Here is a 57,277-nt window from a genome sequence, read left to right on the forward strand (position 1 = left end):
TCCAGCTTCTGTCCGGTGATCTTTACGATTGCCCGCGGCACGGAAATTCCAGGCAGCTCTTTCAGGTAAGAAGCCGGCACATTGAAGGTGAAAAGAGATGGTACTGGTTTTTCGATGCGGTGCCCCAGGGCGGCCAGCCATTCGTAATTCTCCGGTTTATTTTGGCCGCCGGTGGTAACTAAAACTTTAGCAGCCTGCCAGTGTTGGCCTTTGGCGCTGGTAAGTTTAAATCCTTCTCCCGGTTGAACTATTATTTGGGTAATGTCCGTATGCGTCAGCACCTGGACCCCGGCATTTTCGGCTTCCCGCAACAGGCAGTTTACAATGGTTTCGGAATTATCGGTTACCGGAAACATGCGACCGTCTGCTTCGACCTTTAATTTCACGCCGCGCTTCTCAAACCAGTTTACAGTGTCCTGGGCGCCGAATTCCTTGAAGGGTTGTTTAAGTTGTTTACTGCCGCGGGGGTAAAATTTAACCAGTTCATTTGGGTTGAAACAATGGTGGGTCACGTTGCAGCGGCCGCCACCCGAAACTTTTACTTTGGAAAGCAATTTGCAGGTTTTCTCAAAAAGGATTACCCGCGCCTTCGGATTTTGCCGGGCACAGGTAATGGCTCCGAAAAATCCGGCTGCTCCGCCGCCAATCACTGCAATTATTCTGGACATGTTGGTTTTTTAGCTGATTTCGGTACTGTTTTTTGGGATCTGGAGAATAGCCTGCAGCGGATCCGGATAAAGGAACGTGTAGTTTAAAGCTGCTTTAAGTTTTTGGTTACTGATCCATTTGCCGTTTTTATTTTCCTCCGCAGAAGTTACAAACGCAGGTTCCGGCAAGCCTAAATTTCGGGTCGCGGCCTGGTAAAAAACTTTCCGCGAAGGATGTTCGTCGGCACAGGCATTGAAAACTTCGCCCCATTTCTCCTGCTTTATTATTTCTGAAATTATTCCAATGCAATCTTCCAAATGGATCAGGTTTACGGGGGCTTCCGGATTGGGCAGATCTTTTTTTCCGGCCAGAAAACGCCCCGGTTCCCGGCCCGGTCCGAATAAACCCGCAAAGCGCACGATGGTAGTTTTCCAGGGGTTTTCAGCGGAAAGCATATAGTCTTCAGCAGCAATTAAAGCAACCGCGCCGGAGTGGTCTAAAGCGCTTTTTTCCGTAATGATGGCAGAAGAGGGCGCATAAACGCCCGTTGAACTTACGAACAGGACCTGCTTAACGGGGGAATTTAAAAGGATCTTTTGCAGGCGCGCGATTTGATCCTGGTACGGGTTTTCCTGCCCGCGGCCGGGAGGTATGGCTACCACCAGAATTTCGGCCTGAAAAAATCTTCCGTTTTCCGGAACAATTACCGGGGAACGCAAGTCCAGCAAAAATGGCGAAATTCCTTTGGCAGCCAGGAGTCCCAGTTTTTCCGGGGTGGTAGTAGAACCGGCCACCTGGTAACCTTGCTTTAAAAGCGCTTCTGCCAACGGCAAGCCCAGCCAGCCGCAACCCAATACACTAATCTTTTTCTTCACGCACTAAATATTAAGCTCCAAATTTAAACATTTAAATCCGTTGGTGGTCTTATAGTATGGCATTCCTATTCCGGATAAATGGTAGGCTTTGGGTATAAAAATCCCAATGGGTTAACTTCTAAAAAGCCTGAGATTACGGCCGGAGAAGGGTAATTGCCAAAAAATATAATAACATTCTACCTTTAATTTAATGAATTCGTACAACCCAAATCCCTGACCGGGAAAGGAAAGCGAAGAGTTGAATAGGGGTATTGAAAATTAGAGACCTAAAAAAGAAGTTCTTATGTCTAAATATAATACCTGGTATCATCCGTACCCGATTAATGAGGCTTATACGAAACGGGTTGCCTACTTCTGCATGGAATACGGCATTCACCAGGCCCTGAAAAACTATTCGGGCGGTTTGGGTTACCTAGCCGGCTCCCACATGCGAAGTGCCTACGAATTGCGCCAGAATTTTATCGGGATCGGTGTGCTCTGGAAATTCGGTTATTACGACCAGGTCCGGAACGAAGACCAGACCATGCGGGTGCTTTTTCAGAAACGGTTCTATTCTTACCTCGAAAACAGCGGCATTGCCGTTACGGTAATGGTGCACAACCATCCGGTAGTAATTAAAGCCCTTGTTTTAAAGCCTGAAATTTTCGGAACAGTGCCTATTTATTTCCTGACCACCGATATTCCCGAAAATGACCACCTGGCCCGCACCATTACCCATAAACTCTACGACAGCGAACTTTCGGCCCGGATTGCCCAGAGTATTGTTCTAGGTTTAGGCGGTGCCAAAGTTGTGGAAGCCTTAGGCGGAACCGACGTTTATCACATGAACGAAGGACACGCTTTGCCGCTGGCTTTTCATTTATTCGATAAATACCGGGATGTGAATGAAGTAAAGAAGCGTATGGTATTTACTACCCATACGCCTGAAAAAGCCGGTAACGAAGAGCACGACATTGAGCACCTGGACCGTATGGGATTTTTTGGAAATGTGCCGCTTGAAATTGCCCGCGAAATAACCGGCATGCGCGGACACATGCTCGATTACACCCTTTCCGCTTTGCGCTTGTCGCGGGTAGCCAATGGGGTATCGCAACTGCACGGCGAAGTTTCGCGCAACATGTGGTACGACAATCCGGGGGTTTGTGAAATTAAATCGATCACCAACGCGCAAAACCCGAATTACTGGACCGACCCGATCCTGAAACAGGCCCTGCTCGAAAACGAGGATGAACTGCTGTTGCAGCGGAAACGGGAATTAAAGAAAGAACTCTTCGAGGAAGTGGCCGACCAGACCGGGAAACTTTTCGACCCGGATGTGCTTACCATAGTGTGGGCCCGCAGGTTTGCCGGTTACAAACGCGCCGACCTGCTTTTGCGCGATATCCCGCGTTTCCTGGAGCTCATCAGCCGGCCGGGGCAACGGGTGCAGGTAATCTGGGCCGGTAAGCCGTATCCGTTCCACCACGAAGCCATCGAAACCTGGAATAAACTGGTTAAATTTTCTTACCAGCGCAACGATATTGCCGTCTTATCCGGCTATGAGCTGGATCTGTCACGGAAAATGAAACACGGGGCCGATATCTGGCTGAACAACCCGCGGCGACCAAGGGAAGCTTCCGGCACCAGTGGCATGACGGCAGCCATGAATGGAACGATAAACTTATCGATCCAAGATGGCTGGATCCCGGAATTTGCCAGACACGGCGAAAACAGCTTCCTGCTGCCGGTTATCGATACCACGCTTTCTGAAGATGCCCAGGATAAGCTCGATCACGGCAACCTGATGCATATTCTGGAAACCGAGATCATCCCGATGTATTACAACGACAAGCAGCGGTGGCTCCGGATCATGAAGCAAAGCATGCTGGATATAGTTCCCGAATTCAGTGCCGATCGTATGGCCGACCAGTATTACAAAGAACTTTACCGGCTTTAAGCCAAAAGGAAATAAAAGAAAGCCGGCTGGATATTCCTGTCCGGCTTTCTGTATTTAGGCTGTTCCTTCAGATTTAAGCTTGGGTTTTTAGTCCTGAAAGCATAGCCTTTCTGGTATCGGAAAACCGAAGCATTCACTTATCTTCACTTTCTAAAACTGAAAAACCTTCATATGAATTATACCGAACCCATGCTCCGGGAAAATGCCCTGTCCGGAAAAGTTATTCTAATAACCGGCGGCGGTACCGGCCTGGGAAAATCGATGGCACGGTACTTTCTGCAGTTAGGGGCGAAAGTGGTAATTGCCAGCCGGAAATTACCTGTGCTGGAAGAAACTGCCGCCGAGCTGACCGCCGAAACCAAAGGTGAAATTTTACCGCTCGCCTGTGACGTCCGAAAATATCAGGAAATAGAATCCTTGCTGGAAACCATATCTGAGAAGTTCGGCTTGCCCGATGTGCTGGTAAACAATGCGGCCGGCAATTTTATCAGCCCCACTGAACGGCTTAGCCCCAAGGCTTTCGACATCATTACCGATATCGTTTTAAAAGGCACCTACAACTGCACGCTGGCTTTAGGCAAACGCTGGATCGAAAGCAAAAAGCCAGGCGCGGTGCTGAACATCGTGACTACTTATGCCTGGACCGGTTCCGGGTACGTGGTGCCTTCGGCCTGTGCCAAAGCCGGTGTGCTGGCCTTAACGCGGTCGCTGGCTTCGGAATGGGCCAAGTACGGGATTCGAAGCAATGCCATTGCGCCGGGACCATTTCCGACGGAAGGGGCCTGGAGCCGTTTGTTTCCGGCAGATGTTGCTGAAAAATTAGATCCGGTAAAACGGATTCCGGTCGGTCGTTTCGGGCACCACCAGGAACTGGCCAACCTGGCCGCTTACCTGGTATCGGATTTTGCGGCTTTTGTGAACGGGGAAGTAGTGACCATTGACGGCGGAGAGTGGCTTTACGGAGCCGGGGAATTCAACGGTTTCGACCAGATTGAGCCGGAAGCCTGGGATGAACTGGAGAAAGCCGCCAGAGGGAAAAGCTAAGATTTCTAAGCCGGAATTTCAGAATTTCAATCCCCGGATTCTAAAAAACAGTAGGATTTCGCCCCTAAAAACACCTTCTTTGCATTACAATAACTGTTTTATACTTTTATGAAAAAGCATTCCCTGGCCGTTGGCCTTTTTATATTCAGCGCTAGTGTTTTTGTTTCTTCCTGCAACGAGAAAAAGGCACCAGCCGATAAAACTCCGGTAAAAACCGAAGAAACCGCCAAACCAACAGAAGAAACCGCACCGGCTGCTGACACCACTTCTTCAGCGCCTGCCGATACCGTTGCGCAAACCGGTAAAACAACCACTACTACTGATTCGGGAAATGCCCAGAAATTCGGCCATATTAATTCCGCCGATCTGATAGAGCTGATGCCGGAAACCAAAAAAGCGGATGCCAGCCTGGAAGCGTTCGTAAAAAGCCTGGAAAAACAGTTTGGCACCCTGCAAAGCGATTACCGCAAAAAGATATCCGAGTACCAGAACCAGGAAAAAACCATGGTAGATGCCGTGCGGGAATCCAAAATAAAGGCCATTCAGGACCTGGAAGTGCAAATGCAACAATCCCAAGCGGAAGGCCAGCAAAAAGTAGCCGCCAAACGCGAAGCCCTGTACAAACCAATTCTGGATAAAGCCGAAAAAGCCGTGAAGGCTGTCGGTAAGGAAAATGGCTACGATTACATTTTCGACACCAATGCCGGTTCTTTTATTTATTCGAAAGAAAGCCACGATATAATGCCGCTGGTAAAGAAAAAACTGGGCATTAAGTAAGGTTTTCAGTACAGGTTTTCAATTACCATTGATTCACATTTATGAAGGATTTTAAGAAGTATTACATTATTCCGGAAGAGCCGGCCGAAGTTTACCAGGCGCTTACCAACCCGGTTGCCCTGCAGATCTGGACGGGCGAAAAAGCAGAAATGAGCACTGAGCCGGGCTCCGAGTTTTCGCTCTGGGAAGGCAGCATTATCGGGAAAAACCTGGAATTTGAAGAAGGGAAAAAGATCGTGCAGCAATGGTATTTTGGCGAGCAGGAAGAAGAATCGATCGTTACCATTAAACTTCACCCGCACAAAAACGGTACTTCCGTAGAGCTGAAACACATCAATATACCGGACGAAGCTTTCGAAGACATTACCGAAGGCTGGACGGATGCTTATTTCGGGGCACTGGCCGCTTTTTATGAAAGCTAAGAGAAATTGAGGGAACGTTGCTTTACTTTCGGATGGGTTATTTACTTTTGTAAATTGTTTTAACTAACACCCGTTAAAAAAAAACTTTTCCGAAAGTAATGAAAAAAGTATTTTCCCTTCTCTTACTTATGGCTGTTATTTCGGCCAGGGCCACGGCTCAGGACTACGCAAATCCGGATTATGTGAAGTCAGATTATAGGAATAACCTGCAACCTGCAAGTACCTTTTATCTGGGCTTTGGCGGCGGCATAAACCACTACCTGGGACTGATCGGGCCGTCGGTGGAATTCCAGCTGGCGGAAAAAATTACGGTTTTTGGCGGAGCCGGTTTGGGAAGCTGGGGAAGTAAACTTTCCTTCGGTGCCCGGTATTATGCGAACTATCCCGGTAAGTGGGCCTTCGGGTTAGGCTATTCCGTTTCCAGCGGGCTTGATCACATAGAATTTGATATGCCTGAAGGGTATGTGCAGAACCATAGTTCGACTGTAAAAGTACCTTTCAAACTGAAAAGCGCCTCAACGGTAAATTTATCTGCCCTCCGGTTCTGGACGCTGGGCAAAGCCCGCAAAAACCGTTTTAATGTGGAACTGGGTTATGCGGTGTCGGTTGCGGAAGACCGATACGTAATAAAAGACAGCAATTATGAATTAATGCCGGCCGGCCGCTATTTCATGAATGTGCTTCAGCCGGGAGGCGTTACTTTAGGTTTAGGGTTTTCTTTCGGAATGAATTAGGAGAACAGTTTTCGAGACCGGTAAAAATTCTATTTATACCTTAAAAGCCCGATCTTTTCGACCGGGCTTTTTTTTCGTTAATTCAGAAATAAAATTCGACTTACCTGCTTACCAGAAATTTACTTACCGCTACGCCTTCGGCAGTTTTAACTTTCAGCAAATAACAGGCGGGCGGAAGTGCCGCTACGTTGAAATTCAGTTCTGTAGTACTTTCAAACTGACGGGTAAGCAGCACTTTTCCGGTCAGGTCCAGTATTTCTGCCTGCAGCAATTTGGTGTATGGAACTTTAACAGATAATGAACCGGAAGCCGGATTGGGAAAGGGCGTTAACGCCAGCTTTTCGGTTTTCTGGTTCCCGGCAATCCCCAGCACGGCATTATCGGTAAGCTTTAAAAGGAAAATATCCGGCTGCAGGGTTGGGGAAAAATTTTTCATGCCGCTTATCAGGATTTTCCCCTGGTCGTCCTGTAGCAAACCATAGGCCCGCTCAAAGGTCTGGGCGGCTCCGTTATCGAATATGTGCTGCCAGAGAATGGTACCGTCCGCATCGGTTTTCACCACGAAAGCATCGGTTCCGGTCATAGGGTTGGTCGTGAAACCGCTGATTAAAAGGCCGCCGTCCGGGGTAGTTAAAATGGCTTGCCCTTCGTTGCGGAAAGCATTCAGGCTAAAAGATTTGTCCCAAAGCAGGTTACCGGAAGCATCGGTTTTAAGCAGATAGGTTTGGCCGGAAGTAAGCGCCAGATTGGAATTGTTTTTCAGGCCGGTTAATACGATCTCCCCGGTTGGGGTTTCCACCAGATCATTCGCCCAGTCGATGTTGGCGGTGCCGTACGTCTGGTGCCAGCGCTGGTTGCCTTGCGGGTCCGTGCGGATCAGGTAGAGGTCGTCGGTTACGCCGGGGTTGCTGCTGAAGCTGTAGGTGCCGCCGGCCATTATAAAATCGCCGTTTTGGGTAACCTTTACTTTTATTACTTCATCCAGAAAACTGCCGCCGTAAGTTTTTTCCCAAAGCAAATTTCCGCCCGCATCGGTTTTTACCAGATAGGCATCGCGGCCGCCCGCACCCATGCTTTCGGTTAAACCGCACATTACGAAGCCGCCGCCGGGCACCGCCTGCAAACCACTGAAATAATCGAGCTGAGCGCCGCCGAACGTTCTTTCCCAAAGCATGTTCCCGGAGGCATCGGTTTTCATGAGCCAGGCATCCCAGTTATTGCCTGGTGTAGATTTCGCTCCGGCCACTAAAATTGTACCGTCGGCAAGAGGCAAAATATCCTGAATATCGGTCATGGCGGTTGCAGAATACTGGTGTTTGATCCAGAGCGAATCGCCGTTGCGGTCGGTTTTCAGGAGGTAGGCATTTTGCGCGTATGTGGAATTAAAACTGGTGGTGTTTCCGCCCAGCAAATAGCCGCCGTCCGGGGTTTGAGTTAAAGCGTAATTAGCTTCTTCAGCAGCCCAGGCAAACGATTTGGTGACAGAAACCTGTTGGCCCTGGCCGGCAGTTCCCAAACAGCTTAGCAGGAAAAGTAACGATAGCTTCTTCATAATTTTAGTTGGTTTTTCGGGCAATTAACCCATCGTTTTCTGCTGCCGGAAATAATTTCAACCAGTAACCAAATGAGCTAAACCAACAGCTACATTTCAGCCATGAATGCCATTCGTTGACGAAAGCCGGTCGTTGGTTGAATTTTAGTGCATCTCTTGCTAAAGTTGGTTTTAAAAACTTACCTTCGGGAAAGTGATTGCTGGAAAATGGCTGGATCAACCTTCAGAAAATTTAAACTTTCCGGATTAACCCTGCTCACGCATACCGTGCTGTGGCTGGCAGTGCTGGGCCCGACCATAATCTTTTTCGGCAGCAAATTCCGGATCCTGCCTGCCGATAAAATTCTGGCAACCATTTTGGGCATGACGGTGCTTTCGGTGGTTCCGGTTTACCTGAACTACCTGTTGCTGGTACCCCGGTTTTTACGGCAGGAAAATTACCGTTTTTATGCGCTCTATATTTTCGCTGTCCTTCTGATTTTCGGCCTGCTGAAAGGCTACCTTACCTTGCTGGTATATTTGCATGTACTGCAGAAAGGGTATGTTCCTACCTTGCTGTATTTAACTTTTGTAAGTACGGTAGAGCTTTTAATTATGGTGTTTTTGTTTACTGCTTCGCAACTGGGAATCCATTGGCTGGCCGAACGCAAACTCCGCAAGGCGCAGGAGTTGGAACAACTGAAATCGGAAGTGCAATACCTGAAAGCCCAGATCAATCCGCATTTTCTGTTCAATACGCTCAATAACCTGTACGCGCTTACGCTAACCAAATCGGATAAGGCGCCGTTGATGGTGCTGAAACTGGCCGAAATGATGGAGTACATGGTGTATCACAGCAACGAAGAACTGGTGCCTTTGCAGAAGGAACTCGATTACCTGCAGCACTACATTGCCCTGGAAAAATTGCGGAGCCAGAAACCGGAAAACATCACCTTCGAAGTTTCCGGAACTTACGAAACCAGCCGGATCGCACCGCTGCTGCTATTGCCCTTTATCGAGAATGGTTTCAAGCACGGAATTCATGCCTTGGGCAGCGAAGCAAAACTGAATATTAAGATCCTGATCGAAGCCAACACGCTGCAGTTACAAATGAAAAATTCCATGAACAGATTTGGGGCGGAAGCGAATCCTTCCGAGGCCGGTGGATTTGGAATGGATAATGTCCGCAAGCGCCTGCAATATTTGTATGCCGGTCAGCACGAACTGGAAACGAAAGCGGCGGATGGTTTTTACCTGGTGAACTTAAATTTACCCCTGGCATGAAATTACGCTGCTTACTGGTAGACGATGAGCCGCTGGCGCACAAAGTGCTGGAAAATTACATTGGTCAGGTCGGTTCTCTGGTAGTGGCCGGAAATTGCTACACGGCTTTGGAAGCATTCGAATTCCTGAACCGGCAACCAGTGGATATTTTGTTTCTGGACATTAACATGCCGGGCATGACGGGTACTACTTTCCTTAAAACCTTCGAGGTAAAACCTGCCGTGATCATGACTACCGCGTACCGGGATTATGCCGTAGATGGTTTTGAGCACGACGTAACTGATTTCCTCTTAAAACCCTTTGCTTTAGAACGATTCCTGAAAGCGGTACAGAAAGTACAAAAACAGCAGGTAACCTCCGTACAGTCCAATCTTAATGCCTCTGATGCTCCTGTGGCGGTTTACCTGAAAGCCGGCAATGAAGTGATCCGGTTGCTGCAGGACGAACTGCTTTACGTGGAAGGTTTGAAGGAATATTTGAAGCTGCATCGGATTTCCGGCACGATGGTTTACAAAGGAAGTTTCCGTCAGATCGAAGAAGCCTTTCCGCCCCGGACTTTTTTACGCATTCACAAATCTTTTCTGGTTTCAGTAAAGCACCTTGCAAACATCAGGGGAAATGAAGTGAAAGTAGGAGAGAAGTGGTTGCCAGTCGGGAGAAGTTACAAAATGCAGGTGCAGCAATTTCTGGAAACGTTTCTGCTTAAGTAAAATAAAAAGCCCTGCCGGAACCGACAGGGCTTTTTGAGGCGGAAACCTACCGTTTTTTAAGCGGCTTTTGCTTTGATCTTGGTCTTCGTTTTCTTCTCTTTTTTCTTGTCTTTGGCCGGAACTTGCGGAGATGGCTGGATCATTAACCGGCTGTCTGTCGGGGTCTCTTTCACGATCTTCATCTCTTTGATCAGGTGGCTGGCGCCGGCAAATTTGTCGATGATGAAAAGGGTGTAATTAGAGGCAACAATGATGTTCCGCACGCGCTCAGGGTCGTACATGATGTCGCTCATGGTGCTTTCCCAAGCCCGGTCGAAGTTCGTGCCCATCAGTTCGCCGTTGGCATTAATTACCGGGCTGCCGGAGTTGCCGCCGGTGGTGTGGTTGGTGGCAATAAAAGCAACCGGCATTTCACCGTTCCAGCCATAATCGCCGTAATCTTTGTTTTTGTAAAGCTCCGCAAGTTTGGGGTGTACCTGGAAATCTACATTGTCCGGGTCGGCTTTTTCCATTACGCCTTCCAGGGTAGTGTAATACTTGTAGCGCACGCCATCCTGTGGTTCGTAACCGGATACCTGGCCATAAGCTACGCGCAAGGTGGAGTTTGCATCCGGGTAGAATTTCTTATCGGTCTGCATTTCGCGGAGGCCGGCTACAAACAGGCGGTTATTCAGCGTATTGGCGTCGGTAGCAACGGTGTAGGTTGGCTGAATTTTGGTGCGGTAATTCTCGGTAAAGGCACGGGCCAGTAAATAAGCCGGGTCTTTCTCGATTACTTTAATATTGGTAGCAGAAATCTGGTTCAGGGCAGTTTTTACTTTTTCCGGCGAAGTCATGAACGATTTGCTGTACACGTCTTCGGCGTACGCTTTCAGGTTACCTTTGTACTTTTTGTTTACCGTAGAAGTGAAATACGCCGGCTGGAATTGAGTGGGAACGTCTTTGCGGTACATGGAAAGCAGCGCGGCAAATACTTCCTTGTCAGCGGCTACATTGTAGTTCTTGAAGAAGCCGGCGTAATTTCCCAGGTTTTTCAGTTGCTTTTCAATATCGGCTTGCGGCGCTTTATTTTTTACCAGGTCCACGAAGTTCACGTAGGCTTGGGCGTAGTTCAGCAATTCAACCCCTAAAACAGCTTCGATAAAATAATCGCGGGAAAGCGTGATGCCGTTCAGGCTGTTGTAGTTTTTCTGGAATTCGGTAAGCACGGTACCGTATTTTGCCTGACGGTCCGGAGAGGCATTAACCCAGGCAGTGAATTGCTTTTCCAGTTCCTCTTTCTTGCCAACGGCATCAAGTTTTTTCAGGCCGCGGTTCTCGCCGATCCACTTTTTGTGGTAATTGCTGATGCTGGCATATTTGGCGGCGTACTGGATGCGTACAGCATCGGAAGCCTTCATGTGTTTGTCCAGAATGTTCAGCTTGGTTTCGCGGATCGCAATTTTAGCCGGGTTGGAAACTTCGTAAATTTCCTTTACCGCGTAAGAAGGCAGGTACTCGGTGGTGCGGCCAGGGAAACCGAAAACCATGGTGAAATCCGATTCTTTGATCGGAGACAGGGAGATCGGCAGGAAGTGTTTCGGTACGTACGGTTTATTTTCGGCAGCGTAGGCAGCCGGTTTGTTATCGGGACCGGCATATACGCGGAAAAGGGCGAAGTCGCCGGTATGGCGCGGCCACATCCAATTATCCGTATCGCCGCCGAACTTACCGATAGACGAAGGAGGCGCGCCTACCAGGCGCACATCGCGGAAAGTTTCGGTGATGTACATGTAATATTCGTTGCCGTAAAAGAAAGGCTTGATCTGGGCATCGTAATGCGTGCCCTGTACAGCGGCTTTCTGAATGGCCTCGATGTTAGCTTTTACTTTCTTTTCGCGTTCCGCTTCCGGTAAACCGGCCGGAATATCTTTTAATACCTGAGCGGTTACGTCTTCCATTCTTACAATAAAAGTGGCGGTAAGGCCCGGGTTTGGTAATTCTTCGGAGCGGTTCATGGCCCAGAAACCGTTGGTGAGGTAATCTTTCTGCACGGAGCTGTGGCTCTGGATCTGGCCGTAACCGCAATGGTGGTTCGTAAGCAGGAGGCCTTCGCCGGAGATCATTTCGCCGGTGCAGCCGCCGCCAAACAATACGATGGCATCTTTCAGGCTGGTTCTGTTAATGCTGTAAATATCTTCCGCCGAAAGTTTCATGCCGCGTTTCTGCATGTCGCTTTCGTTGAGCTGTTTCAGAAGCAGGGGCAGCCACATGCCTTCGTCGGCGCGGCTGGCGAGCGGTGTGAGCAGGAGCAGAGCCAGCAAGCGCACAAGGATCGTTTTTTTCTTCATTCGTTTGGGTTAAAGTTGAAACCCCGAATTTAAGGAAAATTTACCCTGCTTCCTTATCTGTTTGCCTGCCAACCGAGTTTTTGCCGGCAAATAGCTACCGATATCAGAAACAAAAGAAAATTTATGGAATTTTTGCAAAATTATATTCCCCGATTTTATAAATTAGGCTCCGGTTTCAGGAATTAAGCTTGTGAAAACGATACTGTTGTGAAGGTAAAAGTTATAATCGGGGGCGTGTTGCTGGCAGGCGTCCTTGCAGGTGTTCCGTATTTGTTGCCGTCAGATTTTAAGATCGAGAAATCGACCTTTATTCAGGCGAAGCCGGCTCAGGTTTTTGCCAGCCTGAACAACCTATCGGCCTGGGAAAAATGGAGCGCCTGGAACCAGCACGCCGACCCAACTTTGTCTAATTTTTACCAAGGTCCGGTAAGCGGTGTGGGTTCGGCATTCTCCTGGAAAAGCGGGAAGAGCGGCGAAGGCAGGATCGTTATTACCGCCAACGAACCGGACAAAAAAATTGAATTTCAATTCTATCCGGAAGGAAAGTTGCAAGCGCATGGCCAGTTTATTTTAGAGCCAGTTGAAAAAGGCACCCGCCTGACCTGGATCAGCACAGGAATTTTGCCGGATTATACCGACCGGGTGAAAGGCGTTTTTCTGAAGCGAAAACTGGATGCCGAATTTGAAAAAGGACTTTCGGGTTTGAAAGAACTGCTGGAACCCCAAGCGAAAAAAATCTCCCTCCGGAAATAAAACTAATCGTTAATTATCTTACTTTGCAGGCACTTTTTACGCAAAATGCTACCCTTTTTTAAGATGAATTTAACCCAAAAACCTGCCCCTTCGGAATACCCGCCTTACTTTGAAACCTACCTGAAACGGCTGCCGGACACCGATATTCTGGCTTTTCTGGCGGAACAGGTAGAAACGCTGGCTTCGCTGTTCGAAAATATGTCAGAAGCCGAGGCCGAGAAAGGCTACGCCGAAGGAAAATGGAGCCTGAAAGAATTGCTGCAGCACATGCTCGATGCCGAACGCATTATGGCTTACCGAGCGCTTTGTTTCAGCAGGAAAGAGGAAATAATGCTGCCGGGTTTCGAGGAAGATTCTTATGCAAGTAATTCCGATGCCAATCGCCGTTCTTTAACCGATATTTTAGCTGAATACCGTTTGCTTCGCCAATCGACCATTGCCTTGTTCAAGAGTTTTAGTTCGGAAATGCTGATGCGGGAAGGGAAAGCCAATAATGCGCACTACAACGTGCGGGCCATTGCCTGGGTAATTGCCGCGCACGAAAACCACCACCTGCACATTATTCGGTCGCGTTATTTGCTGCAGGAGGTTTAGGTTTACCTGCCTCTTTTCTGGCAAGTGTTAAGTGAAAGCGTCACTTGGGCTTAAGGAACAAGCGGAAGTCTGAAGACTTCCGTGACCCTTCCTAAATGGCTAAAAACAAGCTACGATTAGGATACAAAATTATTATTGGGTCATCTCGACGCCAGGAGAGATCTCAGAAATAAGGTATAAAAGCAAAATAAAGGGTACTACCAACTTGATGAGAGCTCTCCTGGCGTCGAGATGACGGAAAAGGTCAAAGTTTAACAATTTTTACCTTTTCTAACCTTTTCTAACCCTACAAACACCTGTTCTACTTTTGTGTCTTGATTATAGCAAATTCTGGGTAGGACTTTTCGAAATCTGTAAGCTGGTTCCTTGTTTTCATTCTTGTTACAAGCTTCCGCCAGTCTGGAGACTGGCTTTTGTCTGTCAGTCCCAAGTGACGCTTTCGCTTAACACTTGCGCCAGGAACAAAAAAACACCTGGTAATCAGGTGCTTTTTGATGTTTATTAATTCAAAAGATCAACTTTACAGCAACTCATTCGCCAGATTCGCCAGTTCAGAACGTTCGCCTTTTTGCAGGGTGACGTGGGCGTAGAGGCGGTGGTTTTTGGCTTTGTCGATCAGGTACGATAAACCGTTGCTCTGGCTGTCGAGGTAAGGCGTATCGATTTGGTAGATGTCGCCGGTGAAGATGATCTTGGTGTTTTCGCCGGCGCGGGAAATAATGGTTTTTACTTCGTGCGGCGTCAGGTTCTGGGCTTCGTCTACAATAAAGCAAACGTTGGAAATGCTCCGGCCCCTGATGTAGGCCAGTGGCACGATCATGAGCTTTTCCTGTTCCAGCATTTCCTTTATTTTACCGGCTTCCTTGCTGTTTTCCGAGTACTGGTTCTGGATGAATTTCAGGTTGTCGAAAAGCGGCTCCATGTACGGGTTCAGCTTCGATTTTATATCGCCGGGCAGGTAGCCGATGTCTTTGTTGCTGAGCGGCACAATGGGGCGGGCCAGGTAGATCTGCCAGAAATTGCGGCGTTGTTCCAGAGCACCTGCTAAGGCCAGCAGGGTTTTACCGGTACCGGCAATGCCCTGTATGGTTACCAGTTTCACGTTCGGGTTCATGACCGCGTGCATGGCAAAGGTTTGCTCTGCATTGCGCGGCTTGATGCCGTAGGCGTTGAGTTTGTCAACCCGCTCAATTTTCCGTTGCTCCGGGTTGTAATAAGCCAGAATGGAATTGGTAGGGCTTTTCAGGATAAAGTAGTGGTTGTCGCGCGGGGCGTTTGCCAGCACTTTGTCGCTATTGCAGAAGCCTTTTTCGTACAATTCGTCAATTACATCCGGCGCTACATCGTGCAGCTCATCGATGCCGGTATAAAGGCTGGAAACGTTCTGTACTTTTCCGGTTTCGTAGTCTTCGGAAATAAGGTTGAGCGAACGGGCTTTCAGGCGAAGGTTGATATCCTTGGTAACCATAATTACCTGGTACTTCGGATTTTCCTGCTGCAGGTGCAGCGCCGCGTTCAGGATCTTATGATCGGGCTTGCTTTCGTTAAAAACCTCTTCGGCATTAATGGTCGGCGTCGGGTTCATGATCACCTTAAAGCGGCCTTTACCTTCACCATCCAGCGGGATCCAGTTCTGCAGGCGGTGTTCGTCCGAAAGTTTGTCTATAAAGCGGATAAATTCGCGGGCTTCGAAGTTCTTAATGTCGTTGCCTTTCTTGAAATTATCGAGCTCTTCTAAAACCGTTATGGGAAGGGCTACATCATGCGGACCAAAATGTTCGACGGCACTGTGATCGTAAAGAATTACGGAGGTGTCGAGGACGAAGATTTTCTTTTGTTTGGCTTTCTGTTTTTCAGTCATAAGTGTTCCGTTTTCATTCAAAGGACAGGTCTGGAATAATTGTAATATTCTGACCTGCTTACTAGCGTGGCTTGTGCTTGTGTGTACGCACAACTTAAAAAACTGAATAGAAAAAAGACTATATTTTTATATTAAAAAAGTGAATTTTTTAGTAAAGTTCTGAAAAAGAATAGCTTATTTTTTGCTGTTCCGGTGCAATTTTGTGGGAGCTTTTTCAGCCGAAAACCTGAACGATTTTTTATTCGTTTATAATAGCCCGATGCCGGAAAAGCAGCAATATTTTTAGTTGGTTTCTAAAAAAGATATCCGCATTCAGCAATATTTCCGTTACTTTGGGGTTTACCTAGAAAACGGATTTTCATACCTTAAATTTACAACTATGGCTAAAGGAACTGACGCCCGCAAGGAAGACAAAAAGAAACCGGCTAAAACCGATAAAGAGAAAAAAGCAGCGAAACTGGAAAAGAAAAACGCTAAAAAATACGACTAAGCTATTTTTAGCGAAAACAGCAAGGCCCCGACATTGTTCGGGGCCTTGCTGTTTAATAGACTTCTAATTTTGGTTTGTTGTCCAGAATGGTTTCGATCCGCTCCATTACATCCGGGGTTATTCGCTGGTAAACGTCAATGGCTTTCATGTTTTCATGCACCTGCTCCACGTGGGAGGCTCCGGTAATTACAGTGCTTACGTTCGGGTTCTGCAGGCACCAGCCTAAAGCCAGCAGGGTAGTGGTCATGTCCAGTTCTTTCGCGATCGCGCCCAGTTCCCGCACTTTCTGGATTTTTTGCTGGGCTTCCGGGCTGGTGAATCGTTCTTTCAGCCAAGCCAAGTCTTCGTGTTTGGTGGCCCGCGAATCGGCGGGTATGCCTTCGTTATATTTGCCGGTTAACAGGCCCGAAGCCAGCGGCGACCAAATGGTAGTTCCTAAACCAATTTCGGAGTAAAGCCGGTGGTATTCCTTTTCGAAACGCTCGCGGTGAAACATGTTGTATTGCGGCTGTTCCATGGTAGGCGGCGTTAAGTTATACTGCCGGGCAACGGCGTAGGCTTCCATGATCTGCTGCGCCGTCCATTCGGAAGTTCCCCAGTACAAAACCTTGCCCTGGGTAATGAGATCGTGCATGGCCCTTACGGTTTCTTCGATGGGCGTGAGGTGATCGGGACGGTGGCAGAAGTAAAGATCGAGGTATTCGACCTGCAGGCGTTTTAAGGCGGCATGACAGGCTTCCATTACGTGCTTCCGGCTCAGACCTTTCTGGTTGGGCAGTTCTCCGCCCCAGAAAACCTTGCTCGAAACCACAAAGGTGGTCCGGTCCCAGTTCTGCCTTTTCAGGATATGGCCCATTACAATTTCCGACATGCCGTTGGCGTAGACCTCGGCATTATCGAAGAAGTTAACACCGGCCTCGTAAGCGGCCACCATGCAGTCTTCGGCCAGTTTTTCGTCTATTTGTTTGCCAAACGTTAGCCAGGAGCCTAAAGACAATGCGCTTACCTGTAGCCCTGATTTTCCTAATCTGCGGTATTCCATTTTTTATATCGTTTCGGTTTATATATTCTTCTTGTAGTACTGAAAGCCTGAAAACTGCTTACGAAAATCGCTACGCTAGGGCAATAAAAAAGCCCTTACATTTAGTAAAGGCCCGAGCATTGGGTTTAAAATTCTAATACGTTTACATTAAGAAATAGTAAAGTAGGTTTCCTTTTCCTTGTCGTGGAGGCGGATGGCGCCCAGCAGTACCAGTTTTACCAGAATGCGGTAGGCGCGGCGGCGGGAAATGTTAACCAGTTTCATGTACTGTTTCAGGGTAATGCGGCGGTTGCTGCCCAGGTATTCGAGCAAAAGTTTTTCCTGCACGTCATATTCGGGAAAGATCTCTTCCCTGGTTACTTCCGCTTCTTCGGCCTCGATCACTTTCAGCACCATTTTGCTGGTTTGTACGGTTTCGTCTTTCACCCGGATATATCCGCGCCAGTCGTCTTCCTTTACTTTAACCAGGTGCGGTTTTGCGAGACTTTCCGGAATGATTACCTTCAGCACCGTTTTGTCGTCTTCTTCAATTTCTTTAAAAAAGAGCTTCACGGCGGGTTCACAGTATTGGGTGGCGGCAATTTGGAGGAGGTGTTTTTCTTCTTCCGGATCGATGCCCGCTATCTGGCCATTATCCATTACGCCAACCAGAATAATGCCGCCGCGGGTATTGGCAAAAGAAGCAATGGTGCGGGCAATACGGTCGGGATTGGTTATTCTTTTTTTGAAATCGAGCGTATCGTTTTCGCCGCTCCAGATCAGCTGCTGTAATTCTTTCATGATACTTTATAAACGGCTGTACGCCGAATAGTTCTGGCAAAATCAAAACTGGAAACCGGTCTGGATTTCGCTTAACGTCCAAAGCCTGTGAGATATATTAGGGTTATACGTAATTTCGGCCGATTTAATCGGTTTCATTTTGCTGAAATAATATCCGCTCAGGTCTTCTACTTCGGGCGAAGCCGCCAGGTAAAGGCTGGTTCTGGCACCCTGTTCCGGCGAGATCATAAAGGGCCGGGCCAGCAGGAATAAGTACTTCAGCGAGCCGGTATGCTCATGCCCGAATTTAGTGGCCACCATGCCTGGATGCAAGACATTGGCCGTAATGTTGGTAAATTCCAGGCGGCGGCTAAGCTCATAGGTGAACATGATATTAGCCAGTTTGCTATCGCAATAAGCCGTAAAGGCGTTGTATTTTTTAGGCGAATTCATGTCCTGGAAACAAATATCGCCCAGGCGGTGCGCTTCGGAAGAAACATTCACGATTCGGGCTGATTCGGCTGCCACCATTTTATCGATCACCAGGTTGGTTAACAGAAAAGGTGCCAGGTGGTTGGTTGCCCAGGAAATCTCAAAACCTTCTGCGGTAAGCGTTCTTTTGCCCGGCATCATGCCCACGTTATTCACCAGAATATCAAGCTTCGGAAATCGGGCGCTGAATTCGGCGGCACACCGTTTTACTTCCTGCATGAGCGCCAGATCGGCTACCAGCAAGGTTATATTTTCATTACCTGTTTGTGCGATAATTTCCTTACGGGTTTCAGCGGCTTTTTCGGCATTGCGGCATACCATTACTACGTGCGCTCCCAAATGGGCCAGCTCACGGGCGGTAATCTTTCCGATGCCGGAACTGGCGCCGGTAACCAGCGCAATCTTATCCGTTAAAGGTTTGAAAATAGGATTATTTAACTCTGTAAGCATTATTGAAGTCTCCGGCTCTGAAAACAAAAATTTCGGCGCCAGCGTTCTTTTATTCTACTTTTGAAAGCATTATCTTCTATTTAGCTTAGATAACATTTTTAATTATATACAACAGGGCTAAATAACATATATTGTCATTATAAAATATTGGTGGCCATTGCTTTAAATAGTAATTGTTTTGTTACATTAAATTCCATTGCGTTTAAAACTTTCTTAATATCCTTTCCTGACAATATTCATCTGAAACAAAAATCCGTAGAGAACCGGGAATGAAACTGATTCCTGAAACGTTTACTTAAAATATACAGGCAGCAATAGAAATAAAACAGCATGTTAGAATATTCATTGTTTCGGAGGCTTCCGCTCTGGAGCCAGGTGGAGGAACTGAACCGCCATGGGATTTTACTGGCGCGGCGGGAGTTACCAGGCTGGAAGATCGCGCTTTATTCGTTCAATAATTACTACGTGGAGGTCTGGTCCGGCAAAGGAGTGAATATTCCGGCTACTTTTAAGAAAACGGCCGGCGCGTTAACCATTCTGGAACCTTACCTGGATACGCTGGAAGCGGAAGACCTGCTTAAAATAGAATAGCGCTTTATCTGAAGTTTATTCATAAGAAAGGCCGGAACGTTTACCGGCCTTTTCCTTTCGGCGGCTAATTCTCCTGACTTAACATTTCCATCAAGGCCTGATAGTAATTCTCATAAAGTTCCTGGTGCTGTTGCAGGTACAGCAGCGGCTCGATCAGTTCCAGTTCCATCAGCTGAAATTCATCTTTCACTTTTACGCCGTCAACACGCGCATACAAACAATCATTTGCAAATTCCTGCACCAGTTTTTGGGCCGTTTTTAGTACTGTTTCAGGTGGATCGGATGGAATAATGGCACCTCCAAAATAATGCTGCACCCGGAAATCACCGGACTTGGGTACTTTTAAAACGCAATGGCTGAAGCGGCCATTGAAAAAGATCAAAGACCATTCGCCTTCGGTCTGAATCTCCGGTACAAAAGGTTGCGCCAGGAAAGCTTCTTTGGCCAGTAAAAATTTAATTTTAGGTTCAATAGTGGCGGCTTCCGCTTTGGAAATGGAAAAAGTATTTTTAGCCCCGCCGCTGATAACCGGCTTTATAATGATCGTCTCCGTCTGCCATTTTTCGTAAAGCTCGTAAATATTCAGGTCGTCAGGGGTTTCCAGGATTCTGGTAGGAACAATGGGAAAGCCCGACTTTTCTAAGTCCAGCAGGTAGCGTTTGTCGCTGTTCCAGCGGACCGTTTTTATGGGATTCAGCACCCGCAAATGCTGACTTTCCAGTTTATCAAGCCAACGGTTAAATTCCTGAATGTGGTCGAAATAGTCCCAGGGCGACTTCAGCAGAATGGCATCGTACTTTTTCCAGTTCACGTCCGGGTCATCCCAGATCTCAAAATTTACTTCGAGGTCCTTGCTAAGCAGGAACTGGTGCAGGCGGTTATCTTCCAAGGAGCCTTCGCCGGGAAAATTCCCTTTATCGTTGTAGGTAACTAAAGCTATCTTTAATCTTTGCATAATCTAATTAAGTAACAAGACCAAAATAGCAGCATAACTTGACAGGAGACAATTTTAAAATCAACTGAAATGTAGATGCGTGCATGATCTTAGTCTAGATACCAATGTCTTTTTACTTAGAAGCCGAAGATAGAAAATCCTCCGTCAACTGCCAGGCATTGTCCGGTTATGTAACTGGCGGCCGGGAGGCAAAGGAAAGCTACCGCCGCGGCCACTTCCTCCGGATTCCCAACCCGTTTCAGGGGCGTGCGCTCCAGCACTTCCTGCAGGAATTCCGGGTTTTTTAATACCGTTTCGGCCAATGGGGTTTTAATGTACCAGGGCGCAATACAGTTTACCAGAATGTTGTCTTGCGCCCATTCGGCAGCCAGGTTGCGGGTAAGTTGCACCAGCGCTGCTTTGGTCATGCCGTAAATAGCGCCCGTCCGTAAGTGTTTTAATCCGGCTACCGAGGAAATGTTCACTACCCGGCCGTTTCCGCTTGCTTTCAGTAGCGGAAAAGCTAACTGGCACAAGTGGAAAGTTGCTTTCAGGTTGGTATTCATCAGAAAATCATATTCTGGTTCGTCGTATTCAAGGGCTTTCTTCCGGATGTTGGTGCCCACGTTGTTGATCAGAATATCCAAGGTACCCCATTTTTCCTGAATGCCTTGAACCAGCAGGCGCCGGTCACCTGGTTTGGCTACATCGGCAGCCAGACCGTGGGCCGGAAATTGCTGCTGCCGCCAGTGCTGCACGGCTGCCTGCACTTCGGCTTCGTTGCGAGCCACGATCATCACTTCCGCACCCAGGCGCATCAATTCTTCGGCAATGGCTTTGCCTATGCCTTTGGAGCCGCCGGTAACCAGGGCTTTTTTACCGATAAGAAGCCATTTTGCAGATATGTTCATGGGTTGAAGGGAGAAAGGGTTGAAGGAAGAAAAAGTTACGGCCTTAACTGCTTTGAGGTTATTTTTTATAGGAGGCCAGTGGCCCTTATCCGTATAATTTCCGCCAAATTCTGCTATATTTACAGTTAAAGGATTATAAAGAACCTGGCCGAAAGCCACCAATAAGAAGCAAATAAAGTGTTGCAGGATAACCATGGAAGACGGATCAATTATTTGCGGCTGGCCGTAACGGACCGCTGTAACCTCCGCTGCTTTTACTGCATGCCCGAAAACGGGATCGACTGGCTTTCACGGAAGGCGTTGATGAGCTATGAGGAAATGCTCCGGATCTGTTCGGTACTGGTGAAAATGGGCGTGGAAAAGATCCGGATCACCGGCGGCGAACCTTTCGTCCGGAAAGATCTGATGCCGTTTTTAACTGCCTTATCGAAGCTGGCCGGCTTACAGGAACTGACTTTAACGACCAACGGCGTACTTACAGCTCCTTTTGTACCGGAATTGAAGAAGCTGGGAATAAGATCCGTAAACCTCAGCCTCGATACCCTGGACCGGCAGCGTTTTCACAGCATTACCCGCCGCGATGAATTACCGCAGGTGCTGCAAACGCTGGAAGAACTTTTAAAGCATGGTATCCAGGTTAAGCTGAATGCGGTGGTAATGGAAGGAAAGAATACGGAAGACATCCTGCCTTTGGCGGAACTTACCCGAAGCTTGCCGGTAAGTGTGCGGTTTATTGAAGAAATGCCCTTTAACGGCAGTTCCGGCGTAAAAGCACTTTCCTGGGACCACTTCCAAATCCTGAATAAGGTCCGGGAACATTTTCCGGAGGTTCATAAAATTCCCGATCCGCCTTTTTCTACCTCTTATAATTACCAGGTTCCGGGATATAAAGGCACGTTGGGCATTATTGCCGCTTACACCCGTTCTTTTTGCGGTACCTGCAACCGGATCCGGCTTACGCCAACGGGCAATCTGCAAACCTGCCTTTACGGTGAAAGCGTGCTGAATGTAAAAGACCTGATGAGGTCAGGGAAAAACGATCCGGAATTAATAGAAGCTTTAGAAAGTGCCATGAACAGGCGGGCAAAAAATGGCTGGGAAGCGGAAAAGGAAATGCTGGGAAGCACTTTAATGCATCGATCGATGGCTTCTATTGGAGGTTAATCTGTATTGAAAAAAAGCTTGTGCTTCATAACGAATTATTTGCCAAGTAAAAGCAGGCTGAAGCATGGTTGTTGGTGAAAACACCATAGCCGTCAGGCTCAGCTAATTTATTGGGTCATCCCGAACGAAGTTGAGGGAACTTATGGAGCCGCATATTTAAAATTAAACGGTAAGACAAATCTTGCTATGCTCGCTTTGTCATAGAAATATGTATAAGTTTCCTCGACGTTGCTCGGAATGACCAGTTTTTCTCCTTTGCCTGACGGCTATGGTGAAAACACGCAACAACGGCGAACAGAAGAACCTGACAAGTTAACTTGTATGTAGTAATAACTCCGGAAAACACAAAGTTTAAAGTTACATCAAATTAAAGTCAGCACAACAAATCCTATCAGGCAAATGGTAAAGGTAGCGGAAGCGGAAGCAATTATTCAGGGGCAGTGCCGGGATTTTGGCGCGGAAATCATACCGTTTGACCAGGCTTTAGGTCGTGTGCTCGCCGAAGACCTGCAGGCGGACCGTGATTTTCCGCCGTTTAACCGCGTTACCATGGACGGCATTGCCATTCAATTTCAGGCTTTCGAAAAAGGAAACCGATCATTTAAAATTAAAGCAACCCAGGCCGCCGGCGAACCGGCAAAGGAATTACAGGAAGAAGCGGATTGCATTGAAATTATGACCGGGGCCGTTTTGCCGCAAACTACCGATACCGTGATCCGGTACGAAGATCTGGAAATTCAGAATGGCGTTGCCACGCTTTTAACGGAAAATATAAAGGCGGGCCAGAACATACACCGGCAAGGGAAAGATAAACGCCAGGGCGGAATTGTGGCCTCCGCCAACCAGGTAATTACGCCGGCTTTGATGAATGTAGCCGCCTCGGTGGGTGCCACGGAAATAAAGGTAAAGAAACTGCCGCGAGTGGTGGTGCTTTCTACCGGCGATGAACTGGTGGAAGTACACGAAAAACCACAACCTTACCAGATCCGCAAGTCGAACAGCTACACCATTCAGGCGGCGCTGCAACAGTTTAAGGTTTTGGCTGAACTCAGGCATTTGCCCGATAACCCGGAGCAGATCCGAACGGAATTACTGGATTGCCTGAAAGCTTATGACGTAATTTTATTAAGCGGCGGTATTTCCAAGGGGAAATTCGATTATGTTCCTGAAGTTTTATCAGAGCTACAGGTTGAAACCTTATTTCAGCACGTGCAGCAACGCCCCGGTAAACCTTTCTGGTTTGGCAAACATCCGCATGGCGCTTTGGTATTCGCATTTCCCGGGAATCCGGTTTCTACATTTATGTGCCTGTACCGGTATTTCTTTCCCTGGCTGAAAATTAGCTTTGGTTTAGATACAAAGAAGTTTTTTGCATGTTTAAGTACTGATTTTACCTTTAAGCCGGAACTGCAATATTTCCTGCAAGTGAAGTTGCAGGTCAGTGAACAAGGCAAGCTAGTAGCAGAGCCGGTAGAAGGAAACGGTTCCGGCGACTTGACGAACCTGGTGGATGCCGATGCCTTTTTAGAACTTCCGGCCGAAAGAACTCATTTTCAGGCAGGGGAAGTTTTCCGGGTTTGGCCTTTTAAGCAGCTTTTTTAATTAAAACAGTAGGGATTCCGGCTGAAAAAGTACAAAAGAAACAATATTGAAAGAATGAGTGAATTTTCCCATTTGAATGAGAAAGGGCAGGCTTCGATGGTAAACGTGGGAGAGAAGCCCGTTACCTGCCGGACGGCTACGGCCCGGAGCATTGTGGTACTTCCGCCGGAAGTGCTGGAAAAATTTAACGAAGGCGACATTCAGACTAAAAAGGGTTCGGTGTTTCAGATCGCCATTATTGCCGGGATCATGGCGGCTAAAAAAACCGGAGAGCTTATTCCGCTTTGTCACCCATTGGGTTTGGATAACTGCCAGGTAGATATTCAGCTGAATGCACAACAGGAAGTGGTAATTGACTGCACGGCCAGTCTTACGGCCAAAACCGGCGTAGAAATGGAGGCCTTGGTGGGCGCAACGATGGCAGCCTTAACGGTGTACGACATGTGCAAAGCCCTGAGCCACGACATTGTAATTAAGGAAACGAAACTGATGGAAAAAACGGGAGGGAAACGTGACTTTAAAAGAGCATAGCAAACACCCCAATTTAGCGCGGCCGGCTTACGGGAATTTCGGCCGAAATGAATGGGCGCTGGTCGGAACCAACTGCAACGTAATTAAATCGCTTGCCGGAAAGATCATCGAAGCCCTTGCCCCGAAATACCAGTGCGCGTACGTAGATGCCAGCCATGCAAACGCCGATACCGAAGAAGTCCTGCCGGATCGGTTGGCCCAAGGCGCAACGCTGGAATACACCGATCAGATCCGGTCCCGGCAGTTTCATTACCAGAAGGAATTCAATCCGTTTCAGTTTCGTCCGTTTTTCAACGAAGCCGATCTGGTGCTGGTAAACGGGAATCATCATCAGGCCAAAGCCCAAATTGTTTTCATCGATCCGACGAAGGAAGCAAGCCTGCAAAAACGGGTGTCGCAGCTTACCCATGTGCAGTTGTTTCTGATTTCAGAATCCGAAACGGAGATTTTTCCTTTCCTGAAAAACGCTATACCGAATTGGGGAAATATCCCGGTTTTAAAGTTGAGCGATACCGGTGAAATTATTCGTTTTTTTGAGCGGCAAATGCAGGCGGCGAAACCGAAAGTAAACGGGTTAGTATTGGCCGGCGGCAAAAGTGTGCGCATGGGTTCGGATAAAAATTTACTCAACTGGCACGGCAAGGAACAGCAATATTACCTCATCGATCTGCTGCAGGAATTTTGCGAAGAAGTTTTCATTTCCTGCCGGCTCGAACAGGAAACCAGTATCCCTGAACCTTACCTAAGCTTACCCGATACGTTCACCGGATTAGGACCGATGGGCGCCACCCTTTCCGCTTTCCGCCAGAATCCGGATGCGGCCTGGCTGGTCCTTGCCTGTGACCTTCCTTTGGTAAACTCCGAAACACTAGCCTTTTTAATCGGAAACAGAAATTCCTCCAGGTTTGCAACAGCCTTCGAGAATCCGGAGAACGGTTTTCCGGAGCCGCTGCTTACCCTTTGGGAGCCTAAAAGTTATCCAGTACTCCTTTCGTTTTTGGCCCAGGGCTATTCCTGTCCGCGAAAAGTGCTGATCAATTCTGAGGTGCAAATTCTACAAGTGCCTGATCAGGATGTGCTTAAAAATGTAAATACGCCGGAAGAACGGGAACAGGTATTACGGCTTTTGAAACAGCGAAAGGAAACGGTATGATGCAGTCTGAAAATCTTCGTTACAGTTGCCAGATAGCCTTGCCCGGCTTTTCCGAAACCGCTCAGGCGAAACTCAGGGAAGCAAAAGTTCTGGTGGTAGGTGCCGGTGGCCTGGGTTGTCCGGCGGCGCAATACCTGGCCGCGGCCGGCATCGGCACCTTAGGCCTTGCCGATTTCGACACCATTTCGGAAAGCAACCTGCACCGCCAGATCTTGTTCACGCCGGCTGAAGTGGGGCAGTTAAAAGCCAAAGTAGCAGTTAGTAAATTACAAAGTCAGAACCCCGGCATTAATTTAATTGCGCATCATCTACAGGTGAATGCTGAAAACATTTCTGACTTGTTTCAACCTTATGACCTCGTAGTAGATTGCACCGATAATTTCGAAACCCGCTACCTGCTCAACGATGCCTGCGTGCTGACCGGCAAACCCCTGGTGTACGGTGCCATTTACCAGTACGAAGGACAGGTTGCCGTGTGGAATATTTTAAATGAAGATGGTACGCGTACCCCAAATTACCGCGACCTTTTCCTGGCAGTAGATGCTACACAGGTTCCGAATTGTTCTGTAGGGGGTGTTATTCCTACAATTGCCGGCACTATTGGTACTATGATGGCTAACGAAGTGCTGAAGTATTTTTCCGGTGTGGGTGAATTGTTAAGCGGACAGGTGCTGCTTTTCGATGCCTTTTCCATGCAAAGCCGCCGGATCAGAATTGGCAACCAAACCAAAGTTGAAATAAAGGAATTACCCAAGATTGAAAAGATCCGGACAATTTCCGCTTCCGAGGTTCGGGCTGCTTTGGCGGAAGCAAAGTACGAATTGGTAGATGTCCGGTCGGCAGAAGAAAGGCTTCAATTCAATATCGGTGGCTGCCATATTCCGTTGACAGAACTGGGTGAAAGCAGAATCCAGTTTTTCGAAAAAGGGAAACCCGTGGTGTTTTATTGCGCCACCGGAAAACGTAGCAAGAACGCTGCTAAATTGATGGAGGAAGCTTTCCCAAATGGAAATTATTATTCCTTAGCTGGTGGCTTGCAAGCCTGGCAGGAATATCCGGAATAATTAAACCTTAAAAGTTCGGCTTAATATTGCGTAAGCGCAAACGCCAGTATATTAGCTCCCATGCGCAAAGCCGCCTGCCGTTTCTCTTCCGGATCGTTGTAAATTTCCTGGTCTTCCCAGCCGTTGCCCAGATCGGTTTCGTAGGTGTAAAAGCAAACCAACCGGCCTTTGTAGATCAGGCCAAAGCCTTGCGGTGGTTTGTTGTCGTGTTCGTGAATTTTTGGCAGTCCTTTCGGGAAAGCGTATTTCTGGTGGTAAATAGGGTGGGAGAAAGGCACTTCCACAAATTCCAGTTCCGGAAATACTTTTTTCATTTCGCGCCGCACAAATTTATCCATGCCGTAATTATCGTCGATGTGCAGGAAGCCGCCGCCGATCAGGTACTTGCGCAAATTATCTGCTTCGGCCGCCGAAAAAACCACGTTGCCATGACCGGTCATGTGCACGAAGGGGTAATTCATAATTTCCGGACTACCTGCATCCACCACCTTTTCATTTTTATCGATGTTCAGCTTCAGGTTATTGTTCGTGAATTGAATAAGATTCGGCAGGGAAGTTTTATTCGCGTACCAGTCGCCGCCGCCGTTGTACTTCAACTTCGCGATCTGGAAGCTTGGTTTCTGGGCATTAACGCTATGGAAAGCGAGGAAAATAGTAAATATGGTAAGAAGGAGCTTCTTCATTTCGAAATATTTTTGTTAATCTTCAAGTGATTCATTGATACCGTTAATTAAGTCATGCAGAAATTTCTTGTTTTCATCTGTAACTCCGCTATTAGGACAAGCTAATTCTAGTAAAGTTCTTAAAGTATTATCAAACCACCTGTAATTTTCAATTAATGGTGGTATTGCATGAACATTAGAAACATAATTAATAGCTCTTACTAACAATTCTTCTGATCCACCTAAATCTTTGATCAAATCTAAATTTTCTAAAGCTATTCTGTGGAAACCATCTGTCATTCTTGAAAGTTGCGGTAGATTTGAATCTACATTCTCAAAGGACTGATTATATTCTAAACATAAAAGGTCAGTAGCTAGATGAAAACAAGCTTCTTTAATTTTATCTTTTTCCATTTCCTTCTTTATATAACTAACTCAACAGCAGATTTAGTGTGTGGCAAGCCACCAAAGCAGCAGTTTCGGTTCTTAAGCGGCTTTCGCCCAACGTCACCGGTTTGATACCTTTCGTCAAAGCCATTTCAATTTCTTCCGGCGTAAAATCCCCTTCCGGGCCAATTAAAACGCAAAAGTTGTTATCGGAGGTTTTAATTTGCTTTAATTCCTGGCGGTTACCTTCTTCTAAATGAGCAATATATGCTTGCGAATCCGTATCTAAACTGGCTAAAAAAGTCTTGTATGGCGTCAGTTCATTTAGCTTCGGCAGGTAGGCTTTCAGGCTTTGCTTCATGGCGCTTACGGCAATTTTCTCGAGCCGGTCCAGCTTCAGTTCCTTGCGTTCGGAGCGGGTACATTTCAGAAAACTGATTTCGTCAATGCCAATTTCCACTGCCTTTTCTACGAACCATTCCATGCGGTCCAGGTTTTTGGTAGGGGCTACGGCAATGTGAATGTGATGCGGTTTTTTCCCGAATTCCTGTACCGTTTTGGTAATTTCCAGCTTGCAGCGTTTCGGGTTCGGGTCGGTTACTTTTGCCTCGTACAAGCCGCCTTTTCCATCCACCAGCTGTACCGTTTCCCCGGCTTCCAGACGCAACACCCGGATGGCATGCTTCGATTCTTCTTCGCTTAAGGTGTATTCGGTACCGGAAATATCGGGGGTGTAAAAAAGGTGCATGTCTGAACTAGGATTCTTTTGATTTTTATGATTGATGTGATTGATCTTGCATTAAAAATGATTACTCTTCTGATTCATTAATTTTAATCAACCATCCTTTCACAACTTAAATTTAAAAACTAAAGTTAGGCGAATTTCATTTCTCTGCAATCATAAATAAAATCTGAAACTCTATATTACCTGAGAATCATAGAAGTCACAAAAATCAGATAAATCATAGTTCAGACAAACAAAAAGCCCTGCCGTTTGCACAGCAGGGCTTTTTGTTACACGGTAGTTACAAATTAGGCAACTACCGTTTCAAGCTTTGGGGCGCCGGCCAGAATTTCTTCGTTAGCGAAATCGGCGTATTTTCCGAAGTTTTTCACGAAGGCAGCAGCCAGCTCGTTTGCTTTCGCATCGTAAGCATCTTTATCGGCCCAGGTGTTGCGCGGGCTCAGGATCTCAGCCGGAACGTTCGGGCAAGACTCCGGCATAGAAACACCGAATACGGAGTGGTTCGTGAAGTTTACGTTCTCCAATTCGCCGTTCAGGGCAGCGGTGATCATAGCACGGGTATAAGGCAGTTTCATACGGGAACCGGTGCCGTAAGCGCCGCCAGTCCAGCCGGTATTGATCAGCCAAACGTTCACTTTGTTCTCATCCATTTTCTTGCCTAACATTTCAGCGTATTTGGTTGGGTGTAATGGCAGGAACACCGCGCCGAAGCAGGCAGAGAATGTAGTTTGTGGCTCAGTAACGCCAACTTCCGTACCGGCAACTTTTGCAGTATAGCCGGAAATGAAGTGGAACATCGCCTGGCTCTTGTTCAGCTTCGAGATCGGAGGCAGTACGCCAAACGCATCAGCCGTTAAGAAGAAAATGTTCTTAGGAATGTCCGCTACCGATGGCTCGATCGCGTTGTCGATAAAGTTGATCGGGTAAGCCGTACGGGTATTTTCAGTTACCGATTTGTTTGCATAATCCGGCGTGCGGGTTCCTTCGAAGAAACGGGTGTTCTCCAGAATTGAGCCGAATTTAATGGCATCCCAGATCTGTGGTTCTTTTTCCTGAGAAAGGTCGATCACTTTTGCGTAGCAACCACCTTCGAAGTTGAAGATACCTTTGTCGGTCCAGCCGTGCTCGTCGTCACCGATCAGGCCACGGTTCGGGTCAGCAGAAAGGGTCGTTTTACCGGTTCCGGACAGACCGAAGAAAATAGCAGTATCGCCTTCCGCACCAACGTTGGCAGAGCAGTGCATAGAAAGCGTATTTTTTTCGTGCGGCAGGATGTAGTTCAGCACGCCGAAGATACCTTTTTTCATTTCGCCGGCATAACCGGTACCACCGATCAGGATCATGTTCTTGGTGAAGTTCAGGATCGCAAAGTTCGGCTGACGGGTACCATCCACTTCCGGATCGGCCTGGAATTCAGGGATACAGATAATGGTGAAGTTCGGTACGTGGTTCTCGATCTCTTCGGCTGTAGGACGCAGGAACATGTTGTTGCAGAATAGGTTCTGCCAGGCCTGGGTGTTAACGATGCGCAGGTCTAAACGGTAGTTCGGATCGGCACCGGCATACGCGTCGCGTACGTAGATCTTTTTATCGGCCAGGAAGTTGATCATTTTTTCCTGCAGCTTGTCGAATTTCTCCGGATCGAATGGGATGTTGATATCGCCCCACCATACTGAATCGGCAGTTTTAGCATCTTTTACCACGAAACGGTCTTTCGGGGAACGTCCGGTAAACTTGCCTGTGTCGCACATCAAAGCGCCAGTATCCGATAAAACACCTTCGCCGTTCTTAAGCGCTTCTTCTACCAGTTCCGCCGGGGTCAGGTTCCAAAGTACGCTTTCCGCCTGCTTAATGCCAATGCTTTCAAGGCCTACTTTGTTCGATTTTCTGCCAAATTCTTTCATGAGAATATGTTAGGAGGTTAAATATTTGTTTTGGATGATGATAAAACTTTGTACAAAAATAAAGAAATAAATTAATTGCCCCCTATACTTTCTCTAACTATATATTGCTGTTGGCTAATAATTAGTAACAATTACAAACGGGAGATGGGTGTATTTCCGGAGCCTTTCCTTTATTCTCTTTCTTTCCGGACGAACCTCTTTATACGGATTTCCGAAATTAAATGTTTGGTTAAATGCTTTCGGTATTGTAGATTTACTTTTCCGCTTTCTGCTGAAAATCCCTTTTAAAATCATTTTTTCACTTTAAACCTTAACCAAATTTAAATGCAACCAACCCTTGAACAAGGCCAGGTTAAAAAAGGCCACCCCAAAGGTCTTTACCTGCTTTTTATGACGGAAATGTGGGAGCGCTTCAGCTATTACGGTATGCGCGCTTTGCTTATCCTGTATTTGACCAATGCTACTACCAGTCACCTGGGCGGTAGAGGCTGGACGGACGGAAATGCCGGTATGCTTTATGGCTGGTTTACCGGTCTGGTTTATTTAACGCCTATTATTGGTGGTTGGTTAGCTGATAATTATATCGGGCAACGCAAGGCTATTACCATTGGCGGTATCCTGATGATGCTGGGCCAGTTTTCCCTTTTCTCCGAGATCAGCGATATGACCTTTTATCTGGGTCTGGGATTACTCATTATTGGTAACGGTTTCTTTAAAGCCAATATTTCTACCATTGTAGGTAAATTATACGACGAAGGTGATGCCCGTCGCGACAGCGCTTTCACTATATTTTATATGGGTATCAATACCGGGGCGTTTATTGCGCCGCTGGTTTGCGGTTACCTGGGTGCTACTTACGGTTACCGTTACGGCTTTTTAGCGGCTGGTATTGGTATGTTGCTGGGCCAGGTAATGTTCAACACGCTGGCGCAAACGTACCTGGGCAATATTGGTAAATTTGTTGGGAAAACCGCCGAAGAAAAAGCTGCTCCTAAAACCAAGCTTACCAAACAGGAAACCGACCGCGTAGCCGTAATTTTAGTGTTAACGGTATTTGTGATCTTCTTCTGGGCTGGTTTCGAACAGGCCGGTTCTTCGTTAAGCTTGTATACCGAACGTTACATCGACCGCGTGGTTTTTGGCTGGGAAATTCCTACTTCCTGGTTCCAGTCGGTTAACCCGTTATTCATTGTGGCCTTAGCGCCAATCATTTCTACTTTGTGGATCAACCTGGCTGCTAAAGGCAAAAACCCGAATACAACTATAAAAATGGCTCTGGGTATGATGCTATTAGGTTTAGGCTTCTTTCTGATGGTGGGTGCGGTTATGGAACGTGGTGGCGATAGCCAGGATGTGGCCATTAAAGCAAATATCTGGTGGTTAGTTGGCGCTTATTTCCTGCATACTTTAGGGGAACTTTGCTTATCGCCGGTTGGCCTTTCTATGGTTACCAAACTGGCGCCGGTGGCTTACGCTTCCATGCTGATGGGCGTTTGGATGCTAAGCTCATTTGTAGCAAATATTATGGGCGGTTACATTGTACAGTACGTTGAGCAGCTGGGCGCCCTGACCATTTTCGGCGGCATCGGTGCTTTCGTAATTGTGCTGGGCTTTGTATTACTGGCGGTTTCCAAGAAACTGACTTACATGATGCACGGCCGCGGCTAAGCCGAACAGTATAAAAAACAGATAAATAAGTCCCGTACAGGCAACTGTTACGGGACTTTTTTTGTCTGCCGGTGTAGCAACCCAAAACTTACAATCCTATAATTTTAAAACCGCAATTTTAATCCCTTTCATCTACTTTTTGCAATTAAAATCTATGCGCATTTTTACCAGACAAAATTTACTTCCCTTACTGGCCGGCCTCGGCTTATTTCTTAACAGTTGCTCCGGCGAGAAAGAGAAAGCCGAACCGATCGATGCAGAAGGGTTCCGCATTTACACCATTAAAGCCGGCGAACACGATTGCGACAACGAATACAAACAGGTCACCACTTCGGCCATGCACTTTTCGGTGATTTTCGATAGTTCGGCCGTTTACCAGACCATTGATCCGGTTAACCAATACGACATTAATAAGCTTTACGGCTTAGCCGACTGCAATACGGCGCACCACTCCAATAGCGCGCGCATGGGCTGGCGCTGGGTAAACAACCAATTGGAAATCCATGCCTACGTCTACAAGAATGGCAAGCGAAACGAAGATCTGATCACCGCTGTTCCGATCGGCCAACCCGTTAAAATGTCCATCGAAATGCTGGATTCCACCTACATTTTTAAAGTAGGCGATAAATTTACCGAACTGGCCAGAGGCTGCAGCGGTCAGGGAACCGGCTATAAACTTTACCCTTACTTTGGCGGCGACGAAACGGCTCCGCACGAAATTAAAGTGAAAGTAAAAGATCTATAATATTTTAATCGGTTTATAAACGATAGGGCTATGGCATTTATATTCAGTCAGAACTTAATTCTGGAAAATGAACGGGCAAAGCTTTCTCTGCTGGGGCTTTCGCATTTAGAACGTCTTATCCCTGCCGCTACCGCCGACAAAAAACTTACCCGGTATTCCCCGTTTTCCATTGCTACACCCGACGACCTGAAACACTTTATTCAGAACAGCCTCATAGACCGCCGCAACCAAGTGCGCTATGCCTTTGCCATTTACGACAAGCAGTTTCAGGAATTTGCCGGCAGCACCAGTTTCGGTACCATTTCCAATAAAGACCAGCGCCTGGAAATCGGCTGGACCTGGCTGGGCCCGAAATTCCAGAAAACCGGGCTGAATATAAACTGCAAATACCTGCTGCTGCAATACGTTTTTGAAGAACTAAAATTTGAACGCGTAGAATTCCGCACCGATGAACGCAATACAAAATCCCGGGAAGCAATTGAAAAAATAGGAGGGACCTTAGAAGGAATTTTACGAAGCCATACCTTAATGCTCGATGGTTTTCGGCGGAGTTCGGTTTATTACAGCATTCTGAAAGAGGAGTGGCCGGAGGTGAAGAAGGGTCTGGAAGTTAGGCTTGCGAAGGGGAAAATGGTAGAGGTGTAAGCTGGCACAAGTGTTAAGCGAAAGCGTCACTTGGGCCAGAATACTTTGGAAGCAAACGGTCCTTTTTCCCTACAAAAACAATAAAACAAAAATCCCCGGCCATTACGACCGGGGATTTTCAATTTTAGGCAAATTTAAATGGGTCTGAAAATTACATCATGCCGCCCATGCCGCCCATGCCACCTGGCATGCCGCCGCCCATAGAAGCTTTTTCGTCTTCCGGCTCGTCAGAGATCACGCAATCCGTTGTCAGCAATAAGCCGGCAATAGAAGCAGCGTTCTCTAAAGCTAAACGGGTAACTTTGGTTGGGTCGATGATACCGGCCGCAAACATGGCTTCGTATTTATCTTCGCGGGCGTTGTAACCGAAATCGGCAGCACCTTCGCGTACTTTCTGAACCACTACCGAACCTTCGCCGCCAGCGTTTGCTACGATAGTACGAAGCGGAGCCTCGATTGCAGTGCGGATAATGTTGATACCAGTCAGCTGGTCTTCGTTGTCAACGTCGATGCCGTGTAACGCTTCGATAGCACGGATCAGGGCAACGCCACCACCGGCTACGATACCTTCTTCTACGGCAGCGCGGGTTGCGTGCAACGCATCGTCTACGCGGTCTTTCTTCTCTTTCATCTCAACCTCGGTAGAAGCACCGATGTAAAGGATAGCTACGCCACCAGAAAGTTTAGCTAAACGCTCCTGCAGTTTTTCCCGATCATAGTCAGAAGTGGTTTTTTCCATCTGAGCTTTGATCTCGTTTACGCGGCCTGTAATGTTTTCTTTCTGACCACGACCGTTTACAATAGTAGTATTGTCTTTGTCGATGATCATTTTTTCGGCCTGGCCTAAGTACTCTAAGGTAGCATTTTCCAGTTTGTAACCGCGCTCTTCCGAAATCACGGTACCGCCCGTCAGGATCGCGATATCTTCCAGCATGGCCTTACGACGGTCGCCGAAGCCAGGAGCTTTCACGGCAGCAATTTTCAGGGAACCACGCAGTTTATTTACTACCAAAGTAGCCAGCGCTTCGCCATCTACATCTTCCGCAATAATTACCAGCGGCTTACCAGTCTGAACTACCTGCTCCAATACCGGCAGTAATTCTTTCATGGTAGATACTTTTTTGTCGTAGATCAGGATGTATGGGTTATCCAGATCTGCTTCCATTTTCTCGGCGTTGGTTACGAAGTACGGAGACAGGTAACCGCGGTCGAACTGCATACCTTCTACGGTTTTTACTTCCGTTTCAGTACCTTTTGCTTCTTCTACCGTGATAACGCCGTCTTTACCAACTTTGTCCATCGCATCGGCGATCATTTTACCGATCTCTACATCGTTGTTTGCAGAGATAGTACCTACCTGGGCAATTTCAGAAGAGTTTTCAATCTTCTTAGACTGCGCTTTCAGGTTTTCAACCACACGCTGAACAGCTTTATCGATACCGCGTTTCAGGTCCATTGGGTTAGCACCGGCAGTTACGTTCTTAATACCGGCAGTGTAAATAGCCTGAGCCAGAACGGTAGCAGTTGTAGTTCCGTCGCCGGCCATATCGGCAGTTTTCGAAGCTACTTCTTTTACCAGTTGGGCACCCATGTTCTCAACCGGATCTTTCAGCTCGATTTCTTTTGCTACAGTAACACCATCTTTGGTAATGGTTGGCGCACCGAACTTCTTGTCGATTACCACGTTACGGCCTTTCGGGCCAAGCGTTACTTTAACTGCATTCGCTAATTTATCTACCCCAGCTTTAATTCTGTTGCTGGCTTCGGTTTCGAAGGAAATATTTTTTGCCATCTTGAAGTGGTTTAATTTCTTGGTTTAAATAATCTGTTTCAGAATAGATTTTTTGAACTTGACTTGAAGCGCAATTAAACGATCGCAAAAATGTCAGCTTCTTTCATGATCAGGTAATCCTGGCCGTCGATGTTGATCTCGGTTCCGGCATATTTACCGTACAGTACCTGGTCGCCCACTTTCACAGTAAGCGGCTCGTCTTTTTTACCGCTACCTACAGCTACAATTTCGCCGCGTTGCGGTTTCTCCTTGGCAGTGTCCGGAATAATGATACCTGATTTTGTTTTCTCTTCTGCAGCAGCCGGTGCAACGATCACGCGGTCAGCCAAAGGTTTCATGTTAATGGCCATAGTTTTTATTATGTGTAGTTAAGTTAAAATTAAGTTCATTCTGCACTTATCATTTCTTGTGCCAGTTGCCAATTTAAGCCATTTTTTCCGAATTGTCAGGTTAGCTTTCGGTAAAAGCTGTCAGGAAGCTGCCAAATTTTTCTGTTAAAACAATCCTGTTCAATTAACATGGCTTCGGCTTGCAACGGTAAAGGAATAAAAAAAACCGGTACGTTGGGGTACCGGTTCTGAATATTTTGAGTGAACAGCTACTATTTAGCAGTGTCGGTTTGCGGAGCGGCAATTTCGGCTTCCGGCGTGGCAACGGCCGGCTGGTCGGCGTTGGTTTGCGGAAGGGCAGCAGGAGCTTGTTGCTGAGCAGCTGGTTGCTGGGCGGCACGTTCCTGGTTTATGCTACGGCTGGTAGTTGTTGCAGCTGAATTGTCGCGGATAGCGTGGGTAGCAAGCGTTAATATTACCAGGGTAATGGCAAAGCCCCAGGTTAGTTTTTCAAGCAGGTCGCCGGTGCGTTTTACGCCCATTAACTGGCTGGCGCCACCGCCGCCAAACTGGCTGGACAAGCCGCCGCCTTTAGAATTCTGAGCCAAAACAACCAATACTAAAAGCACGCATACAAAAATAATAATGCTAACGAGGGCGATGTACATTTTCTTTAATTAAAAATTAGATATTACGAATTTGAAATTTTTCCTAAAAAAACAAAATCCTTTGGAGCTTACCAAATCGGGATTAACAAATTATTCCAGATTTTGCAATTTTTGGATTTGAGATGCAAAGTAAGCCTTTTTTTCCGGGATTTTCAATATAAGGTGTTCGTAAATTTTAATGGCTTTCTTAATTTTCCCCTGCTGCACTAAAATGTTAGCAAAATTTTCCGAAGCCAAATTCTTATTAATTTTCGAACTCTTCAGCGAAAGGTCTTCCTGAGGTTCAGCTTTGATCTTCGCGTTGGCCATGGCTTTCAGGCGCGGCGTCATTTTCAGGAACTGATCGATGATATCGAGCTGATGGCTGAGTTTGGAAGGAGCCGGCTTGATCTCTTTCTTCAGTTCGTGGGTTTTGCTGTATTCCCAAAGCAGTTCCGGGTGGAAGTCGAAAGGTTGCGGGCCGGTTAGCTCATCCTTTATCTGCAAGCTCTCGCCCAGGCGGCTGGAGCTCATCCAGTACCCGATCGTATCTTTCTGGTAAATATCTTGGATCGCATCTTCAGGAACAACTACCTTTACGTCTTCGGTTTCCTCTGCTTCTACGGTTTCTTTTTCCGGCTTGAACAGGTACTGATCGAAGTTGGCCAAGGTCTCATGCAGCAGATCGTCGTTCAGGGTGGGTTGTTCGGTTTGAACGAAAGCAGGGGCTGCTTCCCGTGACGTTTCCGTAAAAGTTGCCGGCGCATCCGTAAGATGAAATTCATGTAAGTCTGCAACATCCTGCAGGGGCTCTGCCGGGTTGTCCGTTATAAATTCCCCCGCAATAAATTCCCCGGCTTTCTCTGCTGGTTCCGCTACGGTTTCGGCGTTTGATGCAGGTTCCGCTTCTTCAAGAGATGAAGCTGGTTCTGCTTCAATAAATTCCGCGGCAATAGCGGCTTCTTCTGTAGCCGGATAAATTTCCGAAGCCGGTTCTGTAATTACAGGTGAGTTAACAATTTCCGATGCAGCAGCAACTTCAGTTGTTTCCGAAGCTTCCAGGATTTCACCGGCAATTACCTCGTCCTCGTAAAGCACGGCTTCCGGCATTGCTGCCAGCAACGGTGCAGGCTCTGCAAGTTCAGCTTCCGATAATTCGGTTTCTGAACGTTCAGGTTCTATGATTACTTCCTCCGGCAGGGCTTCGAAAGTATGGAGTTCCGGCGCAACGTGGTGATCTTTGATAAGCTCGGGGGCTTCTACCGGTAATTCCGGATCGTAGTCGCGGCGGACTGCTGAGAAAACAGCAGCGATCTCCGTTTCCATGGGTAGTTCCGGAATTTCAGAAACTGTATCTGCTACTTCCTGTTCCTCTGAAATTTCCGGCGAAACCGGCGCTTCCGGCTCGGACGGCAAAGCAGTTTCCTTTGTTTCCGGGTTCGCCTTTATTTCCGGCGTATTCTGAATTTCAGGCGTAATTACCGGTGCTGCCGAAACAACCTGACTTAACGCCGGTACTTTTTCCGTTGTATTTGCTACGGTTTCCGCTGGTTCCGGTTCCTGTACCGGCTGCAGGGCTACGGTGGCATCGGAAGTATAGATCAGTTTTTTAAGCAGTTGCCGGTTGGCCGCGTAAATAGCCGCTTTCTTCAGCTTCTGGTTCGAGAGCATGCTGCCTTTGTCGTAAGCAGCTTTGGCAATAAGTAAATGGGCAGTCTGGCAGTAGGGAAAATTTACGACAAGTTTCTCCAGCTCTTCCACATCCTGGTCGGAAATGCGGGAGGCCTGGCGGACGAGCGTAAGAAAAGAGGTTTTGTTCATTGGGCAAAAAGCGGCGGAAACAGAACGCAATATGCGTTTTTTTTACCAGTTGGCAACCGAGCGGTTGAAAATTTGGGTCATCATCAGGTTCATGATCTGCCTGATCTGGGCCTCATCGATGTCGTTTAAGTTCTGGTTCTGAGGGAAATCGAGGAAAGCAGAAAACGGTTCGTCGAAGCTCTGTTTCGGGTCGTTGGTATTGGTAAATTTTACCTGAATCCGGATGGTTAAGCGGTTGCGGGCGGCTACGTCTACGCCGTTTTGCACCTGAGGCGCTACCGGTGAAACTTCGTAGCCGATGATCTGGCCTTCGAACTGCAGCTGACCGTCGCGGGGAACCAGACTCAGGTTGGTGTTGCGCTGAAAATAATCGCGGAAATGATTTGTAACGGTCTGGCTTAAAAAGGAAGGGCCCTGGCCGGAGTTGTTCGGAAAAGTAGCCACCGAAAACGTGCGGACTTCCGGGGGCAGCGAGGTGCCGGTAAACGAATACACGCAACTGCTGAAGCCGACTACTATCAGGATCAGAAAAGATATAAAAAAACTATTGTTCTTCGATGTCATATTGTTTCAGTTTGCGGTAAAGCGTGCGTTCGGAAATTCCCAGGTCCTGGGCCGCGTACTTCCGTTTGTTGTGGTGTTTCTTGAGCGCTTTCAGGATCATTTCCTTTTCCTTGCTTTCTAGCGATAGCGTTTCTTCTTCGGTTTCGTGCGGAATGTCCTCGATCTTTTGTTCGAACTCGATCGGGTGTTCCTTTACGGGCAGTAAATAACTTTCGGAAGGCGTCTCGCGGGTGTAGGTGATGCGGTCGGTCTGGAAATCGGCGCTGTCGAACAGGTGGCGGTTGCGCTTCAGGAGTTCATCTTCGGAATGTTGCTGATCGAGTAGGTCGAATACCAGTTTTTTCAGGTCGTGCATGTCCTTTTTCATATCGAAAAGGACTTTGTACAGCAGGTCGCGCTCCAGATTACCGGGCTCTGCCGAACTCCGGTTCTGAGTTGAAATTACCGGAAGCAGGTTGGTTTGTTCTACCGGTAAATAATGCTTCAGTTTTTCGGCGTTAATCTCGCGGTCGTATTCCAGTACCGAGATCTGCTCCACAATATTTTTCAGCTGCCGAATGTTGCCCGGGAAACGGAATTTCAGCAGTAGGGCTACGGCGTCAGGCGTGAGCGTAATGGCTTTTACCCGGTATTTTTCGGCATAATCGGCGGCAAATTTGCGGAAAAGCAGGTAAATATCGTCGCCCCGGTCGCGCAAAGGCGGAACCGTAATCGGAACGGTGTTCAAACGGTAATAAAGATCTTCGCGGAATTTTCCTTCGCGCACCGCATCGTACAGGTTCACGTTCGTAGCCGCTACTACCCGCACATCGGTTTTCTGCACTTTGGAAGAACCCACTTTTATGAATTCACCGTTTTCCAACACCCGAAGCAAACGGGCCTGGGTACCCAAAGGCATTTCGCCAATCTCGTCCAGAAAAATCGTGCCGCCGTTCGTTACTTCGAAATAACCTTTACGGGCTTCCTGGGCACCGGTAAACGAACCTTTTTCGTGACCGAACAATTCCGAATCGATGGTGCCTTCGGGAATGGCGCCACAGTTAATAGCTATAAACTGACCGTGTTTGCGCGGGCTAAGGGAATGGATGATCTTGGAAAAAGATTCCTTTCCGGAACCGCTTTCGCCGGTAATCAGCACGGTCATATCGGTAGGGGCCACCTGCACCGCCACCTGAATGGCATGGTTTAATTGCGGCGCATTCCCGATAATTCCGAACCGTTGTTTTACACTTTGTATTTCGATGTGTTGCATTCTTTTCTGATTTGGAGATTTGGAGATTTGAAAATTTGGAAATGATCTTCTTTCCTTTTTTGCCGGAAAAACATAGCATTTTGAAGCGGGTTTCCAGAATTCTCCTTGCCAATCTTCAAATTTCCAAATCTTCAAATTTTCAAATTAATCAACCGCTTCCCCGAACAGGGTGCCTACGGAGCAGTCGTTTACCAGCACGTTCACGTACTGGCCGGGCTGGTAGTGTTTTTTCGGGAAGATCACCATTTTATTCTGGTCGTTGCGGCCGCTCAGGTGCTCTTCCGATTTTTTGGAGAAACCTTCTACCAGTACTTTATGCACTTTGCCGATGTCGAGTTTATTGCGGTTCAGGGATGTTTCGCGCTGCTTGTCGATGATCTCGGCCAGGCGGCGTTTTTTCACTTCCAGCGGAATATCGTCTTCCAGTTTGCGGGCCGCTAAGGTTCCCGGACGTTCGGAATAGAAGAACATGTAGGAATAATCGTACTGCACAAAATCCATCATGCTCAGGGTATCCTGGTGTTCTTCTTCGGTTTCGGTGCAGAAGCCCGCGATCATGTCGGAAGAAATGCCGCATTCCTCACCGAGAATATTCCGGATGGCTGTTACGCGGTTCATGTACCATTCGCGGTCGTAGGTGCGGTTCATGAGCTCCAGCACGCGTGAGTTACCGCTTTGCACGGGCAGGTGAATGTATTTGCAGATGTTGTCGTACTTTTTCATGGTGTACAACACCTCGTCGGTAATGTCTTTCGGGTGGGAGGTGGAGAAGCGCACGCGGAGGTTTTGATCCAGTTTCGCTACCATTTCCAGCAACTGGGCAAAGTTCACTTTCTCGGTTCCGTCTTCTGAAGCCCACTTGTAAGAATCTACGTTCTGACCTAAAAGCGTTACTTCCTTATAGCCTGCTTCGAGTAATTGCTGCGCTTCCCGCACAATGGAATGCGCATCGCGGCTCCGTTCACGCCCGCGAGTAAACGGCACCACACAGAAAGAGCACATGTTGTCGCAACCGCGCATAATGGAAATAAACGCGCTGATGCCGTTGGAATTAAGGCGGATCGGGTTGATATCGGCGTAGGTTTCTTCTCTTGAAAGAATAACGTTTACCGCTTTCTGGCCTTCGTCTACCTTGTTGATCAGGTTCGGCAGGTCGCGGTACGCATCCGGGCCAACCACCAGGTCAACGATTTGCTCTTCTTCTAATAATGATTTTTTCAGGCGTTCGGCCATGCAGCCCAGCACGCCAACCTGCAGGTCGCGGTTTTTCTTTTTGAACTGGCGGATCTGTTTCAGGCGGTCGCGCACCGTTTTTTCGGCCTTCTCGCGGATAGAGCAGGTGTTCAGGAAAATGACGTCGGCCTCCTCTATTTTAGAAGTGGTGTCGAAGCCGTCTTCCGCCATAATGGAGCTCACAATTTCGGAATCGGAGTAATTCATCTGACAGCCGTAGCTCTCGATGTAAAGTTTGCGGTTTTTGCCGGTGTTGGTTTCGGCCGTAACTTTCATGTCGCAAGCCATCGCTTCTTCCGGCGTGCGGTTATCTATAAAATCAAGACTCTGAATGAGGGTATCCATGCAATGCTATTTCAAAAACGAAGGCAAAGATACGAATTTCGCGGGAAATTCTGACAGAATGGCAGGGGAATTTACCCCACCTAAATCCTCCCCTAATTCAGGGGAGGACTTTGACGCAATATGCGTGGTGGTTTCTTCGCAAGCTCAGTTTTGAATTCCATATTTTTAACCTGTTCAGTTCTTGATTATAGCCTTATAAATGGGAAAACTTCCAAAATAGGAATTGAGCTTGCGAAGAGAAAAAGCAGCTGAATTAGGGGAGGGTTGGGTGGGGTTAATTTCAACAAACTTCCATAATCGCCTTCGCCTTGAGCAAACATTCCTCATATTCTTTTTCGGGAACGGAATCGATGGTGATGGCGCTGCCTACTTTGTAGCTCAGGTATTTGGTTTGGGTGTTGTATTGCAGGCTTCGGATCACGACGTTGAAATCGAAATCGCCGTTGGGCTTTACGTAGCCGATGCTGCCGGAATACAGGCCGCGGCGGTGGGCTTCGTATTGTTCGATGAGCTGCATGGCTTTGATCTTCGGGGCGCCGGTCATGCTGCCCATGGGGAACGTGTGCTTTAAGATCGTAGCCAGGTTTTCTTCCGGTTTGGCCTGAGCGGTAATGGTGGAGATCATCTGGAATACCTGCTGAAAGGCGTAGATGCCGAATAGTTCTTCTACTTGCACAGTGCCGGTTTCGGCGGAGCGACTCAGGTCGTTGCGCACCAGATCCACAATCATCAGGTTTTCGGCACGTTCTTTTTCGTCGTTAAAGAGCTGCTCTTTAAGCTGCTGATCTTCTTCCGGGGTTTTGCCGCGCTTAATAGTACCTTTTATCGGTTGGGAAATAAGCTTCTGTCCTTCTTTTTTCAGGAAACGTTCCGGGGAAGCGCACATCAAAATGCTATCGTTTAGCTTGAAAAAACCGGCAAATGGGGTAGGGGATTTTTTATTTAGTTTTTCAAATAATTGCACCTGAGAAACGATAGCATTTTCGGCAAAAAACTCGATGGTGTAATTCAGTTCGTACGCATCGCCTTCCAGAATATGCTCCTGAATTTTCCGGACATTTTCCAGGTAATCAGCTTCCGAAGTCCGGGCCTGCCAGGTAGCTTTTCCGGAGGGTTGTTCCGAGATTTGTAAAGCTAAGATCTGATCTACGATTTGTTCCGCGCCGGCTTTTTTACCAAAAATAACTACCGAGTTTTCTTTAAACTCAAACCACACTTCCGGTTCAAAAAAATGCGCTTCCGGGAAACTAATAAAATCAGGCCGGGAAGTTTGCAGGTTTTCGATCTGGTTCTTTAAATCATAACTTAAAAGGCCGCACCAGAATTTTCCGGAATTTGCAATTAGGGTTAAATGGTCGAAGGCTTTTTCGGCCGGAATAGGTACTGTTTTTTGGGAGGAAATCGCCAGCAGATCCTCGAAGCCTTGGTAAAAATAGGGCAAACTGTTGCCGGTATAATAAGCTACTTGGGGAAATTGTTCCGCCCAACGCAGGGCTTTCTGCCGGAAAACTTCCGAAGATAAATTAAGTTCTGAAAAGGTAAATTCTTTCTGCAAGCGTTTTAAAAATCAAATAACAATCAGCAATTAACAATTAGCAATCAGCAATTAACAATCAGCAATTAACAATCAGCAATTATAAAGTTGAAAGCCCGATCTTGGCTTTCGAATCGATGCTGTTTTTGTATTCGTGTTTCGGGTACGATAATGCTTTTTTAAAGTAAGCCCGTGCCGCGGCTTTATCATTGCGGTCGGAGGCCAGGTACCCTAATTGCAGGGCGGCATTCGGGGCAAAATAGTGGGGCAGATTTCCGCCGGCGGATATGGTGCGTTCGTAAAAATAAACGGCCGAATCAAGTTGGTTTAAACCCTGGTAAATGCGGGCCTTGCGGTAATACAGTTCCAGACGGTCCTTTTGCATGGTTTTGCCCGTTGGTTTAAAGTCCTTTAAAGCCGCTAGTGCCTGAGAATAATACCCGCCATCGGCGTGCAGACGGGCTTTGATAAGCTGCCGGTTCAGAGTTTCGTGGTTCTCTACAAATTTTTGGGCATATTTATCTTCTTCCACCACAGCTGAACCAACCTCCTTAATGCGGGAGTAAAACATTTGCGCCGCAAGCGGATTGCCGCTTAAATAATGGGCTAGATATAACTTAAAGTTCGCATCTTTCAGGTAATGCTTCCCCTGGTATTGGGTCAGAAAATACTGGTTTTCCTGTACCGATTTTGTATAATCGCCACGGTACAGATACATATCGGCGGCCATGTGGTTCAAATAGGGGAAGGGAAGGTAGCGGTTATCGCGCGGACGTTTCTGAAAAAGCACTAAAGCCGAATCGCAACTTTTATTTTTCTTCAGCATGCTCATGGCCAGATACGTAAACAGCAGGTTATCCGGCTCGGCAGTAGCCAGGCGGGTTAGGATCTTCGGACCGGAATTATCTTTTTTGTTCATCCAGTCCTGGGCAAACTGCAGGTATATAAGCGCTTCATCCTGAAACAGATCGGGCGTGCGGGAGGCCAGGTTCAGGTTGGCTAACCCTGCTTTTATGTCGCCGCGCATGCCCAGTACTTTAAATACCCACTGGTAGCTGTCGGGAATGGAGCCGATTATAACCTGAAGCAAACCTAACGATTTCCGGTTCGGAATGAAATCGGGGTAAAGCTTCTGGTTTTCTTTAAGCAACAGGAAGGCGCTCCGCACGTTCCAGGCAGCCTGTACTTCATCAGCAAAAAAGACCTGACACATGGCCAGTTGCAGCTTTATTTCGGCCTGAGCATAGCGTTTATAGGGCGATTTTTCTTTCAGGTCTTCCAGTTTATCGAGTCGCTGCTGCTGTTTCTCTTTCAGTTTGTCGTAAACCGCTTTATCCTGCGAAACCAGGATCGTCAGGAAATCTGCGTAATTGGCTACCAGCAATGCACAGGCATTTTTCGGATTCTGGTTTAGTTCAGGTTGTAAAATTTGCCTGCCGGCATTTACCCGTAATTTTATAATTTCAGCATAAGCCTGCTGCACAGGTTTATTGAATTCGGAAGCTGAAATGGCCAATAAAGGAAAACACAGGCACAAAAATGCGATGCCTGCCGCTGAAAAAAGTCTGCCGAATCTGTTATTTATTTTAATCACCTGGTTGAATTACCCGCTTGCCCGCTTCCGGATAGCTAAACTGCTAACTTGAGGCACCGGTTGCCTGCTCCGGTCGGCCATTTTACGAAATTAGGTTTTTCGGGGGAATAAATTGCTTTAGCTACTTGCTTAAAAACTTAAAGCGAACATGCCTAAATAAAAAAGCCCTCAACGAATTGAAGGCTTTTTGAATTTTTAAAGAGGGAAGACCTTAAACGATGCGGTGCTCTACGTCAGCAAGGATACGGCCGCAATGCTCGCATACGATGATCTTTTTCTGAGAAGCAATATCGGCCTGGCGCTGAGGCGGAACGGTGTTGAAGCAACCACCACAGGCATCGCGTTTTACGGTTACTACCGCCAGACCATTGCGTACGTTGCCGCGGATCCGGGTGTAGGCCATTAATAAGCGTGGCTCAATGTGTTTTTCGGCTTCTTCGCGGTCGCCCATCAGCTTACGCTCATCTTCTTCGCTTTCCGAAACAATAACCTTCAGCTCATCATTTTTCGTGGTAAGGTCTTTGCGGCGCTCTTCCAGACGCTGTTTGGTGCCGGAAATTTCCTGGCCTTTCAGGTCGATCTGGTAAAGGGCTTCGCGGATCTTTTTCTCGGAGATCTGGATTTCCAGCTTCTGCAGCTCGATCTCTTTAGTGATGGCGTCGAACTCGCGGTTGTTGCGTACGTTCTGCTGTTGCTCTTCGTATTTGCGGATCAGGTTTTCCGAATCTTTAATGGCCTGTTTCCGGCCGGCGATCTGGTCCTGTAACTGCTGAATTTCTTCGTCGAACTTCTGCACCCGTACTTCATAGCCGGCTATTTCATCTTCCAGGTCACGAACTTCTTCGGGTAAATCGCCCCGAACCCGCTTTATTTCATCTAACTGGGAATCGAGACTTTGAAGTTTTAGCAGGGACTCTAGTTTACTGGCTACCGTACTTTCCATGTATTATTAGCTATATCTGACTGGATTGGTATTGATTTTTGACAAACAGACTGCAAAATTAGAAAAGTTTTTCAATATCAAATCATAAAATATTTCCTTCGTGAAAACTTCGCTCTCGTAATGGCCCAGATCAAAGACGTGCAGCCGGCCTTCCGTCTGAAAATATTCGTGGTATTTCAGGTCGGCGGTTACAAAAGCATCGGCGCCCATTTTCAGGGCATCGCTCATTAAAAAACTGCCCGCTCCGCCGCAAACGGCCACTTTCTTTATTTTTTCCGGGCCGGAAACAGTATGCTTTAAACCGGAAATCTCCATCGTTGTTTTCAGGTGGCTGATAAACTCTTCCAGCCCCAAGGCTTCCTCCAATTCCCCGATCATGCCGGCGCCCACTTCCTGGTACGCATTTTTGAGCGAATACAAGTCGTAAGCCACTTCTTCGTAAGGGTGGGCAGCTACCAGGGCGTCTACTACTTTACCTTGCAGGTAAGCAGGAACCAAGACCTCAATTCTATCTTCTTCTACTTTTTCCGGTTTACCGGGTTCGCCAATGTGCGGATCGGCTTCGGCAGTCGGTAAAAAACGCCCTTCGCCAGAAGCATGATAACTACAATTTTTATAATCGCCGATCTGGCCGGCCCCGGCTTCGTGCATGGCTTGCAGCACAGCCTCGGTATTTTCTTTGGGCGCAAACGTTACCAGTTTAATCAGGGCTTCTTTTTTCTGACTCAGGATCTTTGTTTTCTGCAAACCCAGCTTATCGGCAATTTTAGAATTTACTCCACCCAACACGCTGTCTAAATTCGTGTGGCTGGCATAAATGGCAATGTTGTTCTGAATAGCCTTTATAATAGTTTGCTCAACATGGTTACTGCCGGTCAGGCGTTTTAAAGGCTTGAAAATTACCGGGTGGTGCGCTATTATTAAGTTGCAATTATTGGCAATAGCTTCATCTACGACTTCCGGCGTGCAATCGAGGGTAATTAGAACGCCCTCTACTTCGTCTTTTGGATTGCCGGTTTGCAGGCCTGCATTGTCGTAGCTTTCCTGCCAGGCCAAAGGCGCCAGCTTTTCCAGGACGGAAATTACTTCTTTTATTTTGGTCATTCGGGAGAAGATTTATAAACGTACTTTGGAACTGACTAGCAGGTTAAACGCCGAATTGGGTTAAATGGTGTTCCAGATGTTTATAGAACATGTTGTTCCACTCTGTTTTATTTAATTTGCCAAACGAATGAGATTCCTTGCCGTCGAAGTGGGCTTCTCCGAGTTGTTGCGTTTTTTGAATGTAATTAATGAGGCGGTCTTTTTCTTCGTTAAAGTTTTTCTCGTCTTTAATCACGAAGGCCGGCGCCGTTTGTCCGCTTTTCTTGAAAGGTTTGTCATTTACTACGGTAGGTTTCACAAATAGCTTCAGCAGGAGCTTAACGAAGGCATTGGGCTTGGGATGTTTGTCTTCGTACACTAGTTCATACGTTACGTTGCAGTGCGCCAGCATTTGCGAAACGCTCATTTTTCCCCATTGGGGCTTGGTCTGGGGCGCTAATTTATTGATCCGGATGATCAGATCGGTGGCGTCCTGGCGGGTAAATACGTTTTTCATTTTGGGGTAATTACTTCTTTTATTCTATTTGTTAGGAGGGTATTTTAAAGAATCGGAATCCCAGTTAATCGGATTTGTGGCAATGTAGTTAGAAATATTATCATATGCTTTTTCGTTGCGAATAATATGCTCCCAATAATCCCGCTGCCACAAACGATTGGAAAAAGGAGGCCATTCCAGGTTTTTTACGCCTTTAATATACGCATTAGTAGTTATTGATTTGAACGCTCCTACAATATCGCCTATGGTTTTAGCCGATGAATTCGCCGCCGGAGAATTTTCCCGGATTGATTCCGTTGGTAGTAATCCCGTTGGGGCAATCCCTTGTGGTTGCCCTTTTTTCGCCGTTTGCACTTCTACTGTTGTTTTTATATTTGGTAATTGGGTTCCCGCGGGTATTTGGGTACCTACTGGTAACTGCGCATCTTCGGATAACTGGGCACCCACGAGGGGTGCCCCTACGGGGTGGCGTTGGTTGGTGATTTCTAATATGGCGTGGAAATGGTTGGGCATTACGATGTATTCGTGTAATATGGTTTGGGGAAATCGCTCCGGGATTTTTAACCATTCCGTTTCTATCATTTTGCTTGCTTCATTTAAAATCATGGTTTGAACAATCGGTGAGGCAGGGCAGCTTATGGCTATATGGCCGAATAAATGTTTTTGATCCTGCACGCATAGGGTCAGGAAATACAGGCCGTTTTGGGCATAATCGTAACCGGGCAGACGAATGCTACGGCGGTGGTGAAGTTGCGGGTTATAAGCCATTTTGCCGGATATTAATTATTTTAACATCTGTTATACGTTAATTCAATTTCATAGATAATTAAATTGCGGTGAACAATGTAGGGGCAACCCTTGTGGTTGCCCTAATCAGACCACCAAGATTACCCCGACCTGTTTATTTTTCGTAATTTTGCAATTCCCCAAAGCGTTCGCATGAAATTCCTAAAGTGGTTACTTTTTCCGTTTGCAATACTCTATGGCTGGATCATGGCGTTGCGCAACCTACTTTACGACCGGGGAATTTTCAAATCGGAAAAATTTGACCTGCCGGTGATCAGCGTGGGGAATTTAACGGTGGGAGGTACTGGTAAAACCCCGCACGTAGAATTTTTGCTTCGGCTATTAGGAAACAAAAAAAAAGCCACTTTAAGCCGCGGCTATAAAAGGAGTACGAAAGGTTTTGTCTTGGCCAACGAAGAAGCATCGGCGGCTACCATCGGCGACGAACCATTTCAGTACTACCTCGATTTTCCTGAAACTACCGTTACCGTTTGCGAGAAAAGGGCAGAAGGTATAATAAAGATACAGGAGCTTAAACCGGAAGCGGAAGTGATCATTCTGGACGATGCATTTCAGCACCGCGCCGTAACGCCAACCCTTAATCTGCTTATCACCGACTTTTTCCGCCGTTTCGATACCGATTTTATGCTGCCCACCGGACTTTTGCGGGAACCCCGCTGTGGAGCCAAACGGGCCGATGCCGTACTGGTGAGCAAATGCCCGGAAAACTTGGCAGCTAACGAAAGAGAAGCCATAAAAAACAGTATCCGGAAATACACAAAACCCGGAACGCCGGTTTTCTTTACTACTTATAAATATGGCAGTCCGGTAGGCTTCGGAAAACCGGTAGTTCCAGGGAAAAAGATTATGCTGGTAACCGGCATTGCGAATCCCGAGCCACTGATCAGGTATTTACTGGAGCAAAATTATACCATTATTAGCCATTTAAACTGGCCCGACCATCATCATTATACCGCTGCCGATCTGGAAAAGATAAGGAACACCCTGGAACAGCTGCCGGAGGAATGCAGCATTTTTACCACCCGCAAAGATGCCGTAAAACTGATGCGCCCTGATTTTGGTTTTTACGTAGAAAAGCTACCGTTTTTTTACCTTCCCATAGAGGTGGCTTTCCTGGCAGATCAGCCGCAATTCGAGCAAATGGTTTTATCGGCAGTGAAGGCTTAGGTTCGGGTATTTTAACTATTTTTGTCCGTGAACTTTAAAAATAAAGCATTTTTACTGGCAGTTTTCGGTTTCGGGCTTCATTTAAATACCCAGGCCCAGATCACCAACGATACCACCGTGCAGCTTTACAGCCCGCGGACCACGCGCGTTTTCTACGAAAAAGCGTTTTTCAGAGGAAATTACGAGGAGTTGCCCGTAGATACTTCGCTTACCAATTTTGCCAGCAGTTTATACTGGTTTTCCGATACCACTTTTCAGCAAACCCTCGACAACGTTGGCCTTGCCACCAAACCCATTTTTCCGCGCCTGCCCAACCGCATCGGCGTACGCTTGGGCCGCAACGTGTACGATACCTACGGCTACTATTCCGACGAGCTGGCCTATTTTAATACCCGTTCCCCTTACACCAAACTCAAGTACATTCAGGGTTCTTTAGGAGAAGGTATTTTTGAAGCCGAGTTCAGCCGCAACATTAAGCCCTGGTGGAATGCCGGCATTGCTTACCACCGCGTATCATCCAACAAGCAAATTGGTTCTACGGTGCGGCGCGATCCGCAGGTAGACAATAACGGTGTGAAAATTTACACGCACCTGCAAAGCACCAATAACCGTTACCACCTGTTTGCCAATTACCTGCATATGAACCACCAGCTTACCGAGTCTGGTGGGGTACGGCCGGAGCCCGGAGATACCAGAGGCGACCTGTTCGATTTCCAGTCGGAGCGGACCTGGCTTACCCAGGCTACGGCCCGCGATGTGCGCCATAGCTTCCATATAGGGCAAACGTATGCGCTGGTTGGCGATTGGGTGAAGCTATTTTATAATTTCGACGAGCGCAAACAAAGCAACCGGTTCGACGATCTTTCTTTAGCGGATAAGTACATTGGCACCGGCCGGGAGAAAAGGCTTATTTTTTACCCGAACGAAATTAACAAAGATTCTACCCAGACCCGCAACCGGAGCATTTACAACGAGATCGAGAATACGGCCGGCATTACCGGAAACCAGAAACTCTTTTTCTACTCGGCTTACCTGAAAAACCGGTCGGCGAAAGTGGAACGCCTTTCGCTGAATAACCGTCGCTTTAACCAGACGTTTGTAGGCGGCGAAGCGGAGCTGAAGGTGAACGAAAAAATAAACACCGCGGTAAGAGCCGAATACAAACTTACCGACGAGTATTTTGCCCAGGCGGAAGTACATTTTCTTTTTCTGGGCGGGCAATACACGCGCATGCTGTACGCGCCGGACCTGATGCAGCAGGAATATTTCGGTAACCACCGGAAATGGAAAAATAATTTCAATAATATTTCTGGCGACCGGGTGGCCGTCTGGCTGCAGGGCAAGCTCTGGAAAAACACCGGCAGGCTTGAACTTGCCAATCTTTCGCTAAATAATTATGTGTTCTACAACCAGGAACAATTGCCCCAGCAAGCTTCTGAAACACAACGGGTTTCTACCATTACCTTAGATCATAAGTTTAACCTTGGTAAGCTTCACTGGGACAACCTGGCCGTTTATGCCAATACCGACGCCGAATTTATCCGGGTGCCGGAATGGATGGTGAATTCCAAGCTTTATTATCAGGGTTTTATACTGAAAAAGGCCTTGTACGGACAGATCGGCGTGGAAGCAACTTTCCGTTCCGAATACCTGGCCGATGCGTATTCCCCGAACCTGCAGCAATTCTATTTACAGGACCAATTCCGGGTAGAAAATTACGTTATTCTCGATCCCTTTCTTTCCGTAGATATTAAAACGATCAACATCTTCCTGAAACTTGCCCACGCTAACCAGGGATTAAGCGGCCCCGGTTATTTTACCACGCCGTATTACCCGGGCATGCGCCGCAGCTTCATTTTTGGAATTAAATGGATGTTTTTCGATTAATCCGGGCAGAATTTTATAGAAAAAACCGTTTCCGAATTTAGAGCAACAACCATGAAAAAGGTGAAATTTCTTATTTGTACATGCATCCTGTTCTGGAGTCTTTCGGCGCTGGCGCAGCAGGTTACTTACCGGAAAGAAACCATTTACCTGGACGGGAAACCCTATGCTTATCTTTTTAAAGAAGGGTCTTCCTGGGCTAAAAATTTCAGTTTGCAAAACCTGAAAAACGAGGAACTGATGAAAGCAAAGGCTATTGTAAAGGAAATCGGGGATGGGTACGATTACGTTTATTACGAGCTCAGTTTTAAAGGCGTTAAAGCGAAGGCGGAAATGGAAGATGAAAAAGACCTGCCGCGTCGCCTTGCCTACGAAATCGGAAATATGAACGTGGTGAAAGGCGATGAACTCGATCCGGAAGGTGTTCAGAAATTCCTCGAAAAATATCCGCCCCGTATTTCGCAACGTTTTCAGAAGCCCGGCCACCAGGGTGCCAAACCTGTCGCCAAAGAAGAACCTAAAACGGATGTGGTGCAGGAATCAGCTCAGCCGGTTTCCACTCAGAAAATTGAGGAAGTTAAACCAGAACTGCCGGCCATTACCACACCTACTGCTGTTTCCATTGTTCAGGAGCCGCTTAAAGACAAAAACATTTCCGCGCCGGTTTCTACGTCTTCGCAAGCTACCGTTTTGCCTTCCGGCAATATTGCGGTAATGACCACCCTGAAGTTCAGCGGAAACAGAATTATGCGGGGCAAGAAGCAGGTAGGCGTTTTTAAAGTGAGCGAAAAGGTGGTGAACAATAAGCTGAAAAAGACCTATATTTTTCTCAACTTGGAAAATCAGAAAGTAGCCGAAGGCAGTTTTGACGATCCTAAAAGCACTACCTGCCGGATGTTTACCGTTAAAGATAAAATGACCTACAACCTGCCGGTGCGCAACGACGAGAATTCGTTGAAGGTGCTCTCCAGCTGGTTGATCCAGAATAAATATTTCTAGTTTTTAAAGCAAATTGCTACCGTTTCAGGTATGGCTAAAACCACAATCCTCCGGCTGAAACTGCCGACTGACCCGCGCTGGGTAAACATTGCCGAAAAGAACATTGCCGAGATCCTGATCGACCACGCGTATTGCGAACAAAAAGCGGCTTCGAACGGCATTTCCCTGATCGTAAAGTACCCGGATAAAACCAAACTGGTAGAAGAAATGACCGCGCTGGTGGCCGAAGAATGGAGCCATTTTGAGCGGGTGATGGAAGAGTTGAAAAAACGCGGCTACACTTTAGGCCCCAACCGCAACGACGAATACGTAGCCGAACTCACCAAGCACGTACGGAAAGGCGATACCCGCGAACGGCAGCTGATGGATAAATTACTAGTAAGCGCCCTGGTGGAGGCCCGCAGTTGCGAACGCTTCAAGCTGCTCTGGAAAAACATAGCCGACCCGGAATTGCAGAAATTCTATTACGAACTGATGGTTTCGGAAGCCGGCCATTATACCAGTTTCGTGAAACTGGCCAAAGAATACATGCCGGTAGAAGTGGTAGAGGCCCGCTTTCAGGAACTCCTGAAAATTGAAGCCGAGATCATCGCCAACCTGGAGCCCCGCCCGGACCGCATGCACTAAAGAAAAGTTTTTGTTTCGGCTTATGGCTGGAATCCTTTAAACTGAAGACTGTTCAAGTCCTGAGGATTTCATCCAATAGCAGCTTACTTACTATTTTCGGTTTATCGGCGATCATGAAGTGGCCGCCGTTCTCCACTTTCAGTACCGGCGGGTGTAGTTTCCGGAAAGGGAAGATCTGATCGTTGGTGCCGTGGATGTGGACTACCTGAGGCTGTTCGTTGGGTGGCTGCCACTGCAGGATCTCGTTCAGCGCCCATTTTACAAAACCGCTGTCTGTATCTTCAATTATTTTTTTCAGAAAGGCGGCATCCTTTTCGTTCTCGATGCTGAAAAAGAAATTAGCCGTAAGCAGCGCAATCTTCTTTAGAATTTCCGCCGGAACAAGATTATAAATTTTTCCAAAGGCAGCCAGCCGGATCTTCCAGTCCATTTCTTCCCTGGATTTTATGCTGGAAATTATGATGGCTTTTTTAACCGTAATATGCCGCGCAATTTCCTGGCAAACCAAGCCTCCGAAGGATAACCCCACCAGAATTACTTCCTCCCGTTGGTCGATGAGGGAAATTAAGCGGGCAGCGTAATAACCGAGCTTCTCGTATTTTTCAGGTTTCAACCACTTTATGTGTTGCACCGGAATTCCCGGCAATTCCAGGAACTGGAAAACCCGTTCATCCGCCCCAAGTCCGCTTATAAAATAAACCATACTTTAAGGAATTATCTGGCAGCAGGATGGTTTACTTTCCCTGCCAATCTTTATACGGAAGCAGCGAAAGTTGGGAATTGTAATACCGCTTATCGTGCGTTACCTCTTCGCTAACCCAATCCGGTAAAGTAAAGCTTTCCTCTTCCGCATTCAGTTCAATTTCGGCCAATATTAAGCCTGCATTCTCCCCAGAAAACTCATCTACTTCCCAGACTTTGCCATCAACCGGAATCTCATAACGCACTTTGGTTATGCAGGCTGAGGCAAACTTATCCAGCAATTCTTCTGCATCTTTTACCGGTATCGGGTATTCGTATTCGGCCCGGGTTGCGCCTTCATTTTTGCCCTTAATGGTCAGGTAACCGGTCTCTTTTTTTACCCGCACCCGTATCGTTTTTTCCGGATCAGTTAGCAGGTAGCCTTGCCGTAAATAGCTGCCTTCGGGCTTTATTACTTCCTGCCATTTAACTTTATTCACCAGGAATTTCCGTTCAATTTCTACTGCCATAAGGGTATGCTTTCAAGCCTTAAAAGTAGGAATTATGCTTTTAATAGTTTACGCTTCAATAGAAACTTTTAATGAAACGGTTTCTATCCGGAACAAAGAATTAAAACTTAAACATAGTTATGGCTTAGGTTATACAAGTTTTTAAAAAATCGTCTGAAAGAAAGCACGTTAAAATAAATTTAGTAAAAATTCAAATTATTAATCTTTCCTGTTTCTTAATAGTTAAATTTCTAAAAAAAAATCTTCAAATCTTTTCTCCCCTCATTCTGTTTGAATTATTATAACAAAAATAAATTATCTTGCATTGTTAACAAATGGAAGCATTATGTATAGACTTTTAATACTGTATTTTTTGTTTCAGATCTTGATTGGATGCAAAGGCAATGAAGAAGATCAGAAACCGGCTCAGGGTGTTCAGGGAAATAAGCCCGAACTACCACAGGCCCGGTTTGAACTTTCCGATAAAATTGTTCCAGTAGGTTACAGCATCCACCTTTACAACAGCAGTACCAAAGCGGTTAGGTATGAATGGAATTTCGGAAACGGTGACATTCATAACTCCACCGAATTCAACACCAGTCACCATTACAATGTGTCGGGTACTTATACAATTACCTTAAAAGCTTATAATCTGAATAACGACGTTAGCACCTTTACAAAAACCATAGAAGTTGGGGAGGTTTATCTGGCGGCAGTACAGGTAGACAAGATCAAATTCCTTAATCCGGCAAACCAGCCCTGGGATAATGATGGGACAGGCCCTGATATTGAATTCAGAGTAGCACCTATGCACCTGGGTACCCAAAACCCAAACTGGTTCTTTTCAAACCACCTGCGTGATAATTTTACCCAGACCATGCTGCCTTTCTACCACAAGCTAAGCACGCCTTTGAAAATATATGGCGAAAACCTGGGTTATACGCAGGTAAGTCATCTTTACTATTTTGGCTTATTTGAAATGAATGGCGCAGTAACAAACATGGACATGTTCATTACCAACGGTGCCCCGGAATATTTCGATACCCAAAAGGGAACATCCATTAGAAATCTTACTGCGCCAGATTACGACATAACCTTGTTCTTTGAGGTTTATTAACCCGAAATGAAACATGAAAACCCTTAATTCTACCATTTATTATTGTATCCTTTTTCTTTTGCTAACCGCCGTTTTGGGTTGTAACAAAGATGAGGTTGGACCGCAGGCTGGTATAATGGCCGACAAGTACCTTGCTGAGCCGGGCGAGGAAGTAACCTTTACCAGCACCAGTACCAACCTGCACACCTATGAATGGGATTTAGGGAATGGTGCAAAATCAAATAAAAAATCCGTTACCACCACCTTTAATACCCCAGGCGATTATTCTGTTATTCTGAAAGTTAAAGATATTAACGGGAAGACGAGTGAAACCTCTGTGACCGTGCATATCGGCCGCTTTTTTATATCAGGAGCCAGCCTTGTTACTTTGAATTTTAAAGATAGTGTTGGCTCTGTGTGGGATACAGATGGTTCCGGGCCTGATATTACGCTTGGGTTTTACCCGCAGGGCCAAGGCGGATTAACCTGGTTTATAGGTAATAATATAACGCAAAAAAATCTTCCCGCTTTCTTATTATTATCAGATAGACCGGTGCTGCTGTTTAATAATAACCTTACGGTTCATTTGATAGAGAACCCCGAAAATGGCCAAACCGGGCAGATCCGGACCATGAAAAAGTGGATCTTTAATCCTATTAAGGAAATACAAAAATATGGGAGAGACCGGTATGGAAAACTGGCCTTATCAGGGGAGTATCCGAGGGTAGAGATCAGTTATTCGATGAAGTAACCTGAAGTCAATTAATAAAACTAATATGGTAAGCACTGTCAAAACCAACATAAGATTTTTATTTCTCTTTTTATTCACCTTAGGTTTCGCGGCTTGTAAAAGCAACCATTCCGACGAACCTGAACCTGTAGTTGAACTGCCTCCTGCATCTTTGGCTACTGCAGACTTCAGTACCACCATTCAGCTGGCCGATATCAAACAGACTGTAACCTTTATAAATAAAAGCGCGAATGCTACCCGATATACCTGGTATTTTGGCGATGGAGATTCTGCGAATACCAATCAAGGCAAACATAAATATAACTACCCCGGAAAATACACGGTAAAACTTAAAGCCTATGATAATAAAGGCGTGCCTTCTGTAAAGGCACTGCCAATTGTGGTAGGCGAACGTTATGTGAATGAACTGGTAATAAATAAGCTTAAGTTTACGGATCCGGCCGGAAACCCCTGGGACCAAGGTTCTGGTCCGGATGTCTGGCTTGGGTTTATCAAATTAAGCCTCGAAAATTACATGCCTTCTTTTAAACTTAAGAATAACATTACCCCGGCATCCCTTCCTTTATCCCTAACCTTTGTAGCAAATCCCTTCCTGAATGAAGATTATAAATTCGCGTTATATGAATTTGATTCTGTAACTACCGACCAATACACTTCCCGGCTTATGACTTCCTGGATTTTTAATCCTGTTCAGGCTACCCAGTGGGATTCGGTTAATAATACCGGTTTTGTAGAATTGAAAAACCAGGATTATGAGATCAGATTTATTTTAAATCTGAAATAGTGTAACTCTACTGGTTGGTAATTGTACAACTTACAGGAGTGCAATTCTAATATTAAACAAAGTCCTACGATCTTTCACTGGAAAACTTCATCTTAACCAATGCCTGGAATATTTTCGTGAAATGAACGGATAGTAAGACAAGTACGATCAGGAAACCGCCAACGAAAGGGAACTAACTTTGCAGGCAGCCTGGAACCAGAATAAAGGGGAAAGATTATTTAAGCCGTTACAAAAAACGCCATTACTAAATAGCAATGGCGTTTTTTTTGACAAGGAAATTCCTAGGTCTTCATTTTCTTCTTCTTGGCTGCCGGGAAGAGAATATTATTCAGGATGAGGCGGTAACCGGGAGAGTTCGGGTGTAAGGCCAGGTCGGTTGGGTCTTCGCCAACCATGTGCTGGTAATCTTCCGGATCGTGGCCGCCGTAGAAGGTCCAGGTGCCTTTGCCGAAAGTGCCGTGCAGGTAGCGCACTTCGTTTGCAGCACTGTTCTCGCCCAGAATAATGGTTTCCGATTTAATGAACTGCTTTTTGAATGCCGTTGTCTGCCCCATAAAACCTTTTACCGTTTTCACGTGGTCCTGGGTGAGCATGGTCGGAATGGGGTCGTATTTGGCTGAAAAAGTAAACAACTGGAAATAATCGTTTTCCTCGGTCAGGTTACGCTCCTGCGCCTGATTATCGATATCGGAAAACTCTACGCTGTACGGATCGCGTACCAGTTTGAAGTTCTTGAAAGCGTAGGTTTTGCTGAAGTCAAGTTTGCGGTCGGCATTCGGGTCTACGCCGTCCCCGTCGAACATTACATCGGCAATGTCCACGCCTTCGGCTGCTAGGGCAATGTCATAAGTATCGGTGGCGGAGCACATAGCAAACAGGA

At 46.9% G+C, this 57,277-nt stretch carries 55 protein-coding genes (2 of these 55 running past the window's edge); 25 read left to right on the plus strand and 30 right to left on the minus strand.

Annotation, left to right across the window (positions count from 1 at the left end):
• Both F0P94_RS03035 and F0P94_RS03040 read right to left on the minus strand, forming a co-directional pair.
• A protein-coding gene (locus tag F0P94_RS03035; RefSeq protein WP_150902214.1) for a BaiN/RdsA family NAD(P)/FAD-dependent oxidoreductase crosses the window boundary here: on the minus strand, nt 1-668 show its 5' portion. The gene continues 559 nt to the left of window position 1, outside the view; only the first 668 of its 1,227 coding nucleotides appear in the window; its start codon is at nt 666-668; its stop codon lies beyond the left edge, outside the window.
• Nucleotides 669-677: 9 nt separating this feature from the next.
• Complete coding sequence (locus F0P94_RS03040) at nt 678-1,523, minus strand: SDR family oxidoreductase (protein ID WP_150902215.1); 846 nt, start codon at nt 1,521-1,523, stop codon at nt 678-680.
• Nucleotides 1,524-1,806: 283 nt separating this feature from the next.
• On the opposite strand from F0P94_RS03040, the gene glgP reads away from it, so the two are divergent.
• From glgP to F0P94_RS03065, 5 genes are all read left to right on the plus strand, one after another.
• Nucleotides 1,807-3,459 carry an alpha-glucan family phosphorylase gene (gene glgP / locus F0P94_RS03045; protein ID WP_150902216.1) on the plus strand — a complete coding sequence of 551 codons (1,653 nt, stop codon included), beginning with the start codon at nt 1,807-1,809 and terminating at the stop codon, nt 3,457-3,459.
• Nucleotides 3,460-3,630: 171 nt separating this feature from the next.
• The gene (locus tag F0P94_RS03050; protein WP_150902217.1) at nt 3,631-4,503 is read left to right on the plus strand and encodes an SDR family oxidoreductase; all 873 of its coding nucleotides are present in this window, start codon (nt 3,631-3,633) and stop codon (nt 4,501-4,503) included.
• Between the two features lie 108 nt (nt 4,504-4,611).
• Complete coding sequence (locus F0P94_RS03055; protein ID WP_150902218.1) at nt 4,612-5,280, plus strand: OmpH family outer membrane protein; 669 nt, start codon at nt 4,612-4,614, stop codon at nt 5,278-5,280.
• A gap of 41 nt (nt 5,281-5,321) precedes the next feature.
• Nucleotides 5,322-5,702, plus strand: coding sequence for an SRPBCC domain-containing protein (locus F0P94_RS03060; RefSeq protein ID WP_150902219.1), 381 nt, complete (start codon nt 5,322-5,324; stop codon nt 5,700-5,702).
• A 128-nt stretch (nt 5,703-5,830) separates the two neighbouring features.
• Nucleotides 5,831-6,436 carry a hypothetical protein gene (locus F0P94_RS03065; protein ID WP_191906893.1) on the plus strand — a complete coding sequence of 202 codons (606 nt, stop codon included), beginning with the start codon at nt 5,831-5,833 and terminating at the stop codon, nt 6,434-6,436.
• 100 nt (nt 6,437-6,536) lie between these two features.
• Here F0P94_RS03065 and F0P94_RS03070 read toward each other — a convergent pair whose 3' ends face one another.
• Nucleotides 6,537-7,988, minus strand: coding sequence for a T9SS type A sorting domain-containing protein (locus F0P94_RS03070; RefSeq protein ID WP_150902221.1), 1,452 nt, complete (start codon nt 7,986-7,988; stop codon nt 6,537-6,539).
• A 207-nt stretch (nt 7,989-8,195) separates the two neighbouring features.
• Here F0P94_RS03070 and F0P94_RS03075 point away from each other — a divergent pair, with 207 nt between their 5' ends.
• The gene (locus tag F0P94_RS03075; protein WP_150902222.1) at nt 8,196-9,251 is read left to right on the plus strand and encodes a sensor histidine kinase; all 1,056 of its coding nucleotides are present in this window, start codon (nt 8,196-8,198) and stop codon (nt 9,249-9,251) included.
• Nucleotides 9,248-9,961, plus strand: coding sequence for a LytR/AlgR family response regulator transcription factor (locus F0P94_RS03080; protein ID WP_150902223.1), 714 nt, complete (start codon nt 9,248-9,250; stop codon nt 9,959-9,961). Before F0P94_RS03075 ends, F0P94_RS03080 begins: the two co-directional genes overlap by 4 nt.
• Before the next feature lie 56 nt (nt 9,962-10,017).
• Here the strand turns inward: F0P94_RS03080 and F0P94_RS03085 are convergent, their stop codons facing one another.
• On the minus strand, nt 10,018-12,291 hold the full coding sequence (locus tag F0P94_RS03085) for a S46 family peptidase (RefSeq protein ID WP_150902224.1): 2,274 nt from the start codon (nt 12,289-12,291) through the stop codon (nt 10,018-10,020).
• A 207-nt stretch (nt 12,292-12,498) separates the two neighbouring features.
• Here F0P94_RS03085 and F0P94_RS03090 point away from each other — a divergent pair, with 207 nt between their 5' ends.
• Complete coding sequence (locus F0P94_RS03090) at nt 12,499-13,044, plus strand: SRPBCC family protein (RefSeq protein WP_150902225.1); 546 nt, start codon at nt 12,499-12,501, stop codon at nt 13,042-13,044.
• Nucleotides 13,045-13,107: 63 nt separating this feature from the next.
• On the plus strand, nt 13,108-13,638 hold the full coding sequence (locus tag F0P94_RS03095) for a DinB family protein (RefSeq protein WP_191906894.1): 531 nt from the start codon (nt 13,108-13,110) through the stop codon (nt 13,636-13,638).
• 520 nt (nt 13,639-14,158) lie between these two features.
• Here F0P94_RS03095 and F0P94_RS03100 read toward each other — a convergent pair.
• The 4 genes from F0P94_RS03100 to F0P94_RS03115 all read right to left on the minus strand — a co-directional run bounded on the left by F0P94_RS03100 (nt 14,159) and on the right by F0P94_RS03115 (nt 18,732).
• The gene (locus F0P94_RS03100) at nt 14,159-15,499 is read right to left on the minus strand and encodes a PhoH family protein (protein ID WP_150902227.1); all 1,341 of its coding nucleotides are present in this window, start codon (nt 15,497-15,499) and stop codon (nt 14,159-14,161) included.
• 542 nt (nt 15,500-16,041) lie between these two features.
• The gene (locus tag F0P94_RS03105; protein ID WP_150902228.1) at nt 16,042-17,031 is read right to left on the minus strand and encodes a potassium channel beta subunit family protein; all 990 of its coding nucleotides are present in this window, start codon (nt 17,029-17,031) and stop codon (nt 16,042-16,044) included.
• A gap of 147 nt (nt 17,032-17,178) precedes the next feature.
• Nucleotides 17,179-17,811 (minus strand): AlbA family DNA-binding domain-containing protein, encoded by a 633-nt coding sequence (locus F0P94_RS03110; RefSeq protein ID WP_150902229.1) that lies wholly within the window; start codon nt 17,809-17,811, stop codon nt 17,179-17,181.
• Nucleotides 17,812-17,853: 42 nt separating this feature from the next.
• The gene (locus F0P94_RS03115; RefSeq protein WP_150902230.1) at nt 17,854-18,732 is read right to left on the minus strand and encodes an SDR family oxidoreductase; all 879 of its coding nucleotides are present in this window, start codon (nt 18,730-18,732) and stop codon (nt 17,854-17,856) included.
• A 330-nt stretch (nt 18,733-19,062) separates the two neighbouring features.
• Here F0P94_RS03115 and F0P94_RS03120 point away from each other — a divergent pair, with 330 nt between their 5' ends.
• Nucleotides 19,063-19,323: a hypothetical protein gene (locus F0P94_RS03120; RefSeq protein WP_150902231.1), complete on the plus strand. Its 261-nt coding sequence runs from the start codon at nt 19,063-19,065 to the stop codon at nt 19,321-19,323.
• 64 nt (nt 19,324-19,387) lie between these two features.
• Here the strand turns inward: F0P94_RS03120 and F0P94_RS03125 are convergent, their stop codons facing one another.
• Both F0P94_RS03125 and F0P94_RS03130 read right to left on the minus strand, forming a co-directional pair.
• Entirely contained in the window at nt 19,388-20,278 is an 891-nt protein-coding gene (locus tag F0P94_RS03125) for an ATP-grasp domain-containing protein (RefSeq protein WP_150902232.1), read from the minus strand.
• A gap of 116 nt (nt 20,279-20,394) precedes the next feature.
• Entirely contained in the window at nt 20,395-21,168 is a 774-nt protein-coding gene (locus F0P94_RS03130) for an SDR family oxidoreductase (protein WP_150902233.1), read from the minus strand.
• Between the two features lie 177 nt (nt 21,169-21,345).
• Between F0P94_RS03130 and moaA the strand changes: the two genes are divergently transcribed.
• From moaA to F0P94_RS03155, 5 genes are all read left to right on the plus strand, one after another.
• Complete coding sequence (gene moaA / locus F0P94_RS03135) at nt 21,346-22,332, plus strand: GTP 3',8-cyclase MoaA (protein ID WP_150902234.1); 987 nt, start codon at nt 21,346-21,348, stop codon at nt 22,330-22,332.
• A gap of 399 nt (nt 22,333-22,731) precedes the next feature.
• Entirely contained in the window at nt 22,732-23,934 is a 1,203-nt protein-coding gene (locus F0P94_RS03140) for a molybdopterin molybdotransferase MoeA (RefSeq protein WP_150902235.1), read from the plus strand.
• A 54-nt stretch (nt 23,935-23,988) separates the two neighbouring features.
• Nucleotides 23,989-24,465 carry a cyclic pyranopterin monophosphate synthase MoaC gene (moaC, locus tag F0P94_RS03145; RefSeq protein WP_150902236.1) on the plus strand — a complete coding sequence of 159 codons (477 nt, stop codon included), beginning with the start codon at nt 23,989-23,991 and terminating at the stop codon, nt 24,463-24,465.
• Nucleotides 24,446-25,618 (plus strand): NTP transferase domain-containing protein, encoded by a 1,173-nt coding sequence (locus tag F0P94_RS19555; RefSeq protein WP_191906895.1) that lies wholly within the window; start codon nt 24,446-24,448, stop codon nt 25,616-25,618. The genes moaC and F0P94_RS19555 overlap by 20 nt, the downstream gene beginning before the upstream one ends.
• Nucleotides 25,615-26,682: a HesA/MoeB/ThiF family protein gene (locus tag F0P94_RS03155; protein WP_225307101.1), complete on the plus strand. Its 1,068-nt coding sequence runs from the start codon at nt 25,615-25,617 to the stop codon at nt 26,680-26,682. The genes F0P94_RS19555 and F0P94_RS03155 overlap by 4 nt, the downstream gene beginning before the upstream one ends.
• Before the next feature lie 20 nt (nt 26,683-26,702).
• Here the strand turns inward: F0P94_RS03155 and F0P94_RS03160 are convergent, their stop codons facing one another.
• The 4 genes from F0P94_RS03160 to pckA all read right to left on the minus strand — a co-directional run bounded on the left by F0P94_RS03160 (nt 26,703) and on the right by pckA (nt 30,380).
• The gene (locus tag F0P94_RS03160; protein WP_150902237.1) at nt 26,703-27,365 is read right to left on the minus strand and encodes a DUF4159 domain-containing protein; all 663 of its coding nucleotides are present in this window, start codon (nt 27,363-27,365) and stop codon (nt 26,703-26,705) included.
• A 15-nt stretch (nt 27,366-27,380) separates the two neighbouring features.
• A complete protein-coding gene (locus F0P94_RS03165; protein WP_150902238.1) occupies nt 27,381-27,758 on the minus strand; it encodes a hypothetical protein in 378 nt (125 codons plus the stop codon).
• Nucleotides 27,759-27,774: 16 nt separating this feature from the next.
• Nucleotides 27,775-28,479: a 16S rRNA (uracil(1498)-N(3))-methyltransferase gene (locus F0P94_RS03170; RefSeq protein ID WP_150902239.1), complete on the minus strand. Its 705-nt coding sequence runs from the start codon at nt 28,477-28,479 to the stop codon at nt 27,775-27,777.
• A 284-nt stretch (nt 28,480-28,763) separates the two neighbouring features.
• Nucleotides 28,764-30,380: a phosphoenolpyruvate carboxykinase (ATP) gene (pckA, locus tag F0P94_RS03175; protein ID WP_150902240.1), complete on the minus strand. Its 1,617-nt coding sequence runs from the start codon at nt 30,378-30,380 to the stop codon at nt 28,764-28,766.
• A 324-nt stretch (nt 30,381-30,704) separates the two neighbouring features.
• Here pckA and F0P94_RS03180 point away from each other — a divergent pair, with 324 nt between their 5' ends.
• From F0P94_RS03180 to F0P94_RS03190, 3 genes are all read left to right on the plus strand, one after another.
• Nucleotides 30,705-32,048, plus strand: a complete 1,344-nt coding sequence (locus tag F0P94_RS03180; RefSeq protein WP_150902241.1) for a peptide MFS transporter — start codon at nt 30,705-30,707, stop codon at nt 32,046-32,048.
• Between the two features lie 154 nt (nt 32,049-32,202).
• Entirely contained in the window at nt 32,203-32,793 is a 591-nt protein-coding gene (locus F0P94_RS03185) for a hypothetical protein (protein ID WP_150902242.1), read from the plus strand.
• Nucleotides 32,794-32,823: 30 nt separating this feature from the next.
• Nucleotides 32,824-33,438 carry a GNAT family N-acetyltransferase gene (locus tag F0P94_RS03190; protein WP_150902243.1) on the plus strand — a complete coding sequence of 205 codons (615 nt, stop codon included), beginning with the start codon at nt 32,824-32,826 and terminating at the stop codon, nt 33,436-33,438.
• Nucleotides 33,439-33,589: 151 nt separating this feature from the next.
• Here F0P94_RS03190 and groL read toward each other — a convergent pair whose 3' ends face one another.
• The 13 genes from groL to F0P94_RS03255 all read right to left on the minus strand — a co-directional run bounded on the left by groL (nt 33,590) and on the right by F0P94_RS03255 (nt 47,860).
• Entirely contained in the window at nt 33,590-35,230 is a 1,641-nt protein-coding gene (gene groL, locus F0P94_RS03195; protein ID WP_150902244.1) for a chaperonin GroEL, read from the minus strand.
• A gap of 74 nt (nt 35,231-35,304) precedes the next feature.
• Nucleotides 35,305-35,580 (minus strand): co-chaperone GroES, encoded by a 276-nt coding sequence (locus F0P94_RS03200; RefSeq protein WP_150902245.1) that lies wholly within the window; start codon nt 35,578-35,580, stop codon nt 35,305-35,307.
• A gap of 251 nt (nt 35,581-35,831) precedes the next feature.
• Nucleotides 35,832-36,227: a preprotein translocase subunit SecG gene (gene secG / locus F0P94_RS03205; protein ID WP_150902246.1), complete on the minus strand. Its 396-nt coding sequence runs from the start codon at nt 36,225-36,227 to the stop codon at nt 35,832-35,834.
• 90 nt (nt 36,228-36,317) lie between these two features.
• Nucleotides 36,318-38,027, minus strand: a complete 1,710-nt coding sequence (locus F0P94_RS03210) for a ribonuclease E domain-containing protein (RefSeq protein WP_150902247.1) — start codon at nt 38,025-38,027, stop codon at nt 36,318-36,320.
• 42 nt (nt 38,028-38,069) lie between these two features.
• Nucleotides 38,070-38,591 (minus strand): LptE family protein, encoded by a 522-nt coding sequence (locus tag F0P94_RS03215; protein ID WP_150902248.1) that lies wholly within the window; start codon nt 38,589-38,591, stop codon nt 38,070-38,072.
• Nucleotides 38,572-39,843 (minus strand): sigma-54 interaction domain-containing protein, encoded by a 1,272-nt coding sequence (locus F0P94_RS03220; protein WP_150902249.1) that lies wholly within the window; start codon nt 39,841-39,843, stop codon nt 38,572-38,574. Before F0P94_RS03220 ends, F0P94_RS03215 begins: the two co-directional genes overlap by 20 nt.
• A gap of 144 nt (nt 39,844-39,987) precedes the next feature.
• Nucleotides 39,988-41,421 (minus strand): tRNA (N6-isopentenyl adenosine(37)-C2)-methylthiotransferase MiaB, encoded by a 1,434-nt coding sequence (gene miaB / locus F0P94_RS03225; RefSeq protein ID WP_150902250.1) that lies wholly within the window; start codon nt 41,419-41,421, stop codon nt 39,988-39,990.
• Between the two features lie 280 nt (nt 41,422-41,701).
• A complete protein-coding gene (gene pabB, locus F0P94_RS03230) occupies nt 41,702-42,976 on the minus strand; it encodes an aminodeoxychorismate synthase component I (RefSeq protein ID WP_150902251.1) in 1,275 nt (424 codons plus the stop codon).
• 79 nt (nt 42,977-43,055) lie between these two features.
• Nucleotides 43,056-44,438: a tetratricopeptide repeat protein gene (locus F0P94_RS03235; RefSeq protein ID WP_150902252.1), complete on the minus strand. Its 1,383-nt coding sequence runs from the start codon at nt 44,436-44,438 to the stop codon at nt 43,056-43,058.
• Between the two features lie 322 nt (nt 44,439-44,760).
• Complete coding sequence (locus F0P94_RS03240; RefSeq protein ID WP_150902253.1) at nt 44,761-45,492, minus strand: zinc ribbon domain-containing protein; 732 nt, start codon at nt 45,490-45,492, stop codon at nt 44,761-44,763.
• A 6-nt stretch (nt 45,493-45,498) separates the two neighbouring features.
• Complete coding sequence (locus F0P94_RS03245) at nt 45,499-46,596, minus strand: Nif3-like dinuclear metal center hexameric protein (protein WP_150902254.1); 1,098 nt, start codon at nt 46,594-46,596, stop codon at nt 45,499-45,501.
• Between the two features lie 43 nt (nt 46,597-46,639).
• The gene (locus F0P94_RS03250; RefSeq protein WP_150902255.1) at nt 46,640-47,092 is read right to left on the minus strand and encodes a DUF1569 domain-containing protein; all 453 of its coding nucleotides are present in this window, start codon (nt 47,090-47,092) and stop codon (nt 46,640-46,642) included.
• A 24-nt stretch (nt 47,093-47,116) separates the two neighbouring features.
• Nucleotides 47,117-47,860 (minus strand): transposase, encoded by a 744-nt coding sequence (locus F0P94_RS03255; RefSeq protein ID WP_150902256.1) that lies wholly within the window; start codon nt 47,858-47,860, stop codon nt 47,117-47,119.
• 171 nt (nt 47,861-48,031) lie between these two features.
• Here F0P94_RS03255 and lpxK point away from each other — a divergent pair, with 171 nt between their 5' ends.
• Genes lpxK through miaE form a run of 4 tightly spaced genes read left to right on the plus strand, consistent with a single transcriptional unit; the run spans nt 48,032 to nt 52,576 of the window.
• Entirely contained in the window at nt 48,032-49,066 is a 1,035-nt protein-coding gene (lpxK, locus tag F0P94_RS03260) for a tetraacyldisaccharide 4'-kinase (RefSeq protein ID WP_150902257.1), read from the plus strand.
• 27 nt (nt 49,067-49,093) lie between these two features.
• Nucleotides 49,094-50,953, plus strand: coding sequence for a putative porin (locus F0P94_RS03265; RefSeq protein WP_191906896.1), 1,860 nt, complete (start codon nt 49,094-49,096; stop codon nt 50,951-50,953).
• A gap of 51 nt (nt 50,954-51,004) precedes the next feature.
• A complete protein-coding gene (locus F0P94_RS03270; protein WP_150902259.1) occupies nt 51,005-51,949 on the plus strand; it encodes a hypothetical protein in 945 nt (314 codons plus the stop codon).
• 30 nt (nt 51,950-51,979) lie between these two features.
• The gene (gene miaE / locus F0P94_RS03275) at nt 51,980-52,576 is read left to right on the plus strand and encodes a tRNA-(ms[2]io[6]A)-hydroxylase (RefSeq protein WP_150902260.1); all 597 of its coding nucleotides are present in this window, start codon (nt 51,980-51,982) and stop codon (nt 52,574-52,576) included.
• A 52-nt stretch (nt 52,577-52,628) separates the two neighbouring features.
• Here the strand turns inward: miaE and F0P94_RS03280 are convergent, their stop codons facing one another.
• Both F0P94_RS03280 and F0P94_RS03285 read right to left on the minus strand, forming a co-directional pair.
• Nucleotides 52,629-53,279 carry an alpha/beta fold hydrolase gene (locus F0P94_RS03280; RefSeq protein WP_150902261.1) on the minus strand — a complete coding sequence of 217 codons (651 nt, stop codon included), beginning with the start codon at nt 53,277-53,279 and terminating at the stop codon, nt 52,629-52,631.
• A 31-nt stretch (nt 53,280-53,310) separates the two neighbouring features.
• Nucleotides 53,311-53,787 (minus strand): CYTH domain-containing protein, encoded by a 477-nt coding sequence (locus F0P94_RS03285; protein WP_150902262.1) that lies wholly within the window; start codon nt 53,785-53,787, stop codon nt 53,311-53,313.
• 325 nt (nt 53,788-54,112) lie between these two features.
• On the opposite strand from F0P94_RS03285, the gene F0P94_RS03290 reads away from it, so the two are divergent.
• The 3 genes from F0P94_RS03290 to F0P94_RS03300 are packed head-to-tail and all read left to right on the plus strand — an operon-like array spanning nt 54,113 to nt 56,397.
• Nucleotides 54,113-54,883, plus strand: coding sequence for a PKD domain-containing protein (locus F0P94_RS03290; protein ID WP_150902263.1), 771 nt, complete (start codon nt 54,113-54,115; stop codon nt 54,881-54,883).
• Between the two features lie 13 nt (nt 54,884-54,896).
• Complete coding sequence (locus tag F0P94_RS03295) at nt 54,897-55,613, plus strand: PKD domain-containing protein (RefSeq protein ID WP_150902264.1); 717 nt, start codon at nt 54,897-54,899, stop codon at nt 55,611-55,613.
• 25 nt (nt 55,614-55,638) lie between these two features.
• On the plus strand, nt 55,639-56,397 hold the full coding sequence (locus F0P94_RS03300; protein WP_150902265.1) for a PKD domain-containing protein: 759 nt from the start codon (nt 55,639-55,641) through the stop codon (nt 56,395-56,397).
• A gap of 281 nt (nt 56,398-56,678) precedes the next feature.
• On the opposite strand, the gene F0P94_RS03305 is transcribed toward F0P94_RS03300, so the two are convergent.
• Nucleotides 56,679-57,277, minus strand: partial view of an asparagine synthetase B gene (locus F0P94_RS03305; RefSeq protein WP_150902266.1) — the final stretch only. 667 nt of this gene lie beyond the right edge of the window; 599 of the gene's 1,266 nt are visible here — the last part of the coding sequence; its start codon lies beyond the right edge, outside the window; its stop codon occupies nt 56,679-56,681.

The organism is Adhaeribacter soli (genome assembly GCF_008727925.1).
Classification (GTDB): Bacteria; Bacteroidota; Bacteroidia; order Cytophagales; family Hymenobacteraceae; genus Adhaeribacter_A; species Adhaeribacter_A soli.

Excerpts from the sequence above, each read along its gene's own strand:
- F0P94_RS03280 (WP_150902261.1), bottom strand. The coding sequence starts at position 53,279 with ATGGTTTATTTTATAAGCGGACTTGGGGCGGATGAACGGGTTTTCCAG.
- F0P94_RS03270 (WP_150902259.1), top strand. The coding sequence starts at position 51,005 with ATGAAAAAGGTGAAATTTCTTATTTGTACATGCATCCTGTTCTGGAGT.
- F0P94_RS03180 (WP_150902241.1), top strand. The coding sequence starts at position 30,705 with ATGCAACCAACCCTTGAACAAGGCCAGGTTAAAAAAGGCCACCCCAAA.
- F0P94_RS03165 (WP_150902238.1), bottom strand. The coding sequence starts at position 27,758 with ATGGAAAAAGATAAAATTAAAGAAGCTTGTTTTCATCTAGCTACTGAC.
- secG (WP_150902246.1), bottom strand. The coding sequence starts at position 36,227 with ATGTACATCGCCCTCGTTAGCATTATTATTTTTGTATGCGTGCTTTTA.
- lpxK (WP_150902257.1), top strand. The coding sequence starts at position 48,032 with ATGAAATTCCTAAAGTGGTTACTTTTTCCGTTTGCAATACTCTATGGC.
- F0P94_RS03290 (WP_150902263.1), top strand. The coding sequence starts at position 54,113 with ATGTATAGACTTTTAATACTGTATTTTTTGTTTCAGATCTTGATTGGA.
- F0P94_RS03220 (WP_150902249.1), bottom strand. The coding sequence starts at position 39,843 with ATGCAACACATCGAAATACAAAGTGTAAAACAACGGTTCGGAATTATC.
- F0P94_RS03240 (WP_150902253.1), bottom strand. The coding sequence starts at position 45,492 with ATGGAAAGTACGGTAGCCAGTAAACTAGAGTCCCTGCTAAAACTTCAA.
- miaE (WP_150902260.1), top strand. The coding sequence starts at position 51,980 with ATGGCTAAAACCACAATCCTCCGGCTGAAACTGCCGACTGACCCGCGC.
- F0P94_RS03185 (WP_150902242.1), top strand. The coding sequence starts at position 32,203 with ATGCGCATTTTTACCAGACAAAATTTACTTCCCTTACTGGCCGGCCTC.
- F0P94_RS03295 (WP_150902264.1), top strand. The coding sequence starts at position 54,897 with ATGAAAACCCTTAATTCTACCATTTATTATTGTATCCTTTTTCTTTTG.
- F0P94_RS03060 (WP_150902219.1), top strand. The coding sequence starts at position 5,322 with ATGAAGGATTTTAAGAAGTATTACATTATTCCGGAAGAGCCGGCCGAA.
- F0P94_RS03065 (WP_191906893.1), top strand. The coding sequence starts at position 5,831 with ATGGCTGTTATTTCGGCCAGGGCCACGGCTCAGGACTACGCAAATCCG.
- F0P94_RS03130 (WP_150902233.1), bottom strand. The coding sequence starts at position 21,168 with ATGAACATATCTGCAAAATGGCTTCTTATCGGTAAAAAAGCCCTGGTT.
- pckA (WP_150902240.1), bottom strand. The coding sequence starts at position 30,380 with ATGAAAGAATTTGGCAGAAAATCGAACAAAGTAGGCCTTGAAAGCATT.
- F0P94_RS03285 (WP_150902262.1), bottom strand. The coding sequence starts at position 53,787 with ATGGCAGTAGAAATTGAACGGAAATTCCTGGTGAATAAAGTTAAATGG.
- F0P94_RS03110 (WP_150902229.1), bottom strand. The coding sequence starts at position 17,811 with ATGAAAGAATTACAGCAGCTGATCTGGAGCGGCGAAAACGATACGCTC.
- F0P94_RS03095 (WP_191906894.1), top strand. The coding sequence starts at position 13,108 with ATGAATTTAACCCAAAAACCTGCCCCTTCGGAATACCCGCCTTACTTT.
- F0P94_RS03190 (WP_150902243.1), top strand. The coding sequence starts at position 32,824 with ATGGCATTTATATTCAGTCAGAACTTAATTCTGGAAAATGAACGGGCA.
- moaC (WP_150902236.1), top strand. The coding sequence starts at position 23,989 with ATGAGTGAATTTTCCCATTTGAATGAGAAAGGGCAGGCTTCGATGGTA.
- F0P94_RS03200 (WP_150902245.1), bottom strand. The coding sequence starts at position 35,580 with ATGGCCATTAACATGAAACCTTTGGCTGACCGCGTGATCGTTGCACCG.
- F0P94_RS03085 (WP_150902224.1), bottom strand. The coding sequence starts at position 12,291 with ATGAAGAAAAAAACGATCCTTGTGCGCTTGCTGGCTCTGCTCCTGCTC.
- F0P94_RS03300 (WP_150902265.1), top strand. The coding sequence starts at position 55,639 with ATGGTAAGCACTGTCAAAACCAACATAAGATTTTTATTTCTCTTTTTA.
- F0P94_RS03105 (WP_150902228.1), bottom strand. The coding sequence starts at position 17,031 with ATGGAATACCGCAGATTAGGAAAATCAGGGCTACAGGTAAGCGCATTG.
- F0P94_RS03140 (WP_150902235.1), top strand. The coding sequence starts at position 22,732 with ATGGTAAAGGTAGCGGAAGCGGAAGCAATTATTCAGGGGCAGTGCCGG.
- F0P94_RS03070 (WP_150902221.1), bottom strand. The coding sequence starts at position 7,988 with ATGAAGAAGCTATCGTTACTTTTCCTGCTAAGCTGTTTGGGAACTGCC.
- miaB (WP_150902250.1), bottom strand. The coding sequence starts at position 41,421 with ATGGATACCCTCATTCAGAGTCTTGATTTTATAGATAACCGCACGCCG.
- F0P94_RS03075 (WP_150902222.1), top strand. The coding sequence starts at position 8,196 with ATGGCTGGATCAACCTTCAGAAAATTTAAACTTTCCGGATTAACCCTG.
- F0P94_RS03050 (WP_150902217.1), top strand. The coding sequence starts at position 3,631 with ATGAATTATACCGAACCCATGCTCCGGGAAAATGCCCTGTCCGGAAAA.
- F0P94_RS03155 (WP_225307101.1), top strand. The coding sequence starts at position 25,615 with ATGATGCAGTCTGAAAATCTTCGTTACAGTTGCCAGATAGCCTTGCCC.
- F0P94_RS03100 (WP_150902227.1), bottom strand. The coding sequence starts at position 15,499 with ATGACTGAAAAACAGAAAGCCAAACAAAAGAAAATCTTCGTCCTCGAC.
- F0P94_RS03215 (WP_150902248.1), bottom strand. The coding sequence starts at position 38,591 with ATGACATCGAAGAACAATAGTTTTTTTATATCTTTTCTGATCCTGATA.
- F0P94_RS03250 (WP_150902255.1), bottom strand. The coding sequence starts at position 47,092 with ATGAAAAACGTATTTACCCGCCAGGACGCCACCGATCTGATCATCCGG.
- F0P94_RS03170 (WP_150902239.1), bottom strand. The coding sequence starts at position 28,479 with ATGCACCTTTTTTACACCCCCGATATTTCCGGTACCGAATACACCTTA.
- F0P94_RS03210 (WP_150902247.1), bottom strand. The coding sequence starts at position 38,027 with ATGAACAAAACCTCTTTTCTTACGCTCGTCCGCCAGGCCTCCCGCATT.
- glgP (WP_150902216.1), top strand. The coding sequence starts at position 1,807 with ATGTCTAAATATAATACCTGGTATCATCCGTACCCGATTAATGAGGCT.
- F0P94_RS03245 (WP_150902254.1), bottom strand. The coding sequence starts at position 46,596 with ATGACCAAAATAAAAGAAGTAATTTCCGTCCTGGAAAAGCTGGCGCCT.
- groL (WP_150902244.1), bottom strand. The coding sequence starts at position 35,230 with ATGGCAAAAAATATTTCCTTCGAAACCGAAGCCAGCAACAGAATTAAA.
- F0P94_RS03160 (WP_150902237.1), bottom strand. The coding sequence starts at position 27,365 with ATGAAGAAGCTCCTTCTTACCATATTTACTATTTTCCTCGCTTTCCAT.
- F0P94_RS03080 (WP_150902223.1), top strand. The coding sequence starts at position 9,248 with ATGAAATTACGCTGCTTACTGGTAGACGATGAGCCGCTGGCGCACAAA.
- F0P94_RS03125 (WP_150902232.1), bottom strand. The coding sequence starts at position 20,278 with ATGCAAAGATTAAAGATAGCTTTAGTTACCTACAACGATAAAGGGAAT.
- F0P94_RS03115 (WP_150902230.1), bottom strand. The coding sequence starts at position 18,732 with ATGCTTACAGAGTTAAATAATCCTATTTTCAAACCTTTAACGGATAAG.
- F0P94_RS03055 (WP_150902218.1), top strand. The coding sequence starts at position 4,612 with ATGAAAAAGCATTCCCTGGCCGTTGGCCTTTTTATATTCAGCGCTAGT.
- F0P94_RS03120 (WP_150902231.1), top strand. The coding sequence starts at position 19,063 with ATGTTAGAATATTCATTGTTTCGGAGGCTTCCGCTCTGGAGCCAGGTG.
- F0P94_RS03255 (WP_150902256.1), bottom strand. The coding sequence starts at position 47,860 with ATGGCTTATAACCCGCAACTTCACCACCGCCGTAGCATTCGTCTGCCC.